Genomic DNA, 56022 nt, shown 5'->3' on the forward strand with positions numbered 1-56022 from the left:
CGGCAGGGGATAGATCTTGACGACGTCCCCGGCGATCTCATCCGCGCCCTTGGTGCAGGCCAGCGTGTTGGTGCCGTCGATGTTCATGGCGCAGGAGCCGCAGATGCCTTCGCGGCAGGAGCGGCGGAAGGTCAGCGTCGGATCGATCTTGTTCTTGATGTAGATGAGACCGTCGAGCACCATCGGCCCGCAATCGTCCGCATCGACGAAATAGGTGTCCACCCGCGGGTTGCGGCCGTCATCCGGGTTCCAGCGGTAGATGCGGTATTCGCGCAGGTTGGTGGCGCCTTCCGGCTTCTCCCAAACCTTGCCTTCCGTCACCGTGGAGTTCCGGGGAAGCGTCAGCTGAACCATTCGTACTGCTCCGCGTTGGGTCCCGAGTGTCGCGTCCAGGACCTGAATGTCTTTCGCCCATATCGCCGGTCAGGCAGCGAGCTCAAAGACCATGTTGTCATTTGTCCGGCCGGTCACCGCGTAGCCTCGGCTTGCCAGTTCGGAAAGGCAATCCTCGGTCCAGTAGGGCCGGCAATTTGTTTCAAGCAGGATCACACGGGGCCAGAGGCTCCTGTCCGCGTGCCTGAGGAAAGGCAGGACCACGCGGTCCTCGAAGCCTTCCACATCCACTTTCAGAACGTCGATCCGCGTCAGACCGTGATCGTCGGCAATCGCGGTCAGCGGCCGCACCTTGACGAAGGTCGGCGACCAGTCGCCCGCCCATTCGCCGGTGGTCAGGTCCTTCACGAACGTGGCAAAGCCGCAATTGGTCGGTTCCTGCCAAAGCGGCAGCGTGTCGTCGCGCGGGCCGACGGCGGTGTTGACGATGGTCACATCGCCAAGCCCGTTGGCATCAACGTTGAAGCGCAGCTTGTCCGCCGTCTGCGGATTGGCCTCGATCGCCAGCACTTCCGCTCCGCGTCCGGCGGCAAAGATCGAATAGGAGCCGATATTGGCTCCGACATCGACAAAGACCTTGCCTTCGCCCAGATGCGGCTCGAGCAGCCTGTGCTCTTCGCGCTCCGGCAGGCGGCCCTTGGCCAGAATCTTGCGGTCGTCGTAGTTCTCGCCCGGGTAGATCCGGAACTTCAGACCATCGGCCTCAAGGTCGTATGGCCCCTTGAAGAACCTGGACACCAGCGAGCGGATGCGCTTGCGCAGCCCCCTGGAGAGGTCGTGCCGGTCGGCCAGGCGCCAAGCAGCCCGGACCAGCCGTTCGGCGGGATAAGTGCCGAACGGGCTGCGTGTGTCCAGAAGAGTTGCCACCTGGCTCACCGTGAAGTCCCCTTAGTAGACGCGCGCTTTCGGCGCGATCTTCTTCGGGTCGATGCCGCCTTCCTCATAGGTGGTCAGCGGATCGAGCACGACCGGACGGTAGTCCAGCTTGACGTTGCCGGCGTCATCGACCCAGGACAGCGTGTGCTTGCGCCAGTTCTCGTCGTCGCGGCCGGAGAAAGGACCGTCCTTGTAGTCCTCGCGGGCATGGGCGCCCCGGCTTTCCTTGCGGGCTTCCGCGCCGTAGACCGTGGTGATGGCGTTGGCCATCAGGTTTTCCAGCTCCAGCGTTTCGACAAGGTCGGAGTTCCAGATCAGCGAGCGGTCGGAGACCTTCAGGTCCTTCAGTTCACCCCAGATCTCGGAGAGGCGCTTGCAGCCCTGCTCCAGGCTTTCCTGGGTGCGGAAGACGGCGGCGTCTTCCTGCATGGCGCGCTGCATCTTGTCGCGCAGGTCCGCGGTCGGGATGGAGCCCGACGCGTTCCGGAGCTTGTCGAAGCGGTCCATGATCTTGTCGCAGGAGGCTTCGCTCGGGGTCGGCACGGCTTCCTTCGGGTCGACCACCTCGCCCGCCTTGATCGCCGCGGCGCGGCCGAAGACCACGAGGTCGATCAGCGAGTTGGAGCCGAGACGGTTGGCACCGTGCACCGAGGCGCAGCCGGCTTCGCCGACGGCCATCAGCCCCTGCTGGATGCGGTTCGGGTTGTTGCCGTCCGCATTCAGCACTTCGCCCCAGTAGTTGGTCGGAATGCCGCCCATGTTGTAGTGGACGGTCGGCAGGACCGGGATCGGATCCTTGGTCACATCCACACCGGCAAAGATGCGGGCGCTTTCCGAAATGCCCGGCAGACGCTCTGCCAGCAGCGCCGGATCGAGGTGATCCAGGTGCAGGAAGATGTGGTCCTTGTTCTTGCCGACGCCGCGGCCTTCGCGGATTTCCATGGTCATGCAGCGCGAGACCACGTCGCGGGAGGCAAGGTCCTTCGCCGACGGCGCATAACGCTCCATGAAGCGCTCGCCTTCGGAGTTGACCAGATAGCCGCCTTCGCCGCGGGCGCCTTCGGTAATCAGGCAGCCGGAGCCGTAGATGCCGGTCGGGTGGAACTGCACGAATTCCATATCCTGCAGCGGCAGTCCCGCACGGGCCACCATGCCGCCGCCGTCACCGGTGCAGGTGTGGGCGGAAGTTGCCGAGAAGAAAGCCCGCCCGTAACCGCCAGTCGCCAGCACGACCATCTTGGCCGCGAAGCGGTGCATGGTGCCGTCGTCGAGGTTCCAGGCGATCACGCCCTGGCAGACGCCGTCGTCCGACATGATCAGGTCAAGCGCGAAATACTCAATGTAGAATTCGGCATTATTGCGCAGGGACTGGCCATAGAGCGTGTGCAGGATGGCATGGCCGGTCCGGTCTGCAGCGGCGCAGGTGCGCTGCACGGGAGGGCCTTCGCCGTAGTTCTGCATGTGGCCGCCGAAGGGGCGCTGGTAGATCTTGCCTTCCTCGGTGCGGGAGAACGGAACGCCGTAGTGTTCCAGCTCGTAGACCGCCTTCGGCGCTTCCCGGGCGAGGTATTCCATGGCGTCGGTGTCGCCGAGCCAGTCGGAGCCCTTCACCGTGTCGTACATGTGCCATTCCCAGCAGTCCGGCGTCATGTTCTTCAAGGACGCGGCGATACCGCCCTGAGCGGCTACGGTGTGGGAGCGGGTCGGGAACACCTTGGTGATGCAGGCGGTTCGAAGGCCCTGCTCGGCCATGCCGAGCGTTGCGCGCAGGCCCGCGCCACCGGCGCCGACCACGACGACATCATAGGTGTGGTCGACAAATTCGTAGGTCCTGGCCATCAGGGTCAGCCTCCAAAGCCAATCTTGAGAACTGCGAAGATGCAGCCGAAACCGATAAAGACGCAGAAGAAGACGTTCGCCATGAGGGTGAGGAACTTGATGCCCTCGCCATGGACGTAGTCTTCGATGATCACCTGCATGCCGAGCTTCATGTGGTAGACGCCGGAGAGGATCACCAGAAGCAGGATGATCGAGACAAGCGGGTTCTTCAGGGTCTCGATCACGTCACCGTGGGTGGAACCCTGCATCGAGATCACGAGGATCACGAAGAAGGAGATCAGGAAGACGTTGGCAACCGCGGTCAGCCGCTGCTTCCAGAAATGATCGGTGCCTTCCTTGGCGGAGCCAAGACCGCGAACCTTGTTCAAGGGGGTGCGCATATCGCTCATGACGCTCTCCTTCAGCGAACCGCGTAGCCGATGATCCACAGGATCAGCGTCAGGGAAACGGAACCGATGATGGTGGCCTTGGCGAGCCACTCGCGGGCTTCCTTGCCGAAGCCGGCGCCCATGTCCCAGATGAAGTGGCGCAGGCCGCCGAGCATGTGATGCACCAGCGCCCAGGTGAAGCCGAACAGGATCAGCCGGCCGATGAACGAACCGTAGATGCCGTTGACGAAATCGAAATAGGTGGGGCCGGCCGCCGCGGCGATCAGCCACCAGGCCAGAAGCACGGTGCCGAAATAGAGCGCCGCGCCAGTGATGCGGTGCAGGATCGACATGACCATCGTCAGAATGGGCTTGTATATCTGAAGATGGGGCGACAGCGGGCGGTTGCCCCGCAGATCGGCGTTCGACATGGAATTCCTCTCCCGTACGACGCAAGCTTACCTTTACGCAAACGTAAGCAAATCAAAGCGTTGTCTAGAGGCGTAATAGCGCCAACGCTTCCAAAGGTCAAAATATCCTATAGGCCAAAGCGAACTGAAACCACTTCTGAATCGTTTAAATATGATCCGGGAAATCAGTGACCTAAGCGTGAGGCTTGTCAGACGGGTGCGGAACGCCGAAGACGGACCAGCCGGTCACATGGGCAAAGCTCTCCATCGCCTCGGTGCCGAGCTTGGAATTGCCGTAGCGGTTGAGACCCGGCGACCAGACCGCGATCGATGCCCTCCCGGGGGAAATAACCAGGATGCCGCCGCCGACACCGCTCTTGCCCGGCATGCCGACCCGGAACGCGAAATCGCCGGAACCGTCATAATGGCCGCAGGTCATCATCAGCGCGTTGATGCGGCGGCGGCGCTCGATGGATACGAGCTTCGGCATATAAGGCGCGTCGACCAGGAACCGTCCGGCGAGCGCCAGCTGGCGGCAGCTCATTTCGACCGCGCACTGGTGGCAATAGGTGCCGAGCACCTTGTCGACCGAGGAGCGCATGTTGCCGTGCGAGGCAAGATAGTGGGCGAGGGAGAAATTGCGGTGCGCGGTGGCAAGCTCGGACTTCGCGACCTTCTCGTTCATGTGGATGCTGTCGTCGTCGCAGGCGGCGCGAATGAAACGCAGCAATTCGCCAAGTGCCTCGCGCGGACTTGAGCCTGCAAGATAGGTGTCGGTCGTCACCAGCGCACCGGCATTGATGAAGGGATTGCGCGGAATGCCGTCCTCGCGCTCCAGCAGCAGGATCGAATCGAAGGAAAGGCCCGAAGGTTCCCGGCCGACCCGGTACCAGAGCTGATCGCCGACACGGCCGAGGGCGAGCGCCAGGGCAAAGATCTTGGAGACCGACTGGATGGAAAAGGGCACGTCCGCATCGCCGGCGGAAAAGACCCGGCCATCGGCCAAAGCGATGGCGATGCCGAACTGGTCCGGATCGATCCCGGCGAGTTCGGGAATATAGGTCGCGACATTGCCCTTGTCGGGATTGCTTGCGGCGGCTTCCGCGAGCTCTACCAGCAGGTCCTGCATGGACTCCTCCTTAACGGAGGGGCACTTGGTCAGATTGCGGCGTCATATGCAAGGGATTGTTGGCGTGACGTGGTCCGATTTCCGGCGTCAGGAGGCGCCCGCAACCCGCATTCGCTCGGCAGCCAGCATCTTGAAGAGATGCAGCATGAAGATGGTGGCGAAGATCGGCGTCACCAGGTTGAGGATGGGCACGGCGAGCAGGCAGGCAATGATGAGGCCGGCAAGAAACACAGTGCCGCCCCTCGCCTTGCGAAAGGCTTTGGCCTCAGCCGGCGGCAGGAAGCGCATGGCGGCAAATTCGAAGAATTCCCGGCCGAGCAGATAGCCGTTCACGATGAAGAAGGCGACAAGATTGACGCCCGGAACGAGCAGCAGGATAAGCGCGAAGAGGTTGCCGAGAATGACGACGCCCGTGAACTTGATCGTCTGGACGATCGACTGGGCAAAGGGGACGGCCGTGCCCGGCCGGTCACCCGGATAATCCTTCTTGTCAACAACATCGGCGATCTCGTCCTGGAAGAGACCGGCAAACAGCGCGGAAATCGGCGCGATGAGGAAACCGAGCGCAAAAACGGCGCCTATGCCGGTCAGGATCGAGATCGACCATTCGATCCAGCCGACCCAGCCGGCGTCATTGCCGTATTCGGTTGCAGCGACACCGAGGAAATGGGTCACCAGCCATTGCAGGCCGATCCAGATCACCACGAGAATGGCGAGCGTGAAGCCGAGCATCTTCCAGAAGATCGCCCGGAACGGCGGCTTGAACACTTCGGACATGGCACGGGCAGCGGCTTGAAACATGGCACCTGCAACTGGTTCTTGGACACCCGCTTCGACATAAGTGCACGGGTCCGCAAGTGCAAGCCCGTCCGCCGGTTGCCTCCGGGTTGTCAGATCCTTTGCCTTCCTTAAACCCTGATCTAAACTTCCTGTTGTAGACACCTAAAACTGAAACTAGCCTGTGCAGACCGGCGGCACTGGCCGGTCTTCCCAATCATTCCCGGGTCTCGGCATGCTGCATCTCCATTTCAATTCCGACACCGACGTCAGCAAGGTTCTGGCACCCGAGGCGTTGAAGATGTTCCAGTTCGAATGGGGCATCTACCACAAGCTGGTGCGCAACAACGAAATGCAGCACCGGGAGATCGGCCGGCTGTTGCGGCAGGAGATCGACAGCAGGTTCGACCGGCCTTTCACCTTTCTCGATCTTGCCTGCGGCGACAGCAGTCTTGCCCACACGATCCTGAAGGATACGAAAGTCGTTCTCTACGAGGGCATCGACCTCTCCCGTCCGGCGCTCGAATGTGGTGCGGCCGTGATGAAGGACGTGCCCTATGAAGTCTCTCTCAACGAGGAGGACATGGTGACGGGCGTCCTTGCGCGGCGTGAAAGCGCCGACCTCATCTGGTGCGGCTTTTCCATTCATCACCTGAAACGCGAACAGAAACAGGACATGCTGTCTGCTATCCGCCGAGCGCTGAAGCCGGGAGGGATTTTTGTCACCGCCGATCCTGTCTGCCGCAAGGGGGAGACCCGGGCCGATTTCACCGGACGATGGCACGAGGAACTGCGCCTGCGCTTCAGGTCGCTTTCGGACGAGGAATTCGACCATCTCTGGCAGCATATCAGCACCTACGATTACCCCGAACCGCCGCAAGACTGGATCGCGATGGGTGAGGCAGCCGGGTTCTCCTCGAGCCGGCAAATCTACGGCTTTCCGGGCGACCTCTTCTGTGCGGCGTTCCTGTACGAGGCGTGAGCGGGATTTCCCTCAAGCGCGACGTGCACCTTGATCCAAGGCGAAGGACGACGCCCAACCGCAGCAGGTGCCGCCTCTCCCTCAGCCCGGTATGTTCAAAGTCCCGAAAAGGCAGCCTTCAAGGCCGCGACTGTGGCATCGCGGGCAGTCACGGTATCGATCGGTGTTGCCGGCGCGTTGGCCGGCGCGTTCCAGATCGGTGCGCTGTTCGGCAGGGGCTGGCCATTCTTGAGGCCGCGTGCCTGGGAATAGAGCCCGAAGCCGTCCTGGTCCCAATAGCCGTTCGGGAACCCGGCGGCGGGCGTTCCGCCCCACCAGGTATAGGCATTCGGCGCGCCGGGCTGGTTCCACCACTCGTCGCAATATTCAAAATAGTAGAGGCCGATGTTGAGGGCATGATTGCCGGCATCCGGGGCCACGCTGGCGATCACATTGGCCGCGTTCTGAATGGTTGCAGCATCCGCATAGATCGACCCGGCATTGCTGGGGTCCTTGTGACCTGTCGCCGGCATGCCCCATTCCGTCAGCAGTACCGGCTTGAGTGCGCCCGCCGCGACGGAATCGTAGCCGATGAGGCCGCCACCGCTTTCGAAGATCGAGTTGAAGTTCTGGGTCTGATAGGTGTTGACGCCCCAGAAATCCAGATCCGGAACCGTCGCCATGTAGCTCTGCGCATCGGTCGGGATCGGCGGCGCGTCATGGTCGGCCATCCCGACCAGTTTCTGATTGCTTCCCATCGCGTTCTTGGCCAGTGCGGCGAATGTCTGGACTTGCCCCCACCAGAACTCGACTTCGTCCAGGTTTGTCGGCGCAGAGGGCGGGTTGGGCCAGGTGACGACGGCGGAGTCCAGTTCGTTCTGGATGATGAAGCCGAGCACAGCCGGGTGGGAAGAGAGCTGCGCGACCGTTTCCTGCAGCACCTCGGTCCAGAAGGTGATCTCGCTTTCCGGGGTATTGTCGTACTTGTCTTTCCAGTACATGGCGTCCGGCATCGGTATGCCGGCCAGGACATAGAGCGGCTGGTTGCCGCCGTTCCAGCACTGGTCCAGGAAGTCCGTATGGGTCATCAACTGACCGGAATTCCAGGGTGAGGGGAATTTCCCGTCATTGGTCAGCTGCCGCGACAGCATGCTGTAGACGCGCACCGTATTGGCGCCGAGGGCGCGGATATTGCCCAGATCGCGCTGCCACAGCGCTTCCCAACCGGTAATCGTAATCTGCTGCCCGGGGGAAATCTCGACCTGGTACGTGTCCCAGAACCAGTCGCCGATAGCCGGGCCATCTGCATTGCTACCGTTGATGGGGCAAGGCGAATAGCAAACGCCCTTCAACCAGACAGGAGTTGCCGCTCCTCCGTCAAGGGACAGGTTGAGCGTTGCCACGGGCTGCGACGGCGTCGAGGTGTCAAGCGCAAGAGTCCAGTTGGTCGTATCTGCCATGGTATTTCCCCCCTAGGAAAATCGCCGGCCGGGCGCGGCCGCCAGGAGATCCTATACCATTGCGTGTATTTTCAGCAATTTCTATTCTGGATTTAACGCCTGCGGTGTATTCAAAACCGCGTCCGCGCCCTGAGCGCCTGGGCCAGCGTGCCCTCGTCCAGATAATCCAGCTCACCACCGACGGGCACGCCATGGGCAAGCCGGGTGACGTTGATGTCGAGATGGGCAAGCTGGTCCATAATGTAATGGGCCGTGGTCTGGCCTTCGACGGTGGCATTGATCGCCAGGATGACCTCGGAAAAACCTTCCGACCCGCAGCGCTCGATGAGCGAGGCAAGGTTCAGGTCTTCCGGGCCGATACCATCAAGCGGCGACAGCGTGCCGCCAAGGACGTGATAGCGGGCATTGATGGCACCTGCGCGCTCCAGCGCCCAGAGATCGGCGACATCCTCGACCACCACCAGCATGCCCGGATCGCGCTTCGGGTCGGAGCAGATGGTGCAGGGATCGGAGGTGTCGACCGTGCCGCAGGTGGAGCAGATGCCGATTTCCTTCACCGCGACGCCCATGGCCTCGGCGAGCGGGACCAGCAGCTGGTCCTTCTTCTTGATGAGATGCAGGGCGGCGCGACGGGCCGAACGGGGCCCGAGACCCGGCAGCTTTGCCAGGAGCTGGATCAACCGCTCGATCTCCGGACCTGCCACACTTTTCTGCGCCATGATGTTCTCTTCAATGCCTCACGGAGAAGACCCGAGAGGTTCGCCCCCTCACCCCTGAACTCATGAGATCAGAACGGCAGTTTCATGCCGGGGGGGAGGCCGAGACCGCCCATCAGTTCCTGGGTCTTTTCCTGCATCGCCTGTTCGATCTTGGCGCGCGCTTCCGTGTGGGCGGCGATGATCAGGTCTTCGAGGATTTCCTTTTCCTCTTCCTTCATCAGCGACGGATCGATGGCCAAGCCCTTCAGGTCGCCCTTGCCGTTGAGGGTGACGGTGACAAGGCCGGCGCCTGACGAGCCCTGGGCTTCCATCTCGACCATCTGTTCCTGCAGCGAGCCCATCTGCTCCTGCATCTGCTTGGCCTGCTTCATCATCTTCAGGAAATCCATCGGATCTCTCCTTTAAAATCGCTCCGCGACGCTGCCTGCGGCGCGTCAAAACCCATTCGGGGACTGCATGTAGAAGAACAAGGCGTCCCGATCAATCGTCTTCGTCGTCGCCGAGAGCCTCGTTCAGCAGCGGATCGGCGACCATCGGGTCGGTCAGCGCCACTTCGTCTTCCTCTGTCACCTGGACCTTCACATCGACCACCTTGGCGCCCGGGAACTGGGCAAGCAGGGCGGCAACGGTCGGATGGGACTTGGCATCGGAGAGAAGCTGCTGCTGGTTGGCTTCCTGCTCCTCGTGGATGGTCGGCCGGCCTTGCGTCCGCGAGACCACCACGAACCAGCGCTGGCCCGTCCAATCCGTCAGCTTGCGGCCGAACTCGCCGGCGATATCGGCCGGGGCATCCTCGGTTGGCTGGATCTCGATCTTGCCCGGCTCGAACTTCACCAGCCGCATCTGCCGCTGGATCTTCACCTTGAACGGGATGTCGCCCTTTTCGGATGCCAGCGCGGCGCAGTCGTAGAGATTTTTGAGACTATAGGCAGGTTGAGCCTGAACATCCGGCTGCGGCGCCATTTGCGGGGCTGCCTGCGGTGCCGGTTTCCCTCCCTGAATGGCGGAGAGCTGCGGCCGTCCGGTGGCCTGCATCGTCGGCCCGCCACCGGGATTGCCGCCAGGATTGCCGGAACTGTAATTCATGCCGACCGCCATGGCGGAAGGTCCGCCGCCGCCGGAAGGCGCACTGCCACCACCGGACGGCATCGCGCCGCCAAGCGGGTTCTGGCCGTTTCGGATCTGCGCCATCAGGTCGCCGGGGTCGGGCAGGTCAGCCGCATAGGCCAGGCGCACCAGCACCATGTCGGCCGCGGCGAGCGGCTTGGAGGCCGCCTGGACTTCCTGCACGCCTTTCAGAAGGATCTGCCAGGCCCGCGACAACAGGCGGACGGAAAGCTGCTCGGCGTAATCACGGCCACGGGCACGTTCAGCTTCGGTGACCGAAGCCTCGTCGGCCGATTTCGGCGCAACCTTCATGCGGGTGACCAGGTGTGTGAAATCCGCCAGATCCGTCAGCACGATGGCAGGATCTGCGCCGACTTCGTATTGCGCCTGCAACTCACCGAGCGCTTCCTCGATCCGGCCGGCCATGACATGGCCGAAAAGGTCGATGACGCGCGCCCGGTCGGCCAGTCCGAGCATCTGGCGCAGGTCGTCGGCCTCGATGGCGCCGGCACCGTGCGCCATCGCCTGGTCGAGCAGGGAAAGCGAATCGCGCGCAGAGCCTTCGCCCGCGCGGGCAATCAGCATCAGCGCTTCGTCGGAGATCCGGATGCCTTCCGCATCCGAGATCCGGCGCAGCAGGCCGATCAGCTTGGATTGTTCGATCCGGCGCAGGTCGAAACGCTGGCAGCGCGACAGGACGGTGATCGGAACCTTGCGGATTTCCGTCGTCGCGAAGATGAACTTCACATGTTCCGGCGGCTCTTCCAGGGTCTTCAGGAGACCGTTGAAGGCCGCATTCGACAGCATGTGCACTTCGTCGATGATGTAGACCTTGTAACGCGCCGTCGCCGGGCGGTAGCGGGCCGCGTCGATGATCTCGCGAATGTCGCCAATGCCGGTGTGGGAGGCGGCGTCCATCTCGATCACGTCGACATGACGGCCTTCCATGATCGCCTTGCAGTGGCTGCCTTCCTGGGCCAGCTTCACCGTCGGCTTGTCGGCGACACCCGGAACTTCATAATTGAGGCCTCGGGCAAGGATGCGGGCGGTGGTGGTCTTGCCGACCCCACGCACCCCGGTCAGCATCCAGGCCTGGGCGATACGGCCGGTGTCGAACGCATTTTCCAGCGTCTGCACCATCGGCTCCTGGCCGACGAGATCCTCGAAGGTCTTGGGCCGGTACTTGCGCGCCAGAACGCGGTAGGCGCCCTCGGCCGCTGCCGGTTTCGCCGCTCCGTGATCTGTCATCAATCCCGGCGCCTGACCGCCGCCATTTTCCGAAAAGCCTGTGTCGTCCATGAGCCGCACCATAACCATTTTTTCGCAAAACGGGACGGGCTTTTGAAAGTTTTTCTGTGCGTCTTCTGCCCCCGGCAGCATGGTGGCCCGGAACCCGGCGGCAGCCACCGCATTGTCCAGGTGAGGCCGGACCATTCCACCTGCCACTTACCCGGGAGACATCATGCGCATGAAGCTCACGAATGACTTGATCAGCCTGGCTTTCCAGGCTCCCTACGTCATTGCCCTGAGATGCCAGCAGCTTGCGGCAAGCACCCTGTTCGGATCTCCGGGAAACACACCTGAACTGCAGCGTATGGTATCCGAAAAAGCCGCCGCCTTCGTCGAGAGTACGGTGTCCTGGAATACGGCGCTGACGGCAATGAACCTGGCGCTCATCCGGAATTTCTGGCTCGGACGGCGCCTCCACCTTTCACATCGTCAAAGTACGCAGCTTATCGGCAGGGCCGTTGGCCCCTATGCCAAGCGCGTGCGCGCCAACAGCCGCCGCCTGAGCCGACACTGATCGCACGATGGCCGTCAGGTCTGACGCGTTTCAAGCCTGAAACCGGTCCGGCAGGAGAAACCGCGTGCGGGCATCCGGCGAGGTGATCCGCGCGTCGGAATACCACCTACTCATAAGCGCGCGGGACAGGAGGTCCGGGTTTTTCTGCAGGAATTCACCGAAGCTGTCGTGCGGCGTGTCCGCCATTCGCTCCGACAGAATGCCGAGAAACGACAGCGTAATGGTCGTGTTGAACTTCTCCGGTACGCCTGCTCCGGCCGCCAGGGTGCGCAAGGCCCGGCCGTAGCGGGCGGCGGCGTCCAGAAAATCGTGTTTTTGCAGGAGCTGGCAGGCAACGCCAATATGATCGACATGGCTAAAGCCCGACGCCTCCAGCGTTCCCGCCTCGAAACTTTCCGTCAGAACCTCGTAGGTCTTGAGGTCGCTCATCTCACTTCTCCCTCAGCCTGTGGCTATCTTCCGCACCCAGATCGAGATCGTAGACACTCTTGAGCTGCCGAATCTTGTCCAGGGTCGTATCGGAAAAGGGCGGCTTGTTCTCGAAAGCATGCAACGTCATGCCCTCGATCAGGTCGCCAAGACTAATATCCAGATGCTCCGCCAGGCCCTTCAGCACCTTGAGCAGCCGCTTTTCCAGACGCACGCCGGTCTGGACCCGTTCGATTGATTTTTCCATTTTGGTATTTTGGTACTAAGGTACCTCTTTGTCAATCGGAGGTGTCAAGTTGGTGCAGCCGAGATGCGAAGCCACGTATTTTTCAGAGCTTGCCCCCTGCTCCCCTCCTCCCAATTAAAGCGTGTCGCGTTCATTTGAATTCACGTGACCCGCTTTATCTCGTTTTTGACGCACGTCTTTTTGCGAAAAACCGGATCCCACTTTTTCGCGACGTGCTCTAGGGCGGAGCAATCGCGCATGGCGAGGTCGGCTCCCTCTCCCATTGGGAGAGGGTTGGGGTGAGGGAACAGACTTCTCGGGTATCCGCTGGACTTTGCCCCCTCACCTGGCGCGTTTGCGCCGATCTCTCCCAATGGGAGAGGTAAATTGGGGCTCGGCAGCTTCCAGCAGATGTATGCGATTGCCCTGCCCTCAAAGGGGGAGAGTGGAGCAAGGGGCAACGCTTCGGGGTCTCGCGGTCGCCTCAATTTGACGGTCGTCGCACGAAGAACGGAGGGCCAAACCGCGACACCGGGCCGTAACTGTCAAATTGATTGACCGCCCAAAAACAAAAAGCACCGCGGTTATCCGGCGGTGCTTCCAGCAAAGCTTCAAGCTTTTGATAGGGTGGGAGGCTGGCACGGCGACCCGTGCCGAGGCTCGTTAGGGCTGCTTCCTTCCGGACCTGACCCGGTTGGCGAGTGGCTCGTCCACCACCAACCTCCCGAGGGCCTTATATCAGAAGGGGCATGGGGTTTGGCAAGAGGGCGTTCCCGGTTTTTTCTTTGCCGGAAAACCGGGCGTATCAGGCCCCTGGTGACGCCGGTCAGGGTCTTAGGCTGGCGAGCTTCAGGCCGAAGCACATGAAAATTAGGCCGGTTGCCCCCTTCAGCCAGCGCTGGAAGGCCGGATTGCCGGCGGCCCGGGTCATCCGCGATAGCAGCAGGATCATCGAGCCGAACCAGACCATGTTGATCGCCGCATGGATCATGACCAGTGAAAACGCCGCCATCACCGCTCCCTCGCCCACCGGGATGAACTGCGGGAAGGCGGCAAGATAAAACATGGACACCTTGGGATTGAGGGCATTGGTGAGAAACCCTTCGCCAAAGGCACGCACCAGAGTCCGTTTGCGCTTTGCCGGCGCGACGCCCGTTGCAAGTGTCTTGCCGGAAATTGCATCGCGCAGGGCCTTCAGCCCAATCCAGCAGAGATAGGCCGCCCCCAGCATCTTGACGATGAAGAAGGCTTCCGCCGAATGGACCAGAAGGACCGAAATGCCAAGGATCGACAGCGTGCCGTGCAGGAAGAACGCGGTAACGAAACCGCCGATATTGGCAAAGGCCGCCGAGCGGCCGGAGGTCGGCACAGTCTTGGCAATCAGGACGCCGTTCGGACCCGGCGACATCACCAGAAGGCTGGTCACCAGCGCGAAACTCAGGACTGTTTCCAGGGTCATCTTTTTCAACCGGAGCTCGCGGAAACAACCCTGGGTCTTGCGGTAGCAGGCGGTTTCACGGGGGGCAATTGGGAAGGGTTGCGAAAACCAGTTCACAACCGCGCCACTCTACTCCTATGCTGGCCGAAAGCAATCGCCAAGCGCTGCCCTTCAGCCGCCGTTGATTGACTTCCCTGGATTGCCTCAACTGGATCAACCGGCATGTCATTTTTCAATCTCAATCCGCGCCTTGAGGGCGACAGTTTTTCCGTCACAGACCTGACGCTGTGCGCTGTACGGCTGATGAAGGACGCCAATTATCCCTGGCTGCTGCTCATCCCGCGCCAGCCGGATCTGGTGGAAATCATCGACCTTTCCGAAGCGGACCAGCAGCAGCTGATGCGGGAGATCGCGCAGGCGAGCCGGGCTCTGCGCGAGGTCTCCGATTGCGAGAAGCTCAATATCGGCGCGCTCGGCAATCAGGTGTCGCAATTGCATGTGCATGTGATCGGCCGCTTCCGCGATGATGCCGCTTGGCCGGGCCCGATCTGGGGCGTGGAACCGCCGCTTGCCTATGACCATGACAAGGCTGAAACCCTGATCGACCGGCTCCAGCAGGCGCTTGCCGAAGACAGTAGCGACTGAGAATGCACCGCCGGCAGCCCCGCGCAGTGCCGTCTCATTCTGCATCGAGAAGTTACCTGACACAGATCCTGTAAGCGGTTTCCCTCAAACGCAGGCTGGTCTAGGGTCACCCCATTGCAACCTTGCCCTTTTGCCTTTCAAGGACCTGACCATGGACGCCACTTCCGCCGAGCTCAAGCCGATGGAGATGAGTTTTCTCGGCAATACGCTCGACCGGCAATCGACGCGACGCGGCGACACGGCCTATCTGAAGGACCTCCTGGAAAAGCCCGATACGGAAATCGTGCTCTCCACCGACCGGACGCTGGTTTTCAAGGCAGGCCAGCCATTGAAGCTGGGGCACGATCTGGACAGCGCCATCGCCCTTGGTGCCGTGCGTCAGGAAATGATCTTCCTCGGCCTCAGGCAGGAAAACGGCCAGGCCCTCTTTGCAACCGTGTTGCCGCACATGGACGAGGATCTGGCTGACCGGCCAGACCTGCAACTGATCGACCTGCGCACGCTGGCACTGCAGACCGCGTTGCCGCCGGAAGACCTGGGCGCCCTGGCGCAGGCGCGGGCCCTGATCCACTGGCACCGAACCCACCGTCACTGCTCCCGCTGCGGTGAAAAGAGCAATCTTTCGGAAGCAGGATACAGGCGCGACTGCCCTTCCTGCGGCGGCCAGCATTTTCCACGGACCGACCCTTGCGTGATCATGCTGATTACCGACGAGAGTGGCGAAAAGGCCCTGCTCGGCCGTCCCTCACGCTTGCCGGAAGGCATCTACACGACACTCGCCGGTTTCATGGAGCCGGGAGAGACCATCGAACAGGCCGTGCGGCGGGAGACGTTGGAAGAAAGCGGAATTCATGTCGGCGATGTGCGCCTGATTTCCAACCAGCCTTGGCCCTTTCCCTCGAACCTGATGCTCGGCTGCACCGGCACGGCGACCAGTTCCGTCATCAACATCGAGGACGATGAACTGGAAGACTGCAAGTGGTGCCACCGCGACGAGGTGCTGCAGATGGTGGCGGGCAATCATCCGGAAGGTCACCGCATCCCGCCGTCGATCTCCATTGCTTTTGAACTCATTACCGGCTGGCTGGAGAACCGTCCCTGATGACCTGGTGCATTTACCTGACCCATCCGGAAGTCCGGATCGATCCGGACATTCCCGTGCCCGATTGGAGCCTTTCCGATCTCGGCCGGGAGCGGGCCCTGAAGGCAACCGCCCTGCCCTTTGCCGCCGACATTGCCCAGGTGATTTCGAGTGCGGAGAAGAAGGCTGTCGAGACCGCGAAGATCTTTTGCGCACGCCGAAGCGTCTTCCACCGGACCCTGCCGTTCCTGCATGAAAACGACCGCAGCGCGACGGGTTTCCTGCCGCCGGAAGAATTCGAAAAGACCGCCGACGCCTTCTTCGCCGATCCCTATACATCCATTCGCGGCTGGGAACGGGCCATCGACGCCCAGAACCGGGTCGTCACCGGCATCAAAAGCGCCCTGCGCCACATTCCGGACGAGCACCCGGTGCTCTTCGCCGGTCACGGCGCCGTCGGCACGCTGTTGATGTGCCATCTGATGGGTGCGCCGATCGACCGCGGTCACGACCAGACCCGCGGCGGCGGCTGGTATCGCTTCGACAAGGCCTGGCTCACGACACAGGCCGGACGGCATTTGGCTTGGACAGAGCTCTGAGCGTGGTCGGCTCAGGGACCGGTTCGTGTTAGGTTTGGGACCAAATCGGCTTCGGCAACTACGCGGCTAATGGTCCGTCGGGATTTTGTGGCCAGTCAGACGCCAACTGCACGACCTCATCCTGAGGAGGGCTTTCAAGCCCGTCTCGCAGGATGGGCGGCATGTTCGGCGCAAGTGGCCCATCCTTCGAGACAGCGCGTTGCGCTTCCTCAGGATGAGGGGTGTGTTTTGGAGCCACGCCTGAAATGGGAGCTTGCCGTGTTTCGACTTTTTCTGAATCTGGTACTCGTACCATCCACCGCAATCGCGTTGCTCGTGGCTCCTGCCTGGGCCGGTCAGTACGACGCCCAGTTCCGGCAGTTTCTGGAAAGCGAAATCGGGCCGGCGGCGCGGCAGGCTGGTGTCAGCCAGGCAACCCTCGACCGGGAACTGAAAGGCCTGACGCCCGACACCTCGTTGCCGGGCCTCGTCGGTCCGGGCGGCAAGGGCACACCGCCGAAGATCAACTTCCAGGCCGAATTCTCGTCGCCAAGCCGGTATTTCCGCGACAGCCAGTTCAATGCGCTGGTTCCGCGCGGGCGCTCGCTGATGCAAAAACATGCCGCCACCCTGTCGAAGATCGAGGCAAAATACGGTGTCCCCAAGCGGATCATCCTGGCGATCTGGGCACGCGAATCCGGCTATGGCGGCGCCAAGATCCCCTATGACGCCATTCGCGTTCTGGCGACCCAGGCCTTCATGGGCCAGCGGCCGGAGTTTTTTTCTCAGGAACTGGTGATGGGTCTGAAGATCCTCCAGAACGGCGATGTTTCGCGCGCGGCGATGAAAAGCTCCTGGGGCGGGGCCATGGGCCAGCCGCAATTCCTGCCATCCTCCTTCTTGAAATACGCAGTCGATTTCGATGGCGACGGCCGGCGCAATATCTGGACCTCCGAGATCGACACCATGGCCTCGATCGCCCATTACCTCTCGGCCCATGGCTGGGTGGCAGACAGGGACTGGGGGTATGAGGTCCATCTGCCGGAAAATGTTTCCTGCACGCGGGAAGGACCGGACAACCGGCAGAAGATTTCAGACTTCGTGCGTGAAGGCGTCCAACGGGTCAGCGGCAAGCCCTTTCCCGCCAACGAGGTCAACCGGCCGGGCAATATCCTGCTTCCCGCCGGGCGCTACGGCCCGGCCTTCATCGCGACGGAAAATTTCTACGTCATCAAGGACTACAACGAGAGCGACACCTACGCGCTCTTTGTCGGTCATCTGGCGGACCGCTACGGCAACAACCAGGGTTTTGCCGGCGAGTGGAAACCGATGAAGGAGACCACCCGGGGGGCTGTCCGCAACCTGCAGCAACGCCTCGAAGGTCTCGGCCACGATGTCGGAGGTTCCGACGGCCTGATCGGCTTCAAGACCCGCCGCTCCATCGGCAAGGACCAGGAGACGAACGGCTTCTTTGCCACCTGCTGGGTGGGGTGAAGCAGGCCCGATAACATAAGGGTCAGCTGTTTCAGTGCTCTGCCTGCTCTGACCTGATTACCTGATCGAGCCGCTCCTCCTCCTGGATCTGCCGCAGGGCGCTATCGATCGTTGCCTTGAACCGCACACGCGGCGGCCGGACATTGTGGGCGATCAACATACGGCGCGCCTGCTGCGACGCTCCGGTTATGAAAAAGCGGACACCGGCACGCTTGGCTTTCCGCACCGCGCTCTCGATCACGCTGGCAGCCGTGGAGTCGAGGAACGGCACTGCCGCGCAGTCGAGCACAAAATTGCGCCGCTGGTCGGAGATCCTGTCGAGGACTGCCCCGACCGTGGAAGCGGCCCCGAAGAAGAATGCACCGGAAATGCGGTAGATCACCGTGTGCGGGTCGCTGGCACTTTCACCACGATAAGCCGGACGGTTGCCGTTTGTCCGGTCGGCCACGTCATCATTGGGAGGCGGCACATGCGCCTCAATCGCAATCGCCTTTGACATCCGGTCGATGAAAAGCACGGCGCCAAGCGCAAATCCGACCACGATCCCCTCGGTAAGATCCCGGAAGATGACAAGCAGGAACGTTATGAGCAGCACAAGGGCATCGCCGCGCGAGGAGCGCATCAACGCGATGAAGGCGTGCTTCTCGATCATGTTCCAGGCGACCACGGCGAGAACGCCTGCGAGGGCGGCAAGCGGGATGTAGCTTGCAAGCGGTGCCGCCACCAGCATGAAGCCCAGCAGAAACAGCGCATGCAGCATCCCTGCGACGGGGCCATGCGCGCCCGCCCTGACATTGGTCGCCGTACGTGCGATGGTGCCGGTGGCGCATATCCCGCCGAAAAGTGCGGAGGCGATATTCGCCACGCCCTGGGCGACAAGTTCGCAATTGGACCGGTGGCGGCGCCCCGTCATGCCGTCCGCAACAACAGCCGACAACAGCGATTCAATCGACCCCAGGAGCGCGAACGCCAAAGCGTCCGGCAGGAGGGCGATCACACGCTCGGTGCTCATGGGCGGCAGCGACGGCAACGGCAGGCTGCGCGGGATACCGCCAAAGCGGGTGCCGATTGTTTCCACCGGCAGGGCAAACAGCGCGGCGGCGAGGGAAGCGGCTGCAACCGCGATCAGCATGCCTGGCCACCCCGGCCGCAAGCGCTTCAAGATCAGGATCGTGCCTATGGTGATCGCCGCCATGGCAACCGCCGGCGGCGTTGCCGTCGGCGCCGCATCGGCGAGAGCCGCCAGTTTCGCCAGGAGTTCACCCGGCTCGCCTCCCGGTAAGCTCAGGCCAAACAGGTCCTTGAGCTGACTGGCAAAGATGATCACGGCTATGCCGGCAGTGAAGCCGACCGTCACCGGATAGGGAATGAACTTGATATAGGTGCCGAGCCGAAGGTAGCCGGCAACCAGCATGAAGACGCCCGACATCATGGTCGCCAAGAGGAGACCGTCCAGGCCCTCGCGATGCACGGTCGCCGCGACAAGCACGATGAAGGCTCCTGCCGGACCGCCGATCTGGAACCTGCTGCCGCCCAGGGCCGAAATCAGGAAACCGCCGATAATGGCGGTGTAGAGACCGCGTTCGGGAGAGACACCCGAGGCAATCGCAATTGCCATGGAGAGCGGCAATGCCACGATGGCGACGGTGAGCCCCGCGGTGGCGTCTGCACGCAGCTGATGCCATCCATACCCTTCGCGAAACACCGTGACGAGTTTGGGTGTGAAAAGCTCGACGAATGTCGGCTTGGAATATCGCGCTGTGGCCGGATCGCCGACCGGGGTCGCCGTATGCACCTGCTACTATGCCTCCTACTCTTTCGACCGGTCCCGGTTCAGACCGGTGGCCGTGGACAAATCACTGCCGTTCCGTCGTGCTGCCGGATGATGCCGGCTCTGCGAGCCTCACACCGCGGCCACCGCGGTCGCTCGACTGGTTCTCGCCAATCAACTCCACACCGCAGGCATTGAGAGCCTCGACAACCTTGGTCAGCGTTTCGATCACACCGCGCACATTGCCTTCACTTGCTTCCATGCGCTGTATCGTCGGCACCGACACGCCCGCTCTTTCCGCAAGCGTCTTCTGGTCGATGCCAGCGAGCGCGCGCGCTGCGCGCATCTGTGCGGCCGTGATCATGAATCTTATCCCCTCTATATTAATATGCAAGTATAAAACATTTTTCTTGATGTTTCAAACATCATTATTGAGCGATGAGCTATCACCTTCCCATCCTTCCCACTTCCATCCATCAAAACTGATTTCGACGGATATTCGCCGTCGCGCCCCTAAAGCGCGCCTCCGTTCGCTCGAATTCACGTGACCTGCTTTTCTCTCTTCAGGGCGCGCGTCTTGTTGCGAAAAGCCGATGCCTACTTTTCGCGGCGTGCTTTGAACGCGAGCAGCCGTAATTCCCGGCCTGCGTCGACACAGAAGCGCGTGTCACGAATTTTTCACTTTCATTTTTTATTGTTTTACGATAATTAATCACCGTTACTCAAAATGGAGTTTTCCCATGTTCGGTCTGAAGATCCGGCGCACGCTGCTGGCGCGGCGCGCGAAAACCCTTTGTCTTGCCTTGTTCCTGGCCGCGGCGGCTTCGCCGCAGGCAATGAGTGCCGGGCTCGACGATTTCAACCCGGCGACGACGGACCCGGATCTCTTCCGCATTGCCGTCCTCCATTCCGACCGGCTGGCCGTGCCGGTGGGCGCCGCCCGGATGCTGGTCGTCATGCGGGACCGCAAGACGGGCAAGGTGGTGCAGGAAAAGGAAATCAAGCTGCAGCAGACGGGTGTGAAAGAAAACCTTGCCGGGGTGCAGACGGAGCGGGCGGACGAAGAGGTGTCCGTTTATCGCATTCCCACCCGCCAGGTCGAAGAGCTGCGTGCGCTGCAGGCCAAGTTCCTTGCCTTGCCGAAAGCCCGGCAGGAGACCATCGGCGGCACGCTCTCCATCGATGTTACCGGCTGCAAGCGTGATGCAGCCGATACCGGCCGCATGCTGATCTCGACCTATATCAAGACGTCCGAGCTGCCGGAATTCATCGTCCTCGAAAAGGACTACGATCTCAGGAACGTGCCGGCGGGTGCAGTCCCCCACAGCCAGGATCCGGTCCGGCCCTGTTCCTGAGCCGCCTCAGCAACCGGGTGCGCGGACTGCCAGTCGCTCCCGGAGCCTTTCCAACACCAGCGAACTTTCCGCTTCAGATGACAGTCTCCATGCAATTTCCTCTTCGCCGGTTATTTCCCCCCGCCTTCGCCCTTGCCACCGCCCTGCTGCTTGCCACCTGCGGTCACGTTCCGATTGCCTCCATGGTCAAGCTTGCCGATTTCGATCTTCTGAAGACCGATCCCGCCAAGCTCAGGGTCGCGGTCCGCTACCCTGTCAGCATCCGCATCCCGGAAGGCGGCGCCAAAATGATGCTGACCCTCAAGGACAAGGCCAGCGGCAGACTGCTGCTGGAGGAAAGACTTGTCTTTGTGAAGGTCACTTCACGCGCGGAAAAGGCGGAACTCAGCGCAGAACTTCAGGAAGGTCGGCGGATAGAGATCTACCGGCTGCCCGAGGACAGGATTCCGGCTTTCCGGGCTTTTCAGACCCGGCTGTCCGCCATGAGCAAGGGCGAGCGGGAGAAGATCGAGGGCAGCATGGAAGTCAGCGTCGACGGCTGTCTGGCCTTTTCAGAAAAGCCGTCGAAGATCCTCATCAGCACATATCTGAGGGCTGACGAACTTGGCGGCTTCATTCCGCTATTGCGCGATGTCGACCTCAAAGAGCAGATGAAGAGCGCGAAAGGAGACGGAGAGGAAGCACTCCCGCGTTGCCGGGAACAGCTCCCGGAGGAATGATGCCGGCCTCATGTCAGGCGGATCGCCTTTTCCAATAGCGACGGAAAGCAATGATCGCCCACAAACCTTCGGCGATCAGAAAGGGAATCGACCCGATCAGCCAGGCATAGACGCTCGCCAGCAGGCAGCCTGCGGAGAAAGCGAGAATGAACAGCGGGTGCCGGTTTTCAAGCGCGTAGCTCGCAACCATGATCACGACCGCCACCAGCCCGAGATGCTCCACCATGCCGATCAATCCCGCTTGCCGGTTCGCAGTTCAAACGCTCACCACGCCTTCCGACGCCGCTTCCAGCCGGAAGGCCGCCGCCATCAGGGCCTTGGTGTAGTCCGATTGCGGCGCGTCGAAGATCTGTTCGGCAGGCCCTGCCTCCACCACCTTGCCCTGACGCATGACGATGACCTCGTTGGCCAGGGCGCGCACCACCTTCAGGTCGTGGGAAATGAAGAGATAGGCGAGGCCATGGGCTTTCTGCAGATCGCGCAGGAGATCCACCACCTGGGCCTGGACGCTCATGTCGAGGGCGGATGTCGGCTCGTCCAGCATGACGAATTTCGGCTCCAGAACCATCGCCCTGGCGATGGATATGCGCTGACGCTGGCCGCCGGAAAACTCGTGCGGGTAGCGGTGGCGGGTGGCGGCGTCGAGACCGACCTCCTCCAGCGCCTTGGCGACCTTGCGGTCGCGTTCCTCCGGCGAGAGGTCCGGAAAATGCACCTGCAGGCCCTCGCCGACGATATCGGCGACCGACATGCGCGGGCTGAGCGCGCCGTAAGGATCCTGGAAGACGATCTGCATGTCCCGTCTGAGCGGCCGCATCTCCTTCCAGGAGTTCTTCTGGATTTCCTGGCCCTGAAAGGCGATCCGGCCGGTGGAGGAGATCATGCGCAGGATGGCAAGGCCCAGTGTCGTCTTGCCCGAACCGCTTTCGCCGACGATGCCGAGGGTCTGGCCCTGGCGAACCTCAATGTCGATGCCGTCGACGGCCTTGATGTGGTCGACCGTGCGGCGCAGCAGGCCGCGCTTGACCGGGAACCAGACCTTCAGGTCGTCGGCCTGTACGACAATTGGCTTTGCCTTGTCCGTTGCCGGCGGCTGGCCCTTGGGTTCCGCGGCCAGGAGGTGCTTGGTATAGGCGTGCTGCGGCCGGTCGAAGATGTCGGCAACCGGCCCCTGTTCCACGATCTTGCCACCGGTCATGACGCAGACCCGGTCGGCGAACTTGCGTACGATGCCGAGATCGTGGGTGATGAAGAGCATGGCCATGCCGTGCTTCTTCTGGAGATCCTTCAGGAGCTGCAGGATCTGCGCCTGCACCGTGACATCGAGCGCGGTTGTCGGTTCGTCCGCAATCAGGAGGTCCGGCTCGTTGGCGAGTGCCATGGCGATCATGACGCGCTGGCGCTGTCCGCCGGAGAGCTGGTGCGGATAGGAGTTGAGACGCTTTTCCGGGTCGCGGATGCCAACCTGGGTGAGCAGTTCCAGCACCCGCGCACGGGCCTGGGTTTCGCCCATGCCGCGATGGATCTTGAGGATTTCCGCGATCTGCCTTTCCACCACATGCAGCGGATTGAGCGAGGTCATCGGCTCCTGGAAGATCATCGAAATGTCGTTGCCGCGCACCTTGCGCATGTCCGCATCCCTGGCGGCGAGGAGGTCCTGGCCGTTCATCAGGATCTTGCCCGACGGATGGGACGCCGCCGGATAGGGCAGCAGTTTCAGGACCGACAGGGCCGTGACGGACTTGCCCGAGCCGCTTTCACCGACAAGCGCAACGGTCTCGCCCTTGTTGATGTCGAAAGAAATCCTGTCGACGGCAAGCGACTGCTGGCCGCCCTGCGTGAAGGCAACCGAGAGATCCTCAACGGAAAGGAGCGTGTCTTTTGTCATCAGTCTTTCCTCACCCAAGGCTCTTGCGCGGATCGAAGGCATCGCGCACGGCTTCGCCGATGAAGATCAGCAGGCTGAGCATGAGCGAAATCACCACGAAGCCGGTGATGCCGAGCCAGGGAGCCTGCAGGTTGTTCTTGCCCTGGGCGAGAAGTTCCCCGAGCGAAGCGGAGCCCGGAGGCAGGCCAAAACCAAGGAAGTCGAGCGCGGTCAGGGTCGAAATCGAGCCGTTCAGGATGAAGGGCATGAAGGTGAGCGTCGCGACCATGGCGTTGGGCAGCAGGTGCCGCCACATGATGACGGGGTTGGAAACGCCCAGCGCCCGGGCGGCCGATATATACTCGAAATTCCGGCCGCGCAGGAATTCCGCCCGAACAACCCCGACCAGCGCCACCCAGGAGAACGCCAGCAGGATCGTGAACAGGGTCCAGAACCCGGGCACGAGGAACGAAGACACGATCAGGATCAGGTAGAGCGTGGGAACCGCCGTCCAGATTTCGATGAAACGCTGGAAAAACAGGTCGACCCAACCGCCATAATAGCCCTGCACCGCACCGGCAGCGATGCCGATGACGGAAGAGGCCAGCGTCAGGCTGAGGCCGAAGAGCACGGAAATGCGAAAACCGTAGACCAGCCGTGCAAGCACGTCCCGGCCCTGGTCGTCCGTGCCGAGCCAGTTCCAGTTGCCGGTGACACAGTTGGGATCTTCAGCGCCCAGCGGATAGCGCGCGCAGCGCTCTTCCTTGTCCATCGTCCAGGAGGGCGGCGCGGGTGCGGGCACCGGGATATCGGTGTTCACGGTCCGGTAGGAGTAGCGCACCGGCGGCCAAAGCATCCAGCCGTTGGCATTGATCTCTTCCTGGATAAAGGGATCGCGGTAATCGGTAACGGCCAGGAAACCGCCGAATTTTTCCTCCGGATAGTCGATGAAGACCGGCGCCAGCAACTCGCCCTGGTAGGAGACCAGGATGGGTCTGTCGTTGGTCAGGAATTCCGCCAGCAGTGCGAGCACGAACAGGACGAGGAAGATCCAGAGGGACCAGAAGCCGCGCTTGTTGGCCTTGAAATTGGCAAGGCGCCGCTGATTGATTGGCGACAACCGCATTTTCCTGGGCGGTGGCGCGGCTTCCTCGGGCAGCGGATTGAGGACATCGTAGCCGGCCGTTTCCATATCCTTGGCCAAGCGGGAATCCATGTCTCAGACCTCCCGGCTTTCGAAATCGATGCGGGGATCGATCCAGGTGTAGGTGAGGTCGGACACAAGACTGACCAGGAGACCAAGAAGGCCGAAGATATAGACGGTCGCGAAGACGACCGCATAATCGCGGTTGATCACCGATTCAAAGCTGAGAAGGCCAAGGCCGTCGAGCGAGAAGATGGTTTCGATCAGGAGTGCACCGGCAAAGAACGAGGAAATGAAGGCCCCCGGAAAGCCCGCCACCACGATCAGCATGGCGTTGCGGAAGACATGACCGTAAAGCACCTGGCGCTCGGTGAGCCCCTTGGCCCGTGCCGTGACGACATATTGTTTTCGGATCTCGTCCAGGAAGGAGTTTTTGGTCAGAAGCGTCGTGGTCGCAAAGGCGGAGAGGGCCATGGAGAGGAGCGGCAGCGTCAGGTGCCAGAAATAGTCCGCGATCCGCTCGGGCCAGGAAAGCTGCTCCCAATTGTCGGAGACCAGACCGCGCAAGGGGAAAATGTCCCAGAACGACCCGCCGGCAAAGAGCACGATCAGAAGAACAGCGAAAAGGAAGCCGGGGATCGCATAGGCCACGATGATGACGGCGGATGTCCACACATCGAAGGAGGAGCCATCCGTCACCGCCTTGCGGATGCCGAGCGGGATCGAGATGAGGTAGGAAAGCAGCGTCATCCACAGCCCCAGCGAGATCGAGACCGGCAGCTTCTCCTTGATCAGATCGATGATCTTGATGTCGCGGAAATAGCTCTCGCCGAAATCGAAGCGGGCATAGTCGCCGAGCATCTTCAGAAATCGCTCCAGTGGCGGCTTGTCGAAGCCGAACTGGGCTTCCAGTTCCTTGATGAATTCGGGATCGAGCCCTTGCGCACCGCGGTATTTCGACGTCACGGCATCTGCCGAGGCAGCGCCGCTGCCGCCCGAGGCATCGTTGCCGGCGCCCATCATATCGCCGCCGCCACCGCCGATGCGGGAGGTTGCCGAGACATCCGTCCCCTGAAGCTGGGCGATGACCCGTTCAACCGGGCCGCCGGGTGCGAACTGGATGATCACGAAATTGACGGCCATGATGCCGACCAGCGTCGGTATCATCAGCAGCAAACGGCGAAGGATATAGGCGCCCATGAAGTGTGTGCATTCCCTTTATCGTCTGGCCTTCTGAAGCGGGCCGAAGGTGTCGCGATGCTTGAGCCTGGTTTTGCCGACGCCAGGGCCAGCCGTTCCAGTCCCTCGCCAAATCCTCACGCAACCGCGCGTCCGGCGGGCTGCAATCGACCACAGGATATCCCGGAAGATTACCCGCCTTTGCCGAGTTTTTTAGACTTTTCCGTGTCTATCCACCACAGTTCTTCCACGGGGAAGAAGTAGCGCGGCGGTTCCTCGGGAAAGCCGTAGATATCCCACATGGCGACAGTGTGGACATTCTTGAACCACTGCGGGACCCAGTAGTGACCGGCCCTCAGAACCCGGTCGAGGGCTCGTGCGGCGGTGTCCATTTCCTCGCGGGAGCGGGCCTCGATCACCTTGTCGATCAGCGCATCGACGACCGGGCTGGCAATCCCGGACATGTTGTAGGTGCCTGGCGTCGCGGCCGCTTTGGATCCCCAGATTTCCCGGATCGAGTCCGACAGCGTCGGCCCGAGGCTGAGCCTTCGGCTGGCGATGTCGAAATCATAGTCGTTGAGGCGCGATTCATACTGCGCCGGATCGACAATGCGCAGGTTGGCCTTGATGCCGAGCCGCTCCAGGTTCTTGATGAACGGATTGACGATGCGCTCGAATGCGGTGGTGTTGTTGAGGAACTCGATCGTCAGTGGGGCGCCGTCCGGGCCGATGAGGTCCGTTCCCTTGCGCGTATATCCGGCTTCCGTCAGAAGCTCGTTCGCCCGTTTCAAGAGCGTGCGGTCATTGCCCGAGCCGTCACTCACGGGCTGCACGACCGCTTCACCGAAGACGGCCTCCGGCAGCTGGTCGCGGAAGGGTTCCAGCAGGGCCAATTCGGCTTCCGAGGGCAGGCCTTCGGCCTTCATGTCGGAGTTTTCGAAGAAGGACTGCGTTCGGGTGTAGAGACCGTAGAAGAGGTTCTTGTTCGACCATTCGAAGTCGAATGCATAGCCAAGTGCCTCGCGCACGCGCGGATCCTTGAACTTGTCGCGGCGCACATTCATGAACCAGCCCTGAGCGCCCGAGGGACGCCCGTCCGGAAGCTCCCGGCGCACCACCGAGCCGTCCTCGACAGCAGGAAAATTGTATTCCGTCGCCCAGGTCTTGGAGGTGAATTCCTCCCGGTAGAGAACATCGCCTTTCTTGAAGGCCTCGAAAGCCGGTTGCCGCTCGCGGAAGAACTCGACGCGGACTTTCGCGAAATTGAATTGCCCCCGGGTCACCGGTAGGTCCTTCGCCCAATAGTTTTCCACCCGGTGATATTCGACATAGCGGCCGACCGCATGTTTGCCGACCTTGTAGGGACCTGAACACAGCGGCGGCGTCAGCGTGGATTGCCTGAAATCATAGGCGGTATAGTAGCGCTTGGAAAAGATCGGATAGCCGGCCGCCACTTCCAGCGGCAGGTTGCGGGCCTGCGTGCCGTCGAACCGCAATGTCAGCCGGTACGGCTCGATCGCGACGACCTCTTCAAGCGCTGCCAGAGGCTGGCTGAGGAGCGGATGACCGTCTTCCTTGATGAGCTTGAGCGAGAAGGCAACGTCTTCGGCTGTCAGGTTGGAGCCGTCATGAAACTTGGCTTCAGGCCGCAGGTTGAACGAGAATACATTGCCGTCTTCGGAAACCTCGACCGTTTCGGCGACAAGACCGTAGACCGCATCCGGCTCGTCAAAGGCCCGCACCATCAGCGTGTCGAAACACATCTCCATGCGCGGCGGGGCGTCCCCCTTCAGGACGAAGGAATTGAAGGTGTTGTAAGTCAGGACATTCTGGTTGAAGTACCAGTAAGGCGCCTGGAAGGTGAACGTACCGCCTTTGGGCGCTGCCGGGTTCACATAGTCGAAATGGGTGAAGTCCGGCCCGTATTTGAGATCGCCAAAGACGGAAAGGCCATGCGTGGCGGCTGTGCCTTGCGCAAGGGCCGGGGAAAGCGGCCACGGCATCATCGGCAGCGACACACCCGCCCCCATCAGCTGCAGCATGCGTCGTCGTGTGGGCGCCAGAGGACCGCTCATTTGATCGCTCCGGTCTTGGCTGCCAGGGCCTCGTCATACCACCAGATAGCCGGGAAACCGGTGCTGTAGTCCGGCATCTTTTCAGGATGGCCGAAGCGGTTCCAGCGGGCCGTGCGGGTCTCATCGGAATAGAATTGCGGCACCACGTAGTGGTTCCACAGGAGCACGCGGTCCAGGGCATGGGTCGCGGCAACAAGCGTCTCCCTGTCCTCGGCAAAGATGACCTTGTCGATCAGCTTGTCGATGGCCGGGTTCTTGATGCCGGCGTAGTTTGCGGAACTATCATTGTCGGCGGCTTCCGATCCCCAATATTCCCGCTGCTCGTTGCCCGGCGACAGGGACTGCCCGATCGCCAGCACCACCGTATCGAAGTCGCGGCTGCGGACCCGGTTGATGAATTGCGACGAATCCACGAGGCGCAGGACCGGCTTGATGCCAATGCTTTCCAAGTTGGTGGCATAGGGCAGCAGCGTGCGTTCGCTGGCCTTGTCGCGGTAGAGGAACTCGACGCTGAGCTGATCGCCTGTCTTCGGGTCGATCAGCTTGCCGTCCTTCAACTCGTAGCCGGCCTTGCGCAGCAGCTTGACCGCCTCGCGCAAATTGGCCCGGACATTCTGCGGATTGCCGCCGACCGGATTCTTGAACTCGGTCGTGAAGACCTCCGGAGGCACCTCGTCGCGCACCTCTTCCAGGATCTCAAGCTCCTTGCCTTGCGGAAGGCCGGACGAGGCAAGCTCGGTGCCTGCGAAATAGGAATTGATGCGCTTAAGGAGGTTGGCCGAGACAATCTCGTTCGTGGTCTCGAAGTCATAGGCGTAGTTGAGTGCCTGACGCACGTCCGGATTCTGGAACTTCTCCCGGCGCTGGTTCAGAAAGAAGCCCTGCATCACGCCGCTCGACCTGTCCGGAAAGATCTCCTTGACCACCCGGCCATCCTTGATGGCAGGGAAATCGTAGCGCTTGGCCCACTGGCTGGAACTGCGCTCGACGTGGAAATCATACTGGTCGCCCTTGAAGGCTTCGAACTGAACCGCATCGTCCAGGAAGGCGACGTAGCGGATTTCCTGGAAATTGTCCGTGCCCACACGGATCGGCAGGTCCTTGCCCCAGTAATCGTCGACACGTTCGTAGATGACCTGACGGTTCGGTGAAAATTCCTTGATCCGGTAGGCGCCCGAGCCAAGCGGCGGCTCGAGCGTGGTTCGCGAGATGTCCCGCTTCTCACCTTTTGCGTCCGTACCTTCCCACCAATGCTTCGGCAGGATCTGCAGCTGGCCCATGATCTTGGGCAGCTCCCGGTTCCCGCTGACATCGAAGGTGAAGCGGACTGTTCCCTCTCCGGTAATCTCGGTCTTGACCACGTTCTGGAAATAGAACTTGCGCTGCGGATCGAGTTCGATCGCCTTCTCGAACGACCAGATCACATCCGCCGCCGTTACCGGCTCCCCGTCGTGCCATTTGGCTTTGGGATTGAGACGGTACTCGACCCAGGAGTAGTCCTCCGGAAACCGAACCGCGTCGGCAAGAACGCCGTATTGGGCGCTGATGTCTTCCTCATCCAACGAGGGCTCCATCAGGCTTTCATAGATGTTCAGGATGCCCGGCGCGATGTTGCCCTTCTGCGCCAGGAGATTGAAAGTGTCGAAACCGCCGCTGCTGGCAAGTCGAACGGTGCCGCCCTGCGGGGCATCCGGGTTGACGTAGTCGAAATGGGAGACCTCCGGACCGTATTTCGGCGTTCCGTTCAACGCGGCGGCATGCTGCCATTCAGGCTCTGCCGCGCGTGCCGGACCGTGGCCAAGCCCCGAAACCGCAACCATACCCGCCAGGACGAGCCCCGCGGCCGTCCGTTTACCTGCATGCCATGTGAACACCATCGGCTTCTCCGTCCCTTCGGTTCCCGGCCCCAAATCAGGGGTGTCGGGAAACAGTGTAGGGACGTGTTGGCCCTGCGTCACCTGCCGGTGTTAGAGATGACAGAAATTTAACCTGTCTGAGGAAAGCCCTTCTCAGGAAGATCCTGTGAATTCTGCTTAGACTTTGCCTTCTGAGCGTACATTCGCCCGTCTGCAACTCTAAGCAGATCCTCCACCGACCCCGCATCGCCCGGATAGCTTGCGGTACCGATACTGGCCTTTACGTCGATTCGGGCGCCGGAATACTCGAAGACCTGGGAAACCTTTTCGCCGAGCCGTTTCAGGAAGGCGTCTTTCTCTTGCCGGCGCATGTTGCCCGGCGTCAGTACAATGAACTCGTCACCACCCACCCGCGCAACCGTGTCTGTCTGGCGGATCTGGTTGTGCAGCCGCTGGCCGATCTCGATCAGAAGCTGGTCGCCGACAGCGTGGCCGTAATTGTCATTCACCGGCTTGAAGGCATCGAGATCGACATAGAAGATCTCAAATCCTGCGCCCGAGCGTTCGCACATGGCGGCCAGCTGGTGCATGCGGTCTTCAAGCAGGCGGCGGTTCGCAAGACCGGTCAGTGGATCGTGCAAGGCCATCGAGCGGACCTTGTAGACCTCGCTGATGAGGAGGAAGGCCATGGCGCCGAAGACGAGGGAGATCAGACTGCCGACGAGCTGTGTGATCCAGACCTGATTGCCCGCACTCGACCAGCCGGTCTCGGGGTAGCCGATCAGCTCCCAGTCCAGGCCACCGGGAAGGTGCAGCGGCAAGGAGACATGATCATTCTCGAATATGCTCGAGCTGCCGAAGACCATGTTATCGGCGCCGACGGTACTCTTGTTGACGATGCCGATGCGGATGCCGTTGATGACATCCCTGATGCCGGCCGTCGACATCATGCCGGTCTCGTCGAGGACGAGGGTGGCAACACCCCAATAGGTGCGGTCCTTCATCGGCTGGCCGGGGAAGGCCGCCGGATAGACCGGAATGCGGATCAAAAGCGCCCGGCCGCCCTGCACCAGCTCCAGAGGTCCGGCAATGACGACTTCACGCGACAGCATCGCCTCGCGGATCGCAGGCCATTGCGCGGTGTTCATGCGGTAGTTGAGGCCGATGGCGGCCTGGTTCGGCTCCAGGGGAAAGACGGCCCGCAGGATGTTGTTCGGCGCCAGGCCGATGGACCGGATGGACGGGTTTTCCTCGATCAGCTCGACCGCGATCTCCCGGTAGTCCTCCATGTCGAAGGGCTTTTCGACGAACTGGGCCACATAGGCGCGGATCCCGAGGCCATGGGCAACGGTGCGGCTGATCTCGCCTTCAAGGCGTGCCCGTGTCTCAGAAAGGCTGGCGATCGCCTCGCGCTTGTGCTGTGAAATCAGTTCATTGCGGACGAGTTGGCCGACATGGGCGGTCACGGCAATACCTGCCAGGAAGCACACGGCGGCGACGATGGATGCGGCCCACGTACCACTCGACTTCGAAAACATATTGCGCGTCAGTTGAATGCCCATACGGTCCTTGCCCGACCTTTGCCCGCCCGCGACAATACTACGTAACGTAAGATTTGTTAATTTTTCTTATAATTCAAATAAAAAAGCCGGGTCTTTCACCCGGCTTCTTCAGATTGCAAGTCGCGACGGTAACGCCGCTTAGCGTTATTGAGCCGGAGCGGGCTCGGATGCTGCCGGGGTTTCTTCCGATGCTGCCGGGGCTGCTTCTTCAGCAGCGGGGGCCGCTTCTTCAGCAGCAGGAGCTGCTTCTTCAGTAGCGGGAGCTGCTGCTTCTACGGTGGGAAGCGGCTTCGGCGCGTCGGACTGCTCGCGCAGATAGGCGATGATGTCGGCCCGTTCTTCCGGTTTGCGCAGGCCGCCGAAGGACGCCATCGCGGTACCGGAAATGAAGTTCTTCGGCGATTCCAGGAAATGGTCCAGTTCTTCGTAGGTCCATTCCGGGTTCTGAGCACCGAATTCGATCATGGCGGAGGAATAGCCGAAACCGTCATGACCGCCGGGCTTGCGGCCGACGATATCCCAAAGAAGCGGGCCGGTCTTGTTCTTGCCGCCGGCATCGAAGTCGTGACAGGTGGCGCATTTCTTTGCCACCTTGGCACCGTTTTCAGCGGACGCTTCGACAAGCCGTTCGGAGATCGGAGTAACTTCCGGAACCGCGCCGACTTCCGAGGTGGAGTCCTCGGCAGACGCGACGACGATTTCATAGCCAGGCTTTCCCGGGATCGTCGGATGGAAAATGATGTCGGAAACGATGCCGACACCCATGACCAGTATTAGAACCATCAGAACCGCACCGGCGGCCTTGTTCAGCGTAAAGGAATCCATTCTCTCCGGCTCCAAGCTCATACGCGTCCGGGCCCGCAGTGGTGCCGCGAACCCTATCAGCTTTTCGAATTTTGCCGGAACCTACAAATTTTTTGACCTTGCTGTCCATAGCTTTAAAAGGGCATCTGATACGACAAACGGACGCGGGCCGCGATTTTTCGCATCCAAGCTGCCTGTCCGTCCCCAGGGAGACCCGATTGACCGCTGCACTTGTGATTATTCCCGCCCGGCTCGCGGCCACCCGCCTGCCGCGCAAACCTCTGGCAGACATCTGCGGGAAGCCCATGATCGTGCGGGTTCTGGAACAGGCCCGCAACGCCGATATCGGCCCTGTTGCCGTTGCCTGCGATGACAAGGACATCTTCGAAGCGGTCAAGGATCATGGCGGGGAAGCCGTCATGACGCGCACCGACCATGCCTCCGGATCGGACCGCATCTTCGAGGCGGCCGGCCTCATCGATCCGCAGGGCAGCTATGACGTCATCCTCAACGTGCAGGGTGATGTGCCCCTTATTGCGCCGGAAGCGATTCGGGCAGCCTTTACCCCCCTCGGCATCGCCGAGGTCGCCATCGGCACGATCATGACCGAATTCACCAAACCGGACTTCCGGGACGATCCGAATTTCGTCAAGGCGGTGACAACCCCGAACGGCCACGGCCAGTTCCGGGCGCTCTACTTTACCAGGGCCGTCGCCCCCCACGGCGACGGCCCGCATTACCACCACATCGGCATCTATGCCTATCGCCGCAAAGCCCTTGCGGATTTCGTCAAGATGCCGCCCTCGCCGCTGGAACAGCGGGAAAAACTGGAACAGCTGCGCGCGCTTGAAGCCGGCATGCGGATCGATGCTTCCGTGATCGAAAGCGCGCCCATGGACGTGAACACGCCCGAGGACCTTGAACGGGCCCGGGCGGCCTACCAGAAAACCTGACCGAAGACGCCGCAAGGCGGAAAGACCCATGACCGACAGAAAGAGAATTGTTTTCCAGGGCGAAACCGGCGCCAATTCGCATATGGCTTGCAGGAGCGTCTATCCGGACTACGAAGCCATTCCGTGTGCGACCTTCGAGGACTGCTTCTCCGCCATGGCGGACGGCACGGCGGATCTGGCCATGATCCCGATCGAGAATTCGGTGGCCGGCCGCGTCGCCGATATCCATCACCTGCTGCCCAAGTCGAACCTGCACATCATCGGCGAATATTTCATGCCGATCCGGTTCCAGCTGATGGCAACAAAAGGCGCGACCATCGACGGCCTGAAGAAGGTGCAGAGCCATGTGCATGCGCTCGGCCAGTGCCGAAAAGTCATCCGTGAACTCGGCCTGACGGCCGTTGTCGGCGGCGACACCGCCGGCTCCGCCCGGCAGATTGCCGAACTTGGCGATCCGAGTGTTGCCGCGCTCGCGCCGGAAATGGCGGCCGAGATCTACGGGCTAGACATCCTGCGGCGCGATGTCGAGGACGAGGCGCACAACACCACGCGCTTTGTCATTCTCTCCCGGGAAAAGATGGAGGCGGCCCATAACGGCCAGCCGGTCATCACCACCTTCATCTTCCGGGTCCGCAACGTTGCCGCCGCGCTCTACAAGGCGCTCGGCGGATTTGCCACCAACGGTGTCAACATGACGAAGCTGGAATCCTACCAGCTCGAAGGCCAGTTCTTCGCTTCCATGTTCTATGCGGATATCGAAGGCCATCCGGAAGACCCCAAAGTGGCGCTTGCGCTAGAGGAACTGGCCTTTTTCTGCGCCGAACTGAACATGCTCGGCGTCTATAGGGCCAGCCCGTTCCGCGACAAGATCAAGGAACCGGAGGCGAACCGCGCCCTCAGGCCGAACCCGCACTCCTGAAAAAACCAGGCTGGCAAAACCAGAGGAACTCATGACTGAAACAAGATTTGATGCGCTCTGCATCGGCAACGCCATTTGCGACGTCTTCGCCCATGTGGAAGAGGACTTCCTGCTGCAGGAAAACCTCGTCAAGGGCTCCATGCGCCTGATCGACACAGATGAAGCCGTGCGCCTTTTTGACAAGATGGGCCAGACGGTGCGTGTGTCCGGCGGCAGTGCCGGCAACACGGCGGCCGGCATTGCCTCGCTCGGCGGTCGTCCGGCCTATTTCGGCAAGGTGGCCGAGGACGAACTGGGCGACAGCTACTACCACGACATGAACGGCACCGGCGTCTATTTCAACACGCCGCGCCTGCGCGAATGGAAACCCACCGCCCGCTCGATGATCCTGATCACGCCGGACGGCGAGCGCACCATGAACACCTATCTCGGCGCCTGCACCGAATTCACTCCGGACGACGTCGATGAGGACGTCGTGGCAGCTTCGGCCGTGACCTACATGGAAGGCTATCTCTGGGATCCGGAAGAAGCCAAGAAGGCGTTTTTGAAGGCCGCTGAAATCGCCCACGCCCATGGCCGCAAGGTTGCGATCACCCTGTCGGATTCCTTCTGTGTCGACCGCTACCGCAGCGAGTTCCAGGGACTGCTGACCGACGGTGTGGTGGATCTGATGTTCGCCAACGAACATGAGCTGAAGGCCCTTTACGAGACCTCGGACCTTGACAGCGCGATCGATGCGGCCCGTGCATCCGGTGCCCTGACGGCGCTGACCCTCGGCAAGGAAGGCGCCATGGCGATCCACGGCGACGAAACAGTCAAGGTGGCTGCCCGGAACGTCGACAATGTCGTCGACCTGACCGGTGCCGGCGACCTCTTTGCCTCCGGCTTCCTGTTCGGCCTCGCCCGCGACTACAAGCTTGGTGAAGCCGCCGAACTTGGCTGCCTGTGTGCGGCCAGCGTCATCAGCCATGTCGGCGCCCGGCCGGAACGGCCGCTGAAGAACATCGCCAGCCAGAACGGCTTCGTGCTCTGAATACCAAGGGCGGCCAACTGGCCGCCCTTTTCAGTTGCGCCTGAAGCTGCCGGGCTGTTTCGCTTCTCGTCATGGACGTCAATCCGTTCCTGGATCCTATGCGCGGTTGGTTCCAGCCGGGGATTTGTCTGGACGGGTCCAAAACCAATCCGATCAGCGACCTCCTGAAGGGGTGGTATATAAAAACTGCGAGGTGAATGAGAGGCGCGCGCTGCAGGAACGCGTGCACCGGACGCTCAACAAGAGGGCATGTGTCTTGATCGATATGATTTACGCACCGATTTCGCCAGCTGAACTCATCGACAAAATCACAATCCTCGAAATCAAGGCGTCTCGCATTTCCGCCGAAGACAAATTGGCATATGTGCGTCTTGAATTGGCATCGCTTACCACGGTGTCTGAACAGTGCCTGCCCAACTCAGAACGAATAACAGCCTGGAAGGCAGGGCTGAAAACTCTCAATGAGTGTCTTTGGGAGACCGAAAAAGACATTCGCAAATGCGAGAGTGTTGAGGACTTCGGCGAACGCTTCGTGGAGCTTGCAAGGCGCATCTATCAAACAAACGACAAACGCGCTGCGTTAAAACGGGAAATCAATGCACACCTTGGGTCACCTATTGTCGAGGTGAAATCCTATGGCGATTGGAGCGCAGAACGGGGTCCTACTCACGAGTGAAGCGCCGGGAAACTTCATCTGGGGCATGGACCCTTCCTCCAGGCAGCCTTGGTAGAAGTCTGCCTTGCCAAGTCATTCTGAGATCGTGGTCACTCACCGGAAAAGGTCTGCTTCGATCTGTTGTTCAGTCTCTCAAAACGAATACGAAATTTGAAAACTGGTAGAAATTCGACAAGGGATCTTTGGGCTCCCGTCTCGCCCATCCCTCGGGCAGCAACTGAAATACATCATAATCCGGCAATTTTTCTGCAAAGTCGTTCAGAGTTTTGCTCCGGAACATCTGATGCCAGTTGAATTCCATCTGGATGAACCTTGGCCTGATTTTGGAAAATACGTTTGTGGCTCCCTCGAACACCTCAGTCTCAAAGCCTTTTGTGTCAATTTTTATCAAGTCAATTTCCGTGATCGCGTTCGCGCGACAATAAGAATCGAGGGTGACGACTTTAGCTCTCGCTTTTTCCTCATTGGTTACGTAACTCACTTTTTTCACCTCCTCCGAGAAGGAGGCAAGAACAGAAGCCGACGGATCGTAGTGAATTGTGAGTTCGCCATTAATATTTCCGACGCCCATGTTTTCACAGCTGATCCTGTCCCGGTAACCAAGCGTGTTTTGCACCAACTCCTTGTAGGATGTCATCAGTGGCTCGAACGCGACGACGGCTGCGGAAGTGCAAGTCAGCAGTTCAAGGCTGTAAAGGCCCGCATTTGCTCCGATATCGATGCACAGTCTCGGTGCTGAAACGGCCAGGATTTCTCGGATGAAAAAAGTCTCACCACTCACGACATTATTGTAACCGCGAGCGGACAGGGCGGCATTCAGCAGGAAGTCGTTCAAGTCGGCCAGATCCGGCCTGTGCAGGTTTTCAACATACCAATCCAGAAATGCATCCGTTATTTCGGACGCGGAGGTTTCTTCTTTCATTCTTTTTGTCACTTTCACGTCGCGTGCATTGAAGGCCGGAGTTCGACAATACCAAAAACTCTTTGAACTATGGTCAAGCTCTGATCTAACCTAGGGTAAGTGCGCTCGATTTGAGCCATCCAGGTACAAGCATGCGCTAGAAAGCAGGTCCTGACTGATCAATGACTGAAACGGAGTTGCGCAGCCAATATTCGCTGGAAGCGTTGACTTGCCTCCGCGAAAACCTTCTCGATCAGCTGGATCGCGTTTTCGGGCCGAGCCGCGGCGGATTGCGGCATGATCTTTGGGTCGTCGAAAAGGCTCTGGGCATGCACAAGGAGTATTTCAGTCAGTCCGGCCAGGACAAGTTCTTGAACGACGAGGTTCTGAAGGGCCGAAAAGGTGGCGTGTTTCTGGAGCTTGGCGGGTATGACGGCATCACCGGCTCCAACACTCTCTTCTTTGAAAAAAATCTGGGCTGGACCGGGCTCTTGATAGAGCCGTCCCCGGCGAAATTTGCGCAGGCGGCGTCTGTTCGCAAGTGCACCTGTCTCAACGCTGCCGTAGGCACGTCTGCACCGAGCGCGGAATTTCTGGAGATCCGGTCTGGCTATACTCAAAGCAGTGGTCTCCTGCGCAGCATGGATCCCGACATTCTTAAGACAATCCGGCAGCATCCTGACCATGAAGAATTCATCGCCAGAATTCCTGTAAGATCAATTCGGGAGATACTCGAAGAGGTCGGCATCGACCGCATCAATTATGTTTCGCTTGATGTTGAAGGCGCTGAGATCGCGGTCTTGGAAACGTTCCCGTTCGAGAGCGTTCCGGTCGAAATATGGAGTATAGAAAACCTCGCAGACACTTCTGAAATTCCCTCTTTCATGGCCAGGAGGGGTTATGAAGTCATCGATTTCATCGGCATGGACGAAATATATAGAGCTGCTTGAACCGAACGCGGCTGCGAGGACCACATGACCCGAGACCGCAGTTTTTTGACCGCAGATGAATTGTACGAAATGGCGTTGCGAAGTTTTGGCCGGGAGCAATGCAGCACGGCAATTGCTTATGCTGACGCCTGTCTGGAGCTTTGCCCGGACCATGTGGATGCCTGGCTGTTGCAGGCCGAAGTGCATCTTCTGGAGGAACGGGAAACGGCTGCATTGGCCTGTCTGGCCCGCGCCTCCGCAATAAAACCGGCAAGCACCGTGGCATTGAACCGTCTTGCTGCGATCTATCTGCGGTCGGGGCGCCCGGATGACGCTCTGCATGTAGCAAGACGTCTCAAAGGCATGCAACCGGACAACCCGGAGATCGATTATGTCCTTGCTGTTGCGATGTCCAGGGCTGGCAAGCACGACGAAGCATTGACAGCATTTCAAGAGCTGTTGCGTCTCGATCAGGAAGATGCCGGATCTGCAATCGAGGCCTCATGGCTGGCGCTTGGGAAGAAGAACTATCATTCGGGCTGGCCTCTCTGGGAGCGCCGTTTCGGGCCGGGGGCCTGCCCGACCGCAGTCCAGAACCTGCCCTTCTGGGACGGATCTCCGATTTACGGAAAGAACATTCTGGTTTTGCCCGAAGGAGGGTACGGCGACACCATCTGGGCCGTGCGCTTCCTGCCGGCTCTGAAAAAGACCGGCGCAATCATCCACTTTTTGAAACAGCCGGCATTGTCAGGTCTCATGCAGACCATCGAAGGCGTAGATGTATGGATCGACGATGCCGACGGACCGCATGGATGCGAGCTTCAAGTCTCTCTGTTGTCGCTTCCGCATCTGCTCCGGATCAACGACCCTTCCCTTTACCCGCCTGCGCGCCTTCATTGCGACCATGCGTGGGCGGAACGGCGCGATGGATTGCTGGCAAGAGCAAGAGCTCCTCTTCGCATTGGCGTGCTCTGGTCGGGGAATGTGGACTATGGCGGCAACGCGGACAGGGCGGCTCGCCTGGCCGACTTTTTACCGCTTGCTGAACTCCCTTTCCTCCAGCTTTACAGTTTGCAGAAGGGGCCGCCGCAACGGGAACTCATCGAAGGTGATCTTGGGAATCTCGTGATTGACTGCGACGATTTCGATTTTTCGGAAACCGCATTGCTTGTCAAATCACTGGATTTCGTTGTCATGACCGACAGTGCCGTCGCCCATATTGCCGGGTCAATCGGTACGCCTGCCTGGGTAATGCTCGACACCTTTCCGCATTGGTATCATTGCTTTGAAGGGATGCAGTCGGATTGGTACCCCGGCATGAGGTATTTCCGACAAGAGCGTCCCCGTGTCTGGAGCGACGTGATCGAGGACATGGGTGAAAACCTGAAAGGAGTTGCTAGAAGTAGAAATCTTTTATAACTTTATGTCAGTTTCCACATACAATTCTTCGTAATATTTGGTACTTGAGGAAAAAGCTTTGGCTGACCGAAAAAGACCAGGTGTCGATCAAGATCTCCTAAAATTGGGTGCAGGCCGAAGGCCGTCCGCTGACAACTCTATGGGTAGTCGGCCGGGGCAAATGCATTCCGAAACGCTCATCGCTGGTCCGGCAGGTTACGTGCCCTTTAAGGGCAGGTCTGCAATGGCCACGGTCTACGGGGGGCGTGCGGGTTTCCGACGGCCGGTGATGAACACCGTCTACGGAGGGCATACCGGTTTCCGACGGCCAGCGATGGACACGATCTACGCGGGGCATCCCGGCTCGCGGCGATCGGTAATGGAGACCGTCTATGGAGGGGGGGTAGGGTCAAGGCTGCCTAACGCAAATACCGTGTTTGCACCAGGCTATGCCGGCTCGCAAATCCAAACTCGGGAGATCGTAAACCCGTCAACGCGACAGCCCGTGACTGTTTCCTACAATACAGTTACCGGCTTATATCTAGACAAGAGCCTGAATCGCTGGCTCCCAGCTCCGCCTTGGGTCAGTGCGCAGTTCCGGCGGTAACAAGGGCGATCCGCCCGTGCTGAGCTTCAACGTCAACATCGATGTCAGTGGCGGTGACGCCGAAGAAAGTGGGCCGGTAACAATTGGCTGGCTGTTGGCGGCGGACGAATCTCAACTGATCTACAGGCCGCCGCAAAGACTGAAATATCTTTCTTCTTCGCCTCAACGAACGCACGCCAAGGCTGTCTCTGCCTGTCCTGCGGTTCTTGGACTTGAGGCTCGTTTGTTCGAGGTGCAATGTCCATGCGATCTGACACTCGAAATTACCGAAACGGACTTTGGTGAGCCTGCGGTTGTAAACAGCGACGGGCCGATGTCCGCGGTTCGAGACGATGTACTGGCGGATCTGCTCGTCCTTCATCCGCGCGAGGAATGGCGCTTTCCCGAGCGGCCGATACTCCAGATGCGTTTGCCATACATATTCATTGCGGATGAACCTGTTTATCTGTCGCAGCTTCCGCCCTTTCAGCATTTGAGGAAAACGCCTCTTCCCGGCCTGATGGTGCCGGGACGATTTCCAATTAACATCTGGCCGCGAACGCTGACATGGGCCTTCGAATGGCATGATATTAGTGCTCCCCTTTCTCTCCGTCGTGGGGAGCCACTGTTTTATGTGCTTTTTGAAGTGTTTCCGCAGTCTCGTGCAATCCAAATGGTGGAGGTTGAGCGCACGCCGGAATTGGAAGCCTATTTACAGCAAATCAATGGGGTCGTCGGCTACGTCAATCAGACGTTTTCTCTGTTCAAGTCGGCGGAAAAGCTCAGGCCGGAACGACTGGTTCAACCAAAAAAATCACCATAGAACTACGGCTGGGAGACAGGCTTTGTTGCGGAGGGACCGCACGTCAACCGACTGGCTCTGGAGTTCCTGTCGTACCTTCCAAAGAGGAACTTGAAATGGCGAACGAGGCTGACGGAGGAACGCCGCTCATCATCATGATTGCAATGCCGACCCGCGGGCAGGTCGAGCTTCCGACCGTCAGGTCCCTCATAGCGCTGACGCAGGAATTTCAGCACCACGGGCTACCTTTCTCGTTTGAAACCTACGGCGCGGCGAACCTGATCATCAATCGCAACCACCTGATGAGCAAATTCCTCGCCGCAAAAGAATTCAGCCACATGCTGATGCTCGATTCCGATATGGAGTTTGACCCGGAGGCGGTCTGGCGCCTGATCGCATTCGGCGGAGATTTCGTCAGCGCGTCCTATCCACAAAAGTACTACAACTGGGACGTGCTCAGAAAACTCATCGAGGTGGACGCCGTCTTGCCGGAGGAGGAAAGAAGCCCGATAGAGAAATTGGTCTCGCGCAGCATGACCTATAATCATCAGCTTCGGGACTATGACAACACGGACTGGGAACCCGAACAGCAGGATGGCTTCATCTCCATCCCCGCGGGCGGCCAGGGCCTGACACTTTTAAGTCGAAAGGTTCCCGAAACAATGGTGGAACGAGGGATCGTCACGGAATATCCCGACATGTCATTGATCCCGGCCCATAGCGGTATGGATTACTATGACTTTTTCGGCCACCTCCCGACGCCAAGTGGTCGGTTGTTCATGCATGAGGACCAGAGTTTCAGCATGCGCTGGGTTCGGGGATGCAATGGCACGATCTGGCTGGATTGCCGGACAGGAATTCGTCACGCGGGATTTCACACCTTCGAAGGCAGGTATTCCGACAAGCTTGAGGATGATTTCCCATCACTGAAAACTTGATGGTCTGGTCTGCTGGTTCCAATCGAAGAAACCGCGAACACAATCTTTTTCTTCTCAATTTTGTTCAGGGATTTTGCCGATTTCTCCGGGTGCCGCACTCGACGAGATAACGGTGATAGAATTCCGCGTTCAGTTCTGTCGCCTGCCGTTGCAGCGAGGTTAACCCGATATTCTGGCCCGGCACGCCCAGCCAGTCGAGAAGCAGCTGTGTCGCCGCCCGGGGGTTCTCGGCGAAGCGCTCGTAAGCGGCATGGAACGGCGTGATGCCGTTCTCTCTGAAGTAGGCCAGCCAGCTTTCGCAGTCCTGCGAAATCCAGTTCACGAGCCTGTCAATTTTTTCAAAGTCGTAGCTGGGCTCGGCCCTGCGTTCCTGAGATGAGACCCATTGCTGTGTTTCTATGGCGATGTGAAGCGACACGGCTTGATAATAGAGGTCACCCCGGTAATTGTAGATGTAGAGGCAGTTGCCGAAGAGTTCCTCAAGCCTGGTCACGCCGAGGTCTCGCAACAGGTCAAACTGATACAGGTGTAGCATCAGGGAGACCGGGAGTCCCGAGTTGGCGTCGGTGTCGCGGATCGCCTGCACATAGCGTTTCAGGTCCTCCACTGTAGCGGGGAGCGCGTGAAAGTCCGGCATGATATGCCGGATCGTCTTGTCGAAAGTCCCCTGACCGAACCACTCATAGGTCTGCCGGGTCACGTTTGATGCACTCAGCGTGGTCGCCAGCGCTGTACTGCCCGTTCTCTGGGTGGAAGCGAATACGATCGTATCGCACGGAAGGCGTTCGGGTGATGTCATCACGGAACCTCGCCCTGCAAAAGGATTTTGGAAATTGCGAGCTTGGGCTGCCTCGATTTGACGGTCAACAGGCGTTCAGACAACTCGTCCTGAAACAGTAGACCGGAAGACGAGGGAGATGGGACGATTTAGTTTTTTGCGCTCAGCGCCCAAAAGGTTGGCTAAGTCTTGCAAATATGAAGATAGGAGATCATGCCGTGGCAGGTCAGGCAGGACTTCAAAAATTGAAGGATGGAAAGACGAATTCAGATCGAAGAAATCTAGCCTGAGCGGAAATTTGGACAATGAAAAACCGTATCAAAGCGACTTCGGCGCGCCAGAAGCCGCCAGTCCGCCAGCGGCCGGAACGGCCGCTGAAGAACATCGCCAGCCAGAACGGCTTCGTGCTCTAAGAGCAAAGGGCGGCCAACTGGCCGCCCTTTTCAATTGCGCCTGAAGCTGCCGGGCTGTTTCGCAGCCTCGATACGGCTGTTCAACCTTGTGACAAATGCGCCTGAAATACGCCGGTTACAAAAATCCAGTCGTGCATTCGGCCAAACCCAGAAGTTCCGTTCAATTCCCGATGCTGAACAGCAGCCTTAGCTTGGCCATGAGTTTCGCGTCACCGCCCGGCCGTGATCTCGCGCCATTTCGACGAACGCGCGAAACGCTGCCGACGGGTTTTTACGGCCCGGGTAGTAGAGGCAAAGCGGCGTTGTTGGCGGGGTCCAGTCCTGCAAGACACGTGTGAGCTTGCCCGAGACGATATCGTCGCGCACGTCGGCTTCCATGAAGAAGCCGATCCCGATACCGTCGAGAACGGCGATACGGGCAAGGGTCGCCTCATCAAGAGTGACCGGCCCCTCGACATCAATCTGCAGGGTCTCTCCCTCTTTCTCGAAGTGCCAGCGATAGGAGGCCCCGTTGGGCAACCGGATTCGAATACACTGATGAGCGAGAAGATCGGGAGGCACGCGAGGACTTCCGTGGTCCGCGAAATAGGAAGGAGAGCCGACGACGGCGAAACTCCGAGGCGCTCCCAGTCGCACCGCGATCATGTCACTCGGCACCAGGTCGGCTGTCCGCAACCCCAGGTCAAACCCTTCGGCGACGATGTCGACGATACGGCCTTCGGTGACGAGGTCGATGTGCACTTGCGGGTAACGCCGCAGGAATGCCAGCACGAGCGGCGCCAATATTTCGCGGGCACCGGTGGCGAAGGCGTTGATGCGCAATGTCCCGCTGGGTGTGTCCTGCTGCGACCGCACAACTGCCATCGCTTCGTGTATGTCGCGAAGGGCAGGCGCTACCTGCTCGACGAAGGTTCGGCCGGCATCCGTCAATGAAACGCTGCGCGTGGTTCGATTGAACAGGCGAACGCCGAGTTGCCGCTCGACTTTGCCGATCAGGTTGCTGAGCGCCGTTGTCGACAGGCCGAGTTCGAGCGCTGCTGCCCGGAAAGACCCTTGAGCAGCGATGGCAAGCACCGCTTCGAGTTCGATGAGGACTTGTCGTGCCATTATCCCGTTTTTCGAAATGTTACATCCCTGCTTGTCCTAATTATCGCAATTAATGTCCAGCCTTATATCCACGTCATCAACGCCGGGACAGCCAGTTGATCCGGCGGGTAGGTCACCAGAGACGGAGGTGTGACATGGACATGCAGTTGCCTGGACCAATCGCGGCCTATTTCGAAGCCGACAGGAGCAGGGACGCGGATGCTGTCGCCGAGTGTTTCAATGAGGACGCGGCGGTGAAAGACGAACGGCAGGTGCACGCCGGACGAGAGGCGATCCGTCTCTGGAAGGCGGATGCGTCGGGCAAGTTCTCCTATACGGTCGAGCCCTTCGCGATCGGCAAAGAAGAGGGCCGCACGGTGGTAACGAGCCATGTCGTCGGCGACTTCCCAGGCAGCCCGGTCGACTTGCGGTATTTCTTTGTCTTGAGAGACAACAGGATCTCTGAGCTGGAGATCGTCCCATGAGCCCGTTTGTCAGTCTTGCAGGTAAGCGGGCGCTCGTCACCTCCGGTACGCGTGGTGCCGGAGCTGCGACGGTCAGGCAATTCCGCGAACTCGGCGCCGAGGTGATGACCAGCGCGCGCTTCAGGCCGGAGACGCTCGAGGAAGGCGTTCACTTCGTGGCCGCAGACCTGACATCGGCCGAAGGCTGTGATGCCCTGGGAGCCGCCGTCCGGGAACGCCTTGGAGAGGTGGACATCATCGTGCATATGCTTGGCGGGTCCTCTGCTCCCGGCGGCGGCTTCATGGCACTGACCGATGCCGAGTGGCATAACGAACTCTATCTCAATCTCTTTTCCGCTGTCCGGCTGGATCGCCATCTTGTCCCTGACATGGTGGATCGTGGCAGCGGCGTCGTCATCCATGTGTCGTCGATCCAAAGGGAGCTGCCACTGCCTGAATCGACGACCGCCTATGCAGCCGCAAAGGCGGCGCTGTCGACCTACAGCAAGGCCTTGTCGAAAGAGGTCTCGCCGAAGGGTGTGCGCGTCTTGCGGGTAGCGCCTGGCTGGATTGAGACCGAAGCTTCAGTGCGTCTTGCCGAACGTCTCGCGAAACAGGCCGGCACGGACTACGAGGGCGGCAAGAAGATCATCATGGATTCGCTTGGCGGCATTCCGATCGGCCGGCCGACAAAACCGGAGGAAGTCGCGAACCTCATTGGCTTTTTGGCCTCCGACCGTGCAGCAACGATAACCGGTACCGAATATGTCATTGACGGCGGAACCGTGCCGACGGCCTAGGTGCGTCGCTGCACCGGGTCAGGCAGGCGTGCTCCACCCGCCGATCTGGGAATAGATCGTATCGCGCAGATAGCGGACGTCCTTGTTCAGTTTTGCCAGGTCTTCCGGACTTTGCATCGATGCCGACAACAGTGCCTGGCCGAGGCAGCCGGCCTGGGACTGAAGTCCACGTCCGTTGTCGGTCAAGGCGACGACGACCTGTCTTTCGTTGTTTGGATTTCGCGTCCGGCCCAACAGGCCTGCCACTTCGAGGCGTTTCAGAAGCGGGGTGAGCGTGCTCGATTCCAGTGCCAGCCTCTCGGCGATTGAACCAACGGTCTGCTTGTCTTCGCGCCAAAGAACATTGAGCACGAGGTACTGCGGATATGTCAGCCCGAGTTCATCGAGAAGAGGCTTGTAGACACGCTGGATTGCGATCCCGGCCGAATAGATCGCATAGCAGAGTTGATCGTCCAACGGTGGCGGATTGGTCTTTTGGTCTTTCGTCATTCGCGGCTCCTTTCTGGTCCTATAACAAGCGCGGACGCGAAAAACAATATCGTGATAAATATTATCTTGACCACTCAATACTCCCAGCATATGAAATTTATCGCGATAAATTTTATCGCTCAACACCCGGAGAAAGATCATGAAAATCAAAACGAGAATCGTCCTCATGGCGGCTGCCGCCGCCGCAGTCTTCGGAATAAAGCAGGGGCATGCTTCGGACCCGATCCCGATGGAGCAGCCGGTCAAAAACGTCGTGCTTGTGCATGGCGCCTTTGCCGACGGATCCGGGTGGCGCGGCGTCTATGACGAACTGACGACGCGCGGGTATCGCGTCACGATCGTCCAGAACCCGCTGACCTCCCTGGAGGATGACGTTGCAGCGACCAGGCGTGCCCTTGAGCGGCAGGACGGCCCGACCATTCTGGTCGGACATTCCTGGGGTGGCACGGTCATTACCGAAGCGGGCGTCGACCAGAAGGTTGCCGGGCTCGTCTATGTTTCCGCACTCTCGCCGGATGCCGGAGAAACGACCGCACAGCAATACGAAGGCTTCGCGCCGGCATCCGAATTCGTTCTCGACACTGCTGAGGACGGTTTCGCATTTGTGAACCGGGACAAATTCAAGGCCGGCTTCGCCCATGACGTCGACGGCCCGGACCTTGCCTTCCTGCGTGACTCACAAGTCCCCATCAATTTGTCAGCGTTCGGCACGAAGCTGGAAAATGCTGCCTGGCGGTCCAGACCGAGCTGGGCAGTGATCGCAACCGAGGACAAGGCTTTCGACCAGGCCATGCTGATCCACATGGCGGAACGCATCGGTGCAAAGATTACCAAGGTTTCTGCCAGCCACGCCCTCTTCCTGACCCAACCGAAAGTCGTCGCCGACACGATTGACGAGGCCGCCCGGACGGTTTCGGCCGTAGTCAATCAATAAACAGTCGATAGAGGTCCTTCACATGGAAAAGACCATGCAACTCGAACAACCGCACACTGATTTCGATTTCATCGTGTGCGGCGCCGGATCCAGCGGCTCGGTCGTCGCAGCCCGATTGGCTGAAGACGGCAATGCCCGGGTTTTGCTGCTTGAGGCCGGCGGAGATGACCTGTCCGAGAGTGTCTCGGACCCGGCGCGTTGGCCGCTTAACCTTGGCAGTGAGCGTGACTGGGGTTTCGTTGGCCAGCCTGCACCGGGTCTCGCCGGCCGGCGGCTTCCGTTGAGCATGGGCAAGGGACTTGGTGGTGGTTCCAGCATCAACGTCATGGTGTGGGCGCGAGGTCACAGAGAAGACTGGAACCATTTCGCGGCAGAATCCGGTGACGAGGCCTGGGGTTACCAGTCGGTGCTCGGCTACTACCGTCGGATCGAAGACTGGCACGGAACGCCGGATCCGCTGCGCCGGGGGACGGGGGGGCCGGTCTACGTGGCCCAGCCGGACAGTCCAAAGCCGGTTGCCCAGGCGCTTCTTGCCGCCGCCGGAATGATGGGTGTTCCCGTGTATGACACCCCCAACGGAGAGATGATGGAAAGTGACGGTGGAGCATCCATTGCTGAATTGCGGATCCGCGAAGGCAGACGAGAGTCGGTATTCCGTTCCTACGCTCATCGGATGATGTCCCAGCCAAACCTGACTGTCCTGACCAATGCGTTGGTTACGCGGCTCCTGTTCGAGGGCAAAAGGGTGACCGGAGTCGAAGCGGTGCTTGACGGAAAACCTCGTCAATTCCGCGCGCGCTGCGAGACGGTGCTGTCAATTGGCGCTGTGCATACACCCAAGGTTCTTCTGCAATCGGGCATTGGTCCCGAGGAAGAATTGCGGCTTCACGGTATCCCCGTCGTCCAGCATCTTCCCGGCGTTGGACGCAATCATCAGGACCACATCGCGTTCGGATGTACCTGGGCATATCGTAAACAGGAGGAAGTCGGTGGCGGCGGTTGCGAGGCGACGCTCTACTGGAAGAGCAACTCGAGCCTAAGCCAACCGGATATCCTTCAGTGCCAGCTTGAATTCGCGGTGCCTTCCCCCGCAGAGGCGGAGCTGGAGACGCCCGAGCACGGCTGGACGATGTTTGCGGGGCTCGCGCAACCGAAAAGCCGAGGCCGCCTTCGTCTTTCAGGACCCGATGCCCGCGATCCGATCCTGATCGAACCGAACTCTTTGAGCGAACCGGAAGATCTGGCGGCGGCTTTGGCGGCGGTGGAACTCTGCCGCGAGGCAGGAAACAGCGAAGCCTTTGTTCCGCTTGTGAAGAGTGAGACGGCGCCTCTGTCAGGGAACCAGTCCGGAATGATTGATTTCATCCGGCGGTCCGCGGTCACCTACTGGCACCAGTCCTGCACCGCCAAGATGGGACGAGACAGGATGTCGGTGGTCGATAGCCAACTTAAAGTCTATGGCATCGAAGGCCTTCGGCTTGCCGACGCTTCCATCATGCCGCGCATCACGACAGGCAACACGATGGCTCCCTGTGTGGTCATCGGAGAACGGGCCGCGGACATGATCCGTCATCAGCACGGCTTGTTCAACGCACAAACCGTCGAAAACTGACAGATCGCGGGCGGTTCGATCACTGCATTCGAACCTGTCGATAGTGATCAAGTCCTGTCCCACCCCGCTCCCTGACCAAAGTCAGGGAGCGGGGTGGTCGCCTTTCAAAAATACAGCTGTATCGAAGTTCCTCAGACTATAGGCTGGTGCTACCTGCTAGGCAGCTGCCACATACAATCCTTCAATCAGATCGTTGACTTGCTTCTTGGCAGACGCGATTGCCTGTTCCTGGACTTCGGCACCGAAGGCAAGTTTCTCCGCCCGGACAAAGGTCACATCCGTGATGCCGATAAACCCAAGCAAGGTGCGCAAGTGCGGCTCCTGAGCGTCCATCACCTGTGCGGGACCTTCGCTGTAAAGGCCGCCACGCGCCAGCACGACGATGGCGCGCTTGCCCTTCAGAAGCCCTTCTGGACCGGCTTCGCTGTAGGCGAATGTTATTCCGGCGCGGAGCACATAGTCGAACCAGGCTTTCAACGTGGACGGAATGGCGAAGTTATACATTGGCGCTCCAATGACGAGCAGATCGGCCGCCTTCAATTCGGCAATGAGTTCGTCGGAGAGCGCTTGCGCCTTCGCCTGTACGTCATTTTCCGCTTCCGCAGTACGCAAGGCGATCGTGGAATCCTCTGTCAGATGCGGTACAGGATTGTTTCCCACATCGCGGGTGATGACCTTGGCATTGCCGTCCTTGAGGCGCAGCTGGTTGACGATGTGAGTGGTGAGTTGATTGGACACGGAAGCGGCACCCAGGGCGCTGCTTGTCACTACGAGAACTTTAGACATTGAATGTACGTCCTGATTTCATGAGAGAATTTCAGACGTAAACTGGTTGTCGGGATTGATTTCCGGAACCGTCATTTTCCGCACCAGATTGTTGCTCTGAGAGGAACGCATGATTGAGCTGGATGACATGAAATGTTTTGTTGAAGTCGTAGAGTGCGGCAGTCTGAGTGCGGCTGCGACACGATTGAACATTTCGAAATCCGTCGTCAGCCGGAAGATTGCCCGCATCGAGGATCTGCTCGGCACACGCCTTCTTGATCGAACCACACGTGGCATTGCCCCTAACGAGGCGGGCCTGGAATTCAAATCGAGAAGCGAAAAAATTCTGTCCGAATATGAAGATACGCTGCAGGCCATCTCCGAACATTCGAACGAAATCGTTGGAGAGTTGCGGCTGTCGGTACCGCTGGCATTCGGGACAAGGCATCTGGCACCGGTCCTCGCGTCATTGGCGTGCCGTTTTCCTCGCCTCAAGGTCGATGCCTCGTTTTCCGATAAGGTCGTGGACCTGATCGGTGAACGGTTCGACGCCGCGATCCGAATCGGCAACCTGCGCGACTCCAGCTATGTCGCACGCAAGATCGCACCGATAAACTCGCTTGTCGTTGCCAGCCCGGCCTATCTGCAACGATACGGGACACCGCAATCGCCTGAAGACCTGGCGGTGCACGAATGCCTCATTTACACAGCTTCACTTTCACCGGACTGGGTCTTCCAATCCGGCAAGAAGAAGATTTCGGTGCGCCCCTCGGGGCGCCTACGCACGGACAACGGGGAAACGACCGTCGCCTGGGCAGTCGCCGGGCTGGGAATAGCCCACGCGCCCCTGTTTCTCGTTGAGGACGCGATAGAGCGCGGTGAGCTCGTACCATTTCTGCTCGACTACCCCACACCGGAGTTTGGTCTCTATGTGCTTCGTCCTCCCGGGGCGAACACCTCCAGGAAAGTCAGAGTCCTGATCGATACGCTTGTCGAGAAGGTTTCCGGGAAACTCAGCTGGACGAATTGGAACCGTTGACAAAAGGTGCAGCCGTTGCCCTGAAAGGCTGCCCGGTAAAACGACTTGCCCTCAAAACAAAAACCGGAGCGGTTTCCGCCCCGGTTTGAGAATTGCTTCATTTGATAGGAGCGCAGCTCCCGATCAGTCCGCCAGATCCTGGACGCTGACGATGCCGCCGTTTTCGTCGAGGCGGTAGATGATGGGGGTGCCGGTGCCGAGCTCCCGCTTCAGGATTTCCTCAGGGCTGAGGCCTTCAAGATCCATGATGAGCGCCCGCAGGGAGTTGCCGTGTGCGGCGACGATTGTCCGGTTGCCTTTCAGCACCCGCGGCAGGATTTCCGACTTGTAATAGGGCAGCACGCGCTCGGCGGTCATCTTCAGGCTCTCGCCGCCCGGGGGCGGCACATCGAAGGAGCGGCGCCAGATGTGGACCTGCTCTTCGCCGAATTTCTCGCGTGCCTCGTCCTTGTTCATGCCTGTGAGATCGCCATAGTCGCGCTCGTTCAGGGCCTGGTCCTTCACGGTTTCCAGACCCGTCTGGCCGAGTTCTCCCAGGATGATGTCGAGGGTCTTCTGCGCCCGCGACAGGTCCGAGGTGAAGGCAATGTCGAACTTCAGTTTCAGGTCCCGCAGCTGTTCGCCAGCCTTGTGGGCTTCCGCCACGCCCTGTTCGGTCAGGTCCGGGTTCTTCCAGCCGGTGAACAGGTTTTTCAAGTTCCAATCGCTCTGTCCGTGACGGACGAGCACAAGAAGGCGATCCATGCCATTCTCCCCAAGCTATCTGCGCTGCATCATGAGTTGAGGCCGAGAACGTCGGCCATTGAATAGAGGCCCGGCTTGCGGTCGAAGCCCCAGAGGGCGGCCTTGACGGCTCCGCGGGCGAAGAGCTGCCGGTCGTCCGCGTGGTGCGTGAACGCGATGCGTTCGCCTTCGCTCGCGAAAATCACCGAATGTTCGCCGATCACGGATCCGCCCCGAAGCGTTGCAAAGCCGATATCGCCCTGACGGCGGGCGCCGGTGATGCCGTCGCGGCTGCGGACCGAATGGGCGTCCAGATCGATACCGCGCCCTTCCGCGGCCGCGCGGCCCAGCAGCAAGGCGGTCCCCGAGGGTGCATCGACCTTGTGCTTGTGGTGCATTTCGAGGACCTCGATATCGAAATCCGCATCGAGTGCAGCGGCGGCCTGGCGCACCAGGCTGGCCAGCAGATTGACGCCCAGGCTCATGTTGCCGGACTTGACGATACGTGCGTGGCGTGCGGCCGCCTTCAGCGGCTCATCCTCGCCGTCCGCCCATCCGGTCGTGCCGATGACATGCACAATCCGAGCCTGTGCGGCAAGTTCCGCGAACCACAGGCTGGCCTTCGGCGTGGTGAAATCGAGGACGCCGTCCGCCCTTGCAAAGCCTGTCAGCGGATCGTCGGTCACAGGCACACCGAGAGGGCCGGTTCCGGCGAGGTCGCCGGCATCCTTGCCGAGCAGTTCGGAGCCTTCCCGCTCAATCGCGGCAACAACCACCGCACCGGGAGTTTCGGCCACCGTCTTTGTCAGCGCCCGCCCCATGCGGCCACCGGCCCCGACGATTACCAAGCGCATCTGACCCATTCAGGTTCCCTCATTCGATCTTCGCTGGGGATATACCAGTTTCGCCAAGACAGGCAAACGCCAGATAAGCCGCAAAGAGGCCTCCTGGAAAAATATTGGACTTGTAAGATATTACCATATGAAATTCGTAGTTTTCATGGTGAATAGCACGTTAAATTACCTAGATATCGCCAATAATTTCGTCAATTCAATTCACAAAAGATAAACCCATGCTAGTTACGTTAAAATTCGCGGTTGTTTTTTCTTACACTTGCGCGGCAGGGCAAAGATTTCATGATAGTGTGCACGAATGTTCAGGAAGCCGACAACCCCGGAGAAAGCCCGGTTGTTTCCGGATCCGCGGCTGACCTCGCGGTTCCTGCCGACCGTGCCCGACTTCAAGCAACGCAAGAGACATGTTTGTGCTTCATCAGTTCGCCAAGCAGTCCAGCAAGCCCGTAACATGACGGCCGCCGGTTCAGGAGCGCTGCGTTGAAAGCAAACTTCTCCATCCCGTTCAGCCGGCTAGTGATGGCTCTGTTTGCCTTCGGGCTCATCGGAACGGCAATCGCGCTGTTCTGGATCACCTATCTCGGCAGCCTGTCGATCGCCGAACATGAAATCGCCCGAAGCGCCAAATCCAAGGCGACGCTCGCGCGCCTCGTCTTCACCCAGCATCTGGATCAGCTGGAAAACCAGATCCGGGCGATTGCCGCCGACCCGGGCATCCGCGAAGCGCTGCAGACCAGCGACAAGACCGCCGCAAAGGCGATCGTCGACCGTGCTTCGGAGGGCATGACAAGCGCGGTTCTCGACATCCTGCTGATCGATCATCCCGGCGAAGACAGCTGGGTCAACGGCAGCCTCGGCCTCATCGACATCCGCAACCAGCTTCCCACAAGTGTCCGCGCGGCGATGCCACCGGATATCTGGGTGACATATGCCGACCATACATCCGATCCGGTGGAAATCACCGCGGCCCTTTCCGTGCTTGTTCTCGACCCCAAGACGGGCCGTGCACTGGGAAGAATTTACGGTGGCACGACCGTCACGGATTCCTTCACACTTCCGGGAATTCTCGCAAAAATCCTGCGTGCGAACGACATCGCCTTCTATCATGACAACCATATCGTCGCCGGGCTCGGTGCCCTTGCCACAGAAAGCTTGCCGGACAGGCTTGCCGGTACACCGGATGAGGTCAACTACACGCTCAAGGGCGACAATCTTTTCGTCTATGCCCCGCTGATGCAGGATCTCGACGGCCACATGCTGGCGGCGGTGATCAAACAGCCCGTCGACACCCTGCAGAAAGTGGAAGAGACCTACAGCAAGCTGTTCACGCCGTTCCTGCTTTATACGGCCATCCTCGCGCTCGGGGCGGCGCTTATCGTCAACCGCATCACCAGCGCCGGCCTCGGACGTCTTGTTGCCTATGCCATGAGCCTGCGGCAGGACCGGCTGGTGTCGCCGCCACCGCCGGGCCTCATCTACGAGTTCAACAAGCTGGCGTCCATGTTCCAGGCCGCGTTCGAATCCGTGCGCAATCGCGATGCCCAGTTCAAGGACATGATCGACGGGTCGCTGCACGGCGTGCTCGTGCACGCCAATCACCGCATCCTTTATGTGAACGACGCGCTGCTGCAGATGCTGGGTTACGAGCCCGGCCAGCCGAAGCAACTGGTGGAAGCGCCGACCCTGGTGATCTATGCTCCGGAGGAGCACAGCCGCCTGCGCAGCTACTACAACCTGCGTGAAAACAGCAGCGCTCCCAGAGCCTCCGAGGTCAAGGGCATCCGCAAGGATGGCCAGATCGTCTGGCTGGAACAGCATGTGCGTGTAACGGAATGGCGGGGCGAGCGGGCCTTTTATGCCACGATCACCGATATCAGCGAACGCAAGCGCCAGGAGGAACTGGCGACGAAGAATGCCAATTTCGACATCCTGACCGGCCTGCCGAACCGGCGCCTTTTTATGGACCGGTTGCGCCAGACCCTGCAGCGCAACAAGCATGCGGGCGAACTGACCGCGCTGATGATCCTCGATCTGGACCGGTTCAAGACCGTCAACGACAGCTACGGCCCGAAAGCCGGGGATCAGGTCATCGAAACCGTCGCCACACGGCTGACCGAGGTGCTTGGACCGGACCAGACCGTCGCCCGCATGGGCGGAGACGAATTCGCGATTATCCTGTCGAACCCGGAGGACCGCTGGCAGATCGAACAGACAGCCCGCGAGATCCTCGAGACCGTCGGTACGCCCATCGGCCTGGAAAACGACGTTGAGGTCGTGCTGGCTGGCAGCCTCGGCATCACCCTGTCGCCCAGCGACGGCGATAACGACGAGGCGTTGCTTCTTCAGGCTGACAGCAGCATGCTGCAGGCAAAGGCCGACAGCGGTGCCAGCTACCGTTTCTTCGCCACGCGCATGAACGAGCAGACTGCACGGGCCGGACAGGTCGAAATATCCCTGCGCCAGGCGATCGAAAAAGGCGAGCTGCACCTCAATTTCCAGCCCATCGTCGACTTCGGCGAGAGCCGTGTGGTGAGCTGCGAAACCCTTGCCCGCTGGACGGATGCCAAGCTCGGCTTGATCCCGCCCACTGAGTTCATCAAGGTCGCCGAGGATTGCGGCCTGATCGTTCCCCTTGGCGAATGGGTGCTGCGCGAGGCTTGCTCGTTTTTCCAGTCCTGCAATCGCAACGGCCTGCGGCTCGAGGGCATCAGCGTCAACATTTCACCGCGGCAATGCCGCGACAGGGGCTTTGTCGACCGGTTGAAGGAAATCCTCGACGAGACCGGAATGGACCCCGCCCGCCTGCAACTGGAAATCACCGAAAGCGTGATGTTCGACGACCAGCGGATCAATCCGGTCGAGATCCTGGAGGCGATCAGCGCGCTCGGCATCAAGATCTCGCTGGACGATTTCGGCACAGGCTTTTCCTCGCTCAGCTACCTGAAACGCCTGCCGATCGACACACTGAAGATCGACCGGTCCTTCATCATGGGCCTGGAACGGGACCAGGACGGGCAGGCGCTCGTGCAGGCGATCATTTCCATGGCCGGTTCGCTCGGCATCGACGTCGTCTGCGAGGGGGCGGAAACCCGCGAACAATGCGAGCTGATCCACTCCTTCGGCTGCGATCTGATCCAGGGCTACAGTTTCGCCCGGCCCATGTCCGGCGCCGACTTTAACCGCTACCTGGCCAGCATGAACGGCGTGAAATCGGTCGCGGCAAAAGCAGGGTGAGCAAACAAAAACGGGGACCGCAAGGTCCCCGTTTCCACGTTGGTAGAGAAGACGCGCTTATTCGGCGTCTGCCTTTTCCTGGCGTTCGATTTCCTTGCCGGTCTCCTGGTCGACAACCTTCATGGACAGGCGCACCTTGCCACGCTCGTCGAAGCCCATGAGCTTGACCCAGACCTTGTCGCCTTCCTTGATCACGTCGGTGACCTTGGCGACTTTCTTCGGAGCCAGCTGGGAGATGTGGACCAGACCGTCCTTGGCGCCGAAGAAGTTCACGAACGCGCCGAAATCGACGCACTTCACAACGGTGCCTTCGTAGATCATGCCCACTTCCGGCTCGGCGGCAATGGAGTTGATCCAGTTGACTGCAGCCTTGATCGCCTTGCCGTCGGCAGATGCGATCTTGACGGTTCCGTCGTCCTCGATGTTGACCTTGGCGCCGGTCTTTTCCACGATTTCGCGGATGACCTTGCCGCCGGAGCCGATGACTTCACGGATCTTGTCGACCGGGATCTTCATCACTTCGATGCGCGGCGCATGTTCGCCGAGCTCGGAGCGGGCTTCGGTGATCGCCTTGGACATTTCGCCGAGGATATGAATACGGCCGTCCTTGGCCTGGCCGAGCGCGACCTTCATGATCTCTTCGGTGATGCCGTCGATCTTGATGTCCATCTGCAGCGCGGTGATGCCTTCGGCGGTACCGGCCACCTTGAAGTCCATGTCGCCGAGGTGATCTTCATCGCCAAGGATGTCGGACAGAACCGCGAAACGGTCGCCTTCCTTGATCAGGCCCATGGCGATACCGGCGACCGGAGACTTGAGCGGCACACCGGCATCCATCAGCGCCAGCGAGGTGCCGCAGACGGTTGCCATGGAGGACGAGCCGTTGGATTCGGTGATCTCGGAAACGACACGCAGCGTGTACGGAAACTCGTGATGCGCCGGCAGCATCGGGTTGATCGCACGCCAGGCAAGCTTGCCGTGGCCGATTTCGCGACGTCCCGGGGAGCCCATGCGGCCGGTTTCACCGACGGAATAGGGCGGGAAGTTGTAGTGCAGCATGAAGTGGGCCTTCACGGTGCCTTCCAGCAGGTCGATGAACTGCTCGTCTTCGCCGGTGCCGAGGGTGGCAACCACCAGGCCCTGGGTTTCGCCGCGGGTGAACAGGGCGGAACCATGTGCGCGCGGCAGGAAGCCGACTTCGGAGGAAATTGCACGGACGGTCGACAGGTCACGGCCGTCGATGCGGTTGCCAGTATCGAGGATCGCACCGCGCACGATCGAGGCTTCCAGCTTCTTGAACTGATCGCCAAGAACGGTGCCTTCGACGGCTTCGCCTTCGGCTGCATTGGTGATCAGGGCCTCGACGACCTTCGCCTTGGCGGCGTCGATCGCGTTCTTGCGGTCCGTCTTGGAGGTGATCTTGTAAGCTTCGACCAGGTCGCCTTCAGCCATCGACTTGATCTTGGCGTAAAGGTCGGAATGATCCGGCAGAACCAGCTCGCGCGGTTCCTTGGCAGCGGTTTCGGCCAGCTTGATGATCGCGTCGATCACCGGCTGGAAACCCTTGTGACCAAACATCACCGCGCCGAGCATGACGTCTTCGTCGAGCTGCTTGGCTTCCGATTCCACC

54 protein-coding genes and 1 other RNA gene (2 of these 55 only partly in view) are annotated in these 56022 nt (G+C 60.1%); 22 read left to right on the forward strand and 33 right to left on the reverse strand.

Going from position 1 to position 56022, the window contains the following annotated elements; translation table 11 throughout:
- From ACX3M4_RS15765 to ACX3M4_RS15795, 7 genes are all read right to left on the reverse strand, one after another.
- Positions 1-354: the 5' portion of a succinate dehydrogenase iron-sulfur subunit gene (locus tag ACX3M4_RS15765; protein ID WP_459353956.1), read on the reverse strand. 429 nt of this gene lie to the left of the window's left edge; 354 of the gene's 783 nt are visible here — the first part of the coding sequence; the start codon lies at positions 352-354; its stop codon lies beyond the left edge, outside the window.
- A gap of 69 nt (positions 355-423) precedes the next feature.
- The gene (locus tag ACX3M4_RS15770) at positions 424-1260 is read right to left on the reverse strand and encodes an FkbM family methyltransferase (RefSeq protein WP_459353957.1); all 837 of its coding nucleotides are present in this window, start codon (positions 1258-1260) and stop codon (positions 424-426) included.
- Positions 1261-1281: 21 nt separating this feature from the next.
- The gene (gene sdhA, locus ACX3M4_RS15775; protein ID WP_459353958.1) at positions 1282-3108 is read right to left on the reverse strand and encodes a succinate dehydrogenase flavoprotein subunit; all 1827 of its coding nucleotides are present in this window, start codon (positions 3106-3108) and stop codon (positions 1282-1284) included.
- Positions 3109-3113: 5 nt separating this feature from the next.
- Positions 3114-3497, reverse strand: a complete 384-nt coding sequence (gene sdhD, locus ACX3M4_RS15780) for a succinate dehydrogenase, hydrophobic membrane anchor protein (RefSeq protein WP_459353959.1) — start codon at positions 3495-3497, stop codon at positions 3114-3116.
- Positions 3498-3508: 11 nt separating this feature from the next.
- Entirely contained in the window at positions 3509-3907 is a 399-nt protein-coding gene (sdhC, locus tag ACX3M4_RS15785) for a succinate dehydrogenase, cytochrome b556 subunit (protein WP_459353960.1), read from the reverse strand.
- Positions 3908-4079: 172 nt separating this feature from the next.
- Positions 4080-5015, reverse strand: coding sequence for a glutaminase (locus ACX3M4_RS15790; protein ID WP_459353961.1), 936 nt, complete (start codon positions 5013-5015; stop codon positions 4080-4082).
- Positions 5016-5102: 87 nt separating this feature from the next.
- Positions 5103-5816: a sulfate transporter family protein gene (locus ACX3M4_RS15795; protein WP_459353962.1), complete on the reverse strand. Its 714-nt coding sequence runs from the start codon at positions 5814-5816 to the stop codon at positions 5103-5105.
- Positions 5817-6027: 211 nt separating this feature from the next.
- On the opposite strand from ACX3M4_RS15795, the gene ACX3M4_RS15800 reads away from it, so the two are divergent.
- Positions 6028-6774: a class I SAM-dependent methyltransferase gene (locus ACX3M4_RS15800; RefSeq protein ID WP_459353963.1), complete on the forward strand. Its 747-nt coding sequence runs from the start codon at positions 6028-6030 to the stop codon at positions 6772-6774.
- A 95-nt stretch (positions 6775-6869) separates the two neighbouring features.
- Here the strand turns inward: ACX3M4_RS15800 and ACX3M4_RS15805 are convergent, their stop codons facing one another.
- The 4 genes from ACX3M4_RS15805 to ACX3M4_RS15820 form a co-directional block, all read right to left on the reverse strand.
- The gene (locus ACX3M4_RS15805; RefSeq protein ID WP_459353964.1) at positions 6870-8213 is read right to left on the reverse strand and encodes a glycoside hydrolase 5 family protein; all 1344 of its coding nucleotides are present in this window, start codon (positions 8211-8213) and stop codon (positions 6870-6872) included.
- Positions 8214-8323: 110 nt separating this feature from the next.
- Positions 8324-8932, reverse strand: a complete 609-nt coding sequence (recR, locus tag ACX3M4_RS15810; protein WP_459353965.1) for a recombination mediator RecR — start codon at positions 8930-8932, stop codon at positions 8324-8326.
- A 68-nt stretch (positions 8933-9000) separates the two neighbouring features.
- Complete coding sequence (locus tag ACX3M4_RS15815; protein WP_459353966.1) at positions 9001-9321, reverse strand: YbaB/EbfC family nucleoid-associated protein; 321 nt, start codon at positions 9319-9321, stop codon at positions 9001-9003.
- A 91-nt stretch (positions 9322-9412) separates the two neighbouring features.
- Complete coding sequence (locus ACX3M4_RS15820) at positions 9413-11338, reverse strand: DNA polymerase III subunit gamma/tau (protein ID WP_459353967.1); 1926 nt, start codon at positions 11336-11338, stop codon at positions 9413-9415.
- 169 nt (positions 11339-11507) lie between these two features.
- On the opposite strand from ACX3M4_RS15820, the gene ACX3M4_RS15825 reads away from it, so the two are divergent.
- Positions 11508-11843, forward strand: a complete 336-nt coding sequence (locus ACX3M4_RS15825; RefSeq protein WP_459353968.1) for a hypothetical protein — start codon at positions 11508-11510, stop codon at positions 11841-11843.
- Between the two features lie 30 nt (positions 11844-11873).
- Here the strand turns inward: ACX3M4_RS15825 and ACX3M4_RS15830 are convergent, their stop codons facing one another.
- From ACX3M4_RS15830 to ACX3M4_RS15845, 4 genes are all read right to left on the reverse strand, one after another.
- Entirely contained in the window at positions 11874-12272 is a 399-nt protein-coding gene (locus tag ACX3M4_RS15830; protein ID WP_459353969.1) for a hypothetical protein, read from the reverse strand.
- Position 12273: 1 nt separating this feature from the next.
- Complete coding sequence (locus ACX3M4_RS15835; RefSeq protein WP_459353970.1) at positions 12274-12519, reverse strand: hypothetical protein; 246 nt, start codon at positions 12517-12519, stop codon at positions 12274-12276.
- Between the two features lie 606 nt (positions 12520-13125).
- Positions 13126-13223: signal recognition particle sRNA small type (gene ffs, locus ACX3M4_RS15840), an RNA gene on the reverse strand.
- Between the two features lie 101 nt (positions 13224-13324).
- A complete protein-coding gene (locus ACX3M4_RS15845) occupies positions 13325-13957 on the reverse strand; it encodes a LysE family translocator (protein ID WP_459353971.1) in 633 nt (210 codons plus the stop codon).
- Positions 13958-14158: 201 nt separating this feature from the next.
- Between ACX3M4_RS15845 and ACX3M4_RS15850 the strand changes: the two genes are divergently transcribed.
- The 4 genes from ACX3M4_RS15850 (at position 14159) to ACX3M4_RS15865 (ending at position 17734) form a co-directional block, all read left to right on the forward strand.
- Entirely contained in the window at positions 14159-14581 is a 423-nt protein-coding gene (locus ACX3M4_RS15850) for an HIT domain-containing protein (RefSeq protein WP_459353972.1), read from the forward strand.
- Between the two features lie 151 nt (positions 14582-14732).
- A complete protein-coding gene (gene nudC, locus ACX3M4_RS15855) occupies positions 14733-15683 on the forward strand; it encodes an NAD(+) diphosphatase (protein WP_459353973.1) in 951 nt (316 codons plus the stop codon).
- The gene (locus ACX3M4_RS15860) at positions 15683-16261 is read left to right on the forward strand and encodes a histidine phosphatase family protein (protein ID WP_459353974.1); all 579 of its coding nucleotides are present in this window, start codon (positions 15683-15685) and stop codon (positions 16259-16261) included. The genes nudC and ACX3M4_RS15860 overlap by 1 nt, the downstream gene beginning before the upstream one ends.
- Positions 16262-16540: 279 nt before the next feature.
- Positions 16541-17734 (forward strand): lytic murein transglycosylase, encoded by a 1194-nt coding sequence (locus ACX3M4_RS15865; protein ID WP_459359438.1) that lies wholly within the window; start codon positions 16541-16543, stop codon positions 17732-17734.
- 31 nt (positions 17735-17765) lie between these two features.
- On the opposite strand, the gene ACX3M4_RS15870 is transcribed toward ACX3M4_RS15865, so the two are convergent.
- Positions 17766-19529, reverse strand: coding sequence for a SulP family inorganic anion transporter (locus tag ACX3M4_RS15870; protein WP_459353975.1), 1764 nt, complete (start codon positions 19527-19529; stop codon positions 17766-17768).
- A gap of 61 nt (positions 19530-19590) precedes the next feature.
- Positions 19591-19869 carry a helix-turn-helix domain-containing protein gene (locus ACX3M4_RS15875; RefSeq protein WP_459353976.1) on the reverse strand — a complete coding sequence of 93 codons (279 nt, stop codon included), beginning with the start codon at positions 19867-19869 and terminating at the stop codon, positions 19591-19593.
- Between the two features lie 376 nt (positions 19870-20245).
- Between ACX3M4_RS15875 and ACX3M4_RS15880 the strand changes: the two genes are divergently transcribed.
- Together ACX3M4_RS15880 and ACX3M4_RS15885 are read left to right on the forward strand one after the other, a co-directional pair.
- Positions 20246-20860 (forward strand): hypothetical protein, encoded by a 615-nt coding sequence (locus ACX3M4_RS15880; protein WP_459353977.1) that lies wholly within the window; start codon positions 20246-20248, stop codon positions 20858-20860.
- A gap of 89 nt (positions 20861-20949) precedes the next feature.
- A complete protein-coding gene (locus ACX3M4_RS15885) occupies positions 20950-21579 on the forward strand; it encodes a hypothetical protein (RefSeq protein WP_459353978.1) in 630 nt (209 codons plus the stop codon).
- A 13-nt stretch (positions 21580-21592) separates the two neighbouring features.
- On the opposite strand, the gene ACX3M4_RS15890 is transcribed toward ACX3M4_RS15885, so the two are convergent.
- The 8 genes from ACX3M4_RS15890 to ACX3M4_RS15925 all read right to left on the reverse strand — a co-directional run bounded on the left by ACX3M4_RS15890 (position 21593) and on the right by ACX3M4_RS15925 (position 32087).
- Positions 21593-21805: a hypothetical protein gene (locus tag ACX3M4_RS15890; RefSeq protein WP_459353979.1), complete on the reverse strand. Its 213-nt coding sequence runs from the start codon at positions 21803-21805 to the stop codon at positions 21593-21595.
- 30 nt (positions 21806-21835) lie between these two features.
- Positions 21836-23467, reverse strand: coding sequence for an ABC transporter ATP-binding protein (locus ACX3M4_RS15895; RefSeq protein ID WP_459353980.1), 1632 nt, complete (start codon positions 23465-23467; stop codon positions 21836-21838).
- A 10-nt stretch (positions 23468-23477) separates the two neighbouring features.
- Positions 23478-24572 (reverse strand): ABC transporter permease, encoded by a 1095-nt coding sequence (locus tag ACX3M4_RS15900; RefSeq protein WP_459359439.1) that lies wholly within the window; start codon positions 24570-24572, stop codon positions 23478-23480.
- Positions 24573-24665: 93 nt separating this feature from the next.
- Complete coding sequence (locus ACX3M4_RS15905) at positions 24666-25790, reverse strand: microcin C ABC transporter permease YejB (protein ID WP_459353981.1); 1125 nt, start codon at positions 25788-25790, stop codon at positions 24666-24668.
- Between the two features lie 170 nt (positions 25791-25960).
- Positions 25961-27844 (reverse strand): extracellular solute-binding protein, encoded by a 1884-nt coding sequence (locus tag ACX3M4_RS15910; protein WP_459353982.1) that lies wholly within the window; start codon positions 27842-27844, stop codon positions 25961-25963.
- Positions 27841-29721 (reverse strand): extracellular solute-binding protein, encoded by a 1881-nt coding sequence (locus ACX3M4_RS15915; protein ID WP_459353983.1) that lies wholly within the window; start codon positions 29719-29721, stop codon positions 27841-27843. Before ACX3M4_RS15915 ends, ACX3M4_RS15910 begins: the two co-directional genes overlap by 4 nt.
- 107 nt (positions 29722-29828) lie before the next feature.
- On the reverse strand, positions 29829-31238 hold the full coding sequence (locus ACX3M4_RS15920; protein WP_459353984.1) for a diguanylate cyclase: 1410 nt from the start codon (positions 31236-31238) through the stop codon (positions 29829-29831).
- A gap of 168 nt (positions 31239-31406) precedes the next feature.
- Positions 31407-32087, reverse strand: a complete 681-nt coding sequence (locus ACX3M4_RS15925; protein ID WP_459353985.1) for a c-type cytochrome — start codon at positions 32085-32087, stop codon at positions 31407-31409.
- Positions 32088-32284: 197 nt separating this feature from the next.
- Between ACX3M4_RS15925 and ACX3M4_RS15930 the strand changes: the two genes are divergently transcribed.
- The 4 genes from ACX3M4_RS15930 to ACX3M4_RS15945 all read left to right on the forward strand — a co-directional run bounded on the left by ACX3M4_RS15930 (position 32285) and on the right by ACX3M4_RS15945 (position 35647).
- Positions 32285-33019 (forward strand): 3-deoxy-manno-octulosonate cytidylyltransferase, encoded by a 735-nt coding sequence (locus ACX3M4_RS15930; protein WP_459353986.1) that lies wholly within the window; start codon positions 32285-32287, stop codon positions 33017-33019.
- 28 nt (positions 33020-33047) lie between these two features.
- Positions 33048-33938, forward strand: coding sequence for a prephenate dehydratase (locus ACX3M4_RS15935; RefSeq protein WP_459353987.1), 891 nt, complete (start codon positions 33048-33050; stop codon positions 33936-33938).
- Between the two features lie 31 nt (positions 33939-33969).
- Positions 33970-34971: an adenosine kinase gene (locus ACX3M4_RS15940; protein WP_459353988.1), complete on the forward strand. Its 1002-nt coding sequence runs from the start codon at positions 33970-33972 to the stop codon at positions 34969-34971.
- Positions 34972-35236: 265 nt separating this feature from the next.
- On the forward strand, positions 35237-35647 hold the full coding sequence (locus ACX3M4_RS15945) for a DUF6165 family protein (protein ID WP_459359440.1): 411 nt from the start codon (positions 35237-35239) through the stop codon (positions 35645-35647).
- 124 nt (positions 35648-35771) lie between these two features.
- Here ACX3M4_RS15945 and ACX3M4_RS15950 read toward each other — a convergent pair whose 3' ends face one another.
- Complete coding sequence (locus tag ACX3M4_RS15950; protein WP_459353989.1) at positions 35772-36569, reverse strand: FkbM family methyltransferase; 798 nt, start codon at positions 36567-36569, stop codon at positions 35772-35774.
- A 161-nt stretch (positions 36570-36730) separates the two neighbouring features.
- On the opposite strand from ACX3M4_RS15950, the gene ACX3M4_RS15955 reads away from it, so the two are divergent.
- The 4 genes from ACX3M4_RS15955 to ACX3M4_RS15970 all read left to right on the forward strand — a co-directional run bounded on the left by ACX3M4_RS15955 (position 36731) and on the right by ACX3M4_RS15970 (position 41201).
- Positions 36731-37498, forward strand: a complete 768-nt coding sequence (locus ACX3M4_RS15955) for an FkbM family methyltransferase (RefSeq protein ID WP_459353990.1) — start codon at positions 36731-36733, stop codon at positions 37496-37498.
- 24 nt (positions 37499-37522) lie between these two features.
- A complete protein-coding gene (locus ACX3M4_RS15960; RefSeq protein ID WP_459353991.1) occupies positions 37523-38896 on the forward strand; it encodes a tetratricopeptide repeat protein in 1374 nt (457 codons plus the stop codon).
- A 602-nt stretch (positions 38897-39498) separates the two neighbouring features.
- On the forward strand, positions 39499-40284 hold the full coding sequence (locus ACX3M4_RS15965) for a hypothetical protein (protein ID WP_459353992.1): 786 nt from the start codon (positions 39499-39501) through the stop codon (positions 40282-40284).
- 95 nt (positions 40285-40379) lie between these two features.
- The gene (locus ACX3M4_RS15970) at positions 40380-41201 is read left to right on the forward strand and encodes a hypothetical protein (RefSeq protein ID WP_459353993.1); all 822 of its coding nucleotides are present in this window, start codon (positions 40380-40382) and stop codon (positions 41199-41201) included.
- A gap of 64 nt (positions 41202-41265) precedes the next feature.
- Here ACX3M4_RS15970 and ACX3M4_RS15975 read toward each other — a convergent pair whose 3' ends face one another.
- On the reverse strand, positions 41266-42000 hold the full coding sequence (locus ACX3M4_RS15975; RefSeq protein WP_459353994.1) for a Stf0 family sulfotransferase: 735 nt from the start codon (positions 41998-42000) through the stop codon (positions 41266-41268).
- 578 nt (positions 42001-42578) lie between these two features.
- Positions 42579-43499, reverse strand: a complete 921-nt coding sequence (locus ACX3M4_RS15980) for a LysR family transcriptional regulator (protein ID WP_459353995.1) — start codon at positions 43497-43499, stop codon at positions 42579-42581.
- A gap of 134 nt (positions 43500-43633) precedes the next feature.
- On the opposite strand from ACX3M4_RS15980, the gene ACX3M4_RS15985 reads away from it, so the two are divergent.
- Together ACX3M4_RS15985 and ACX3M4_RS15990 are read left to right on the forward strand one after the other, a co-directional pair.
- A complete protein-coding gene (locus tag ACX3M4_RS15985; RefSeq protein ID WP_459353996.1) occupies positions 43634-43963 on the forward strand; it encodes a nuclear transport factor 2 family protein in 330 nt (109 codons plus the stop codon).
- Positions 43960-44742 carry an SDR family oxidoreductase gene (locus ACX3M4_RS15990; protein ID WP_459353997.1) on the forward strand — a complete coding sequence of 261 codons (783 nt, stop codon included), beginning with the start codon at positions 43960-43962 and terminating at the stop codon, positions 44740-44742. Before ACX3M4_RS15985 ends, ACX3M4_RS15990 begins: the two co-directional genes overlap by 4 nt.
- An 18-nt stretch (positions 44743-44760) precedes the next feature.
- Here the strand turns inward: ACX3M4_RS15990 and ACX3M4_RS15995 are convergent, their stop codons facing one another.
- Complete coding sequence (locus ACX3M4_RS15995; RefSeq protein WP_459353998.1) at positions 44761-45231, reverse strand: MarR family winged helix-turn-helix transcriptional regulator; 471 nt, start codon at positions 45229-45231, stop codon at positions 44761-44763.
- 139 nt (positions 45232-45370) lie between these two features.
- Here ACX3M4_RS15995 and ACX3M4_RS16000 point away from each other — a divergent pair, with 139 nt between their 5' ends.
- Together ACX3M4_RS16000 and ACX3M4_RS16005 are read left to right on the forward strand one after the other, a co-directional pair.
- Positions 45371-46165: an alpha/beta fold hydrolase gene (locus ACX3M4_RS16000; RefSeq protein WP_459353999.1), complete on the forward strand. Its 795-nt coding sequence runs from the start codon at positions 45371-45373 to the stop codon at positions 46163-46165.
- A gap of 22 nt (positions 46166-46187) precedes the next feature.
- Complete coding sequence (locus tag ACX3M4_RS16005) at positions 46188-47777, forward strand: GMC family oxidoreductase (RefSeq protein WP_459354000.1); 1590 nt, start codon at positions 46188-46190, stop codon at positions 47775-47777.
- 156 nt (positions 47778-47933) lie between these two features.
- Here ACX3M4_RS16005 and ACX3M4_RS16010 read toward each other — a convergent pair whose 3' ends face one another.
- The gene (locus ACX3M4_RS16010) at positions 47934-48563 is read right to left on the reverse strand and encodes an FMN-dependent NADH-azoreductase (protein ID WP_459354001.1); all 630 of its coding nucleotides are present in this window, start codon (positions 48561-48563) and stop codon (positions 47934-47936) included.
- A 109-nt stretch (positions 48564-48672) separates the two neighbouring features.
- Here ACX3M4_RS16010 and ACX3M4_RS16015 point away from each other — a divergent pair, with 109 nt between their 5' ends.
- Positions 48673-49581: a LysR family transcriptional regulator gene (locus tag ACX3M4_RS16015; protein WP_459354002.1), complete on the forward strand. Its 909-nt coding sequence runs from the start codon at positions 48673-48675 to the stop codon at positions 49579-49581.
- Positions 49582-49704: 123 nt separating this feature from the next.
- Here ACX3M4_RS16015 and ACX3M4_RS16020 read toward each other — a convergent pair whose 3' ends face one another.
- Both ACX3M4_RS16020 and dapB read right to left on the reverse strand, forming a co-directional pair.
- On the reverse strand, positions 49705-50325 hold the full coding sequence (locus ACX3M4_RS16020; RefSeq protein ID WP_459354003.1) for a 2,3-bisphosphoglycerate-dependent phosphoglycerate mutase: 621 nt from the start codon (positions 50323-50325) through the stop codon (positions 49705-49707).
- A 29-nt stretch (positions 50326-50354) separates the two neighbouring features.
- Positions 50355-51167: a 4-hydroxy-tetrahydrodipicolinate reductase gene (dapB, locus tag ACX3M4_RS16025; protein ID WP_459354004.1), complete on the reverse strand. Its 813-nt coding sequence runs from the start codon at positions 51165-51167 to the stop codon at positions 50355-50357.
- A 471-nt stretch (positions 51168-51638) separates the two neighbouring features.
- Between dapB and ACX3M4_RS16030 the strand changes: the two genes are divergently transcribed.
- Positions 51639-54392: a putative bifunctional diguanylate cyclase/phosphodiesterase gene (locus tag ACX3M4_RS16030; RefSeq protein WP_459354005.1), complete on the forward strand. Its 2754-nt coding sequence runs from the start codon at positions 51639-51641 to the stop codon at positions 54390-54392.
- Between the two features lie 57 nt (positions 54393-54449).
- On the opposite strand, the gene pnp is transcribed toward ACX3M4_RS16030, so the two are convergent.
- Positions 54450-56022, reverse strand: the 3' portion of a protein-coding gene (pnp, locus tag ACX3M4_RS16035) for a polyribonucleotide nucleotidyltransferase (protein ID WP_459354006.1). 563 nt of this gene lie beyond the right edge of the window; the window shows 1573 of its 2136 coding nt (coding positions 564-2136); its start codon lies beyond the right edge, outside the window; the stop codon is at positions 54450-54452.

This window comes from Roseibium sp. M-1, from assembly GCF_054515675.1.

Coding starts and splice junctions, on each gene's coding strand:
- sdhA (WP_459353958.1), bottom strand. CDS start 3,108: ATGGCCAGGACCTACGAATTTGTCGACCACACCTATGATGTCGTCGTG.
- sdhD (WP_459353959.1), bottom strand. CDS start 3,497: ATGAGCGATATGCGCACCCCCTTGAACAAGGTTCGCGGTCTTGGCTCC.
- sdhC (WP_459353960.1), bottom strand. CDS start 3,907: ATGTCGAACGCCGATCTGCGGGGCAACCGCCCGCTGTCGCCCCATCTT.
- ACX3M4_RS15790 (WP_459353961.1), bottom strand. CDS start 5,015: ATGCAGGACCTGCTGGTAGAGCTCGCGGAAGCCGCCGCAAGCAATCCC.
- ACX3M4_RS15795 (WP_459353962.1), bottom strand. CDS start 5,816: ATGTTTCAAGCCGCTGCCCGTGCCATGTCCGAAGTGTTCAAGCCGCCG.
- ACX3M4_RS15800 (WP_459353963.1), top strand. CDS start 6,028: ATGCTGCATCTCCATTTCAATTCCGACACCGACGTCAGCAAGGTTCTG.
- ACX3M4_RS15805 (WP_459353964.1), bottom strand. CDS start 8,213: ATGGCAGATACGACCAACTGGACTCTTGCGCTTGACACCTCGACGCCG.
- recR (WP_459353965.1), bottom strand. CDS start 8,932: ATGGCGCAGAAAAGTGTGGCAGGTCCGGAGATCGAGCGGTTGATCCAG.
- ACX3M4_RS15815 (WP_459353966.1), bottom strand. CDS start 9,321: ATGGATTTCCTGAAGATGATGAAGCAGGCCAAGCAGATGCAGGAGCAG.
- ACX3M4_RS15820 (WP_459353967.1), bottom strand. CDS start 11,338: ATGGACGACACAGGCTTTTCGGAAAATGGCGGCGGTCAGGCGCCGGGA.
- ACX3M4_RS15825 (WP_459353968.1), top strand. CDS start 11,508: ATGAAGCTCACGAATGACTTGATCAGCCTGGCTTTCCAGGCTCCCTAC.
- ACX3M4_RS15830 (WP_459353969.1), bottom strand. CDS start 12,272: ATGAGCGACCTCAAGACCTACGAGGTTCTGACGGAAAGTTTCGAGGCG.
- ACX3M4_RS15835 (WP_459353970.1), bottom strand. CDS start 12,519: ATGGAAAAATCAATCGAACGGGTCCAGACCGGCGTGCGTCTGGAAAAG.
- ACX3M4_RS15845 (WP_459353971.1), bottom strand. CDS start 13,957: ATGACCCTGGAAACAGTCCTGAGTTTCGCGCTGGTGACCAGCCTTCTG.
- ACX3M4_RS15850 (WP_459353972.1), top strand. CDS start 14,159: ATGTCATTTTTCAATCTCAATCCGCGCCTTGAGGGCGACAGTTTTTCC.
- nudC (WP_459353973.1), top strand. CDS start 14,733: ATGGACGCCACTTCCGCCGAGCTCAAGCCGATGGAGATGAGTTTTCTC.
- ACX3M4_RS15860 (WP_459353974.1), top strand. CDS start 15,683: ATGACCTGGTGCATTTACCTGACCCATCCGGAAGTCCGGATCGATCCG.
- ACX3M4_RS15875 (WP_459353976.1), bottom strand. CDS start 19,869: ATGATCACGGCCGCACAGATGCGCGCAGCGCGCGCGCTCGCTGGCATC.
- ACX3M4_RS15880 (WP_459353977.1), top strand. CDS start 20,246: ATGTTCGGTCTGAAGATCCGGCGCACGCTGCTGGCGCGGCGCGCGAAA.
- ACX3M4_RS15885 (WP_459353978.1), top strand. CDS start 20,950: ATGCAATTTCCTCTTCGCCGGTTATTTCCCCCCGCCTTCGCCCTTGCC.
- ACX3M4_RS15890 (WP_459353979.1), bottom strand. CDS start 21,805: ATGGTGGAGCATCTCGGGCTGGTGGCGGTCGTGATCATGGTTGCGAGC.
- ACX3M4_RS15895 (WP_459353980.1), bottom strand. CDS start 23,467: ATGACAAAAGACACGCTCCTTTCCGTTGAGGATCTCTCGGTTGCCTTC.
- ACX3M4_RS15900 (WP_459359439.1), bottom strand. CDS start 24,572: ATGCGGTTGTCGCCAATCAATCAGCGGCGCCTTGCCAATTTCAAGGCC.
- ACX3M4_RS15905 (WP_459353981.1), bottom strand. CDS start 25,790: ATGGGCGCCTATATCCTTCGCCGTTTGCTGCTGATGATACCGACGCTG.
- ACX3M4_RS15910 (WP_459353982.1), bottom strand. CDS start 27,844: ATGAGCGGTCCTCTGGCGCCCACACGACGACGCATGCTGCAGCTGATG.
- ACX3M4_RS15915 (WP_459353983.1), bottom strand. CDS start 29,721: ATGGTGTTCACATGGCATGCAGGTAAACGGACGGCCGCGGGGCTCGTC.
- ACX3M4_RS15920 (WP_459353984.1), bottom strand. CDS start 31,238: ATGTTTTCGAAGTCGAGTGGTACGTGGGCCGCATCCATCGTCGCCGCC.
- ACX3M4_RS15925 (WP_459353985.1), bottom strand. CDS start 32,087: ATGGATTCCTTTACGCTGAACAAGGCCGCCGGTGCGGTTCTGATGGTT.
- ACX3M4_RS15935 (WP_459353987.1), top strand. CDS start 33,048: ATGACCGACAGAAAGAGAATTGTTTTCCAGGGCGAAACCGGCGCCAAT.
- ACX3M4_RS15940 (WP_459353988.1), top strand. CDS start 33,970: ATGACTGAAACAAGATTTGATGCGCTCTGCATCGGCAACGCCATTTGC.
- ACX3M4_RS15945 (WP_459359440.1), top strand. CDS start 35,237: ATGATTTACGCACCGATTTCGCCAGCTGAACTCATCGACAAAATCACA.
- ACX3M4_RS15950 (WP_459353989.1), bottom strand. CDS start 36,569: ATGAAAGAAGAAACCTCCGCGTCCGAAATAACGGATGCATTTCTGGAT.
- ACX3M4_RS15955 (WP_459353990.1), top strand. CDS start 36,731: ATGACTGAAACGGAGTTGCGCAGCCAATATTCGCTGGAAGCGTTGACT.
- ACX3M4_RS15960 (WP_459353991.1), top strand. CDS start 37,523: ATGACCCGAGACCGCAGTTTTTTGACCGCAGATGAATTGTACGAAATG.
- ACX3M4_RS15970 (WP_459353993.1), top strand. CDS start 40,380: ATGGCGAACGAGGCTGACGGAGGAACGCCGCTCATCATCATGATTGCA.
- ACX3M4_RS15975 (WP_459353994.1), bottom strand. CDS start 42,000: ATGACATCACCCGAACGCCTTCCGTGCGATACGATCGTATTCGCTTCC.
- ACX3M4_RS15980 (WP_459353995.1), bottom strand. CDS start 43,499: ATGGCACGACAAGTCCTCATCGAACTCGAAGCGGTGCTTGCCATCGCT.
- ACX3M4_RS15985 (WP_459353996.1), top strand. CDS start 43,634: ATGGACATGCAGTTGCCTGGACCAATCGCGGCCTATTTCGAAGCCGAC.
- ACX3M4_RS15990 (WP_459353997.1), top strand. CDS start 43,960: ATGAGCCCGTTTGTCAGTCTTGCAGGTAAGCGGGCGCTCGTCACCTCC.
- ACX3M4_RS15995 (WP_459353998.1), bottom strand. CDS start 45,231: ATGACGAAAGACCAAAAGACCAATCCGCCACCGTTGGACGATCAACTC.
- ACX3M4_RS16000 (WP_459353999.1), top strand. CDS start 45,371: ATGAAAATCAAAACGAGAATCGTCCTCATGGCGGCTGCCGCCGCCGCA.
- ACX3M4_RS16005 (WP_459354000.1), top strand. CDS start 46,188: ATGGAAAAGACCATGCAACTCGAACAACCGCACACTGATTTCGATTTC.
- ACX3M4_RS16010 (WP_459354001.1), bottom strand. CDS start 48,563: ATGTCTAAAGTTCTCGTAGTGACAAGCAGCGCCCTGGGTGCCGCTTCC.
- ACX3M4_RS16015 (WP_459354002.1), top strand. CDS start 48,673: ATGATTGAGCTGGATGACATGAAATGTTTTGTTGAAGTCGTAGAGTGC.
- ACX3M4_RS16020 (WP_459354003.1), bottom strand. CDS start 50,325: ATGGATCGCCTTCTTGTGCTCGTCCGTCACGGACAGAGCGATTGGAAC.
- dapB (WP_459354004.1), bottom strand. CDS start 51,167: ATGGGTCAGATGCGCTTGGTAATCGTCGGGGCCGGTGGCCGCATGGGG.